Source organism: Nostoc sp. DedQUE08 (assembly GCF_034530895.1).
In the GTDB taxonomy this organism is placed as follows: domain Bacteria; phylum Cyanobacteriota; class Cyanobacteriia; order Cyanobacteriales; family Nostocaceae; genus Nostoc.
In genome coordinates this window covers 110,621-168,291 of record NZ_JAVRCD010000003.1, presented here as the reverse complement: position 1 = coordinate 168,291, position 57,671 = coordinate 110,621, and the positions used below count along the sequence as shown (strand labels likewise).

Genomic DNA, 57,671 nt, shown 5'->3' with positions numbered 1-57,671 from the left:
TCGCGGTCATATTTTTTGGGATACAGAAATTTTTATGCAGCCTTTGTTTCTGTTTACCCAACCAGCGATCGCCCGCAACTTACTCAGTTACCGTTGGCACACCTTACCAGGAGCTAGACGCAAGGCAGGCCATTACAGTTATAAAGGGGCAATGTTTGCCTGGGAAAGTGCTGATACTGGAGATGAAGTGACACCACGTTGGGCTATTGGTAGTGATTTTTATGGTGAAGATGTGCGGATTTGGTGCCGCGATCGCGAAATTCATATCAATGCAGATATCCCCTACGCAGTCTGGAACTACTGGCAAGCCACTGGTGATGATGACTGGATGCAAAAGTGCGGCGCAGAGATTATCTTAGATGCCGCGCTCTTTTGGGGTAGTCGAGTCGAATTCAATTCTGAGCGCTCGCGGTATGAAATTCAAGGAGTAATCGGAGCGGATGAATACCATGAATTAGTCCACAACAACGCCTTTACAAACCGGATGGCGCAATGGCATTTAGAGAAAGCGATCGCCGTCTATGATTGGCTGGCTGATAAATTCCCCGAACGAGCCACCGAACTAGAACAGAAACTAAAGCTGACTCCAGAGGAGCGATCGCACTGGCAAGATATCGTCGCCAAAATATTGTTTTTCTATGACCCATCAACAGGACTAATCGAGCAGTGCGAGGGATTTTTCCAATTGGAAGATATCAACTTAGCAGATTATGAACCACGCGATCGCTCCATGCAACCGATCTTAGGTATTGATAAAACCAACAAATCTCAAGTACTCAAACAGCCAGACGTATTAATGCTCTTATATTTAATGCGGGAATCAGCAGATTTTCCCTATAACGAAAAAGCATTGCAGACAAACTGGGACTACTACGCACCCCGCACTGATATTACTTATGGTTCGTCCCTTGGCCCAGCAGTTCAAGCCATTTTAGCTTCCGATTTGGGCAAATCAACTGAAGCTTACGAACAATTTATGCGGGCGTTAATGGTGGATCTTGAAGATAACCGAGGTAATACCAACGACGGAATTCACGGTGCTAGTGCTGGTGGAATTTGGCAAGCTGTAATTTTTGGATTCGGCGGCATCCAACTAACTGAAAATGGCCCTGTAGCCAACCCCCACCTACCCCCTGGCTGGACGCGCTTAAAGTTTAAACTGCACTGGCGCGGAAAATGGCACGACTTTGATTTGCATTGGGAATTGGGCATGGAGCATGGGGCATTGGGCATGGGGCATGGGGCATGGGGCATTGGGCATGAGGAGAAGGGAACAAGGAGACAAGGAAACAACGCAGATAACGCAGACAACCAATTCTCAATGCCCAATACTTCTCTGCGAGACGCTACGCGAACGACTTCGCTCAGTACAAGTGCCCAATCCCCAATGCCCAACATCCAAGGATTCATCTTCGATTTAGATGGTGTGCTAACAGATACAGCAGAACTTCACTATCTCGCTTGGCAAAAGCTAGCTGATGAAGAGGGTATACCGTTTAATCGAGAAGCTAACGAAGCTTTGCGGGGCGTATCCCGTCGTGCTTCTCTGATGGTGATTCTTGGGAATAGAGCGTATTCGGAAGCACAAATCGAGGAGATGATGGAGCGTAAAAATCGCTACTATGTGGAATTGATCCAAAACATGACATCCCACGATTTGTTACCAGGTGCGATCGCCTTGTTGGATGAACTGCGGCAAGCTGGTATTAAGATCGGTATTGGTTCAGCAAGCAAAAATGCCCAGACTGTGATTGAGCGATTGGGCATTGCTGATAAAGTAGATGCGATCGCTGATGGTTATAGCGTCCAAGAACCCAAGCCAGCACCCGACCTCTTTCTGTACGCAGCCAAGCAGCTAGGAATCGAACCCGCGCAATCTGTGGTTGTAGAAGATGCCGCAGCCGGTGTTGAAGCCGCTCTCGCTGCTGGGATGTGGGCAATAGGACTTGGCCCTGTTGAGCGAGTTGGAGCCGCTCATATTGTTTTACCCAGTCTAGAAGGTATTAAATGGGCAGACCTTCGAGAGCAATTGAGTAATATTTCCAAACGAAAACATTAAATATAGCAAGGGACTGGGGATGATGGGGCCCCCTCTGGGGATAAGGGGTAATGGGGACTGGGGACTGGGTGAAAAGCCTTTTTTTATCTAAGTTGTATCGTGTCTGTTGATGTCCTAACCACCAAGGCTTGTGCTATAAACGAGAGCTGCTTGATTACTTACAGCAGATTTCCAGGAAGGTGAAATACACAAAGATTCGTCTTAAAGCCAGGTATAAAGTATGTTTTACTCTTGAATTCTGCTGTATTCAGTCCTAATCAGCCCAAAGAACTAAAACTACCTAAAACTACATTGAAATTACTGATAGCTGCTAAACTCCAAAAGCTAATATCGTCTAAGTAGGGAATCTAAAACAAACTCCACTTTAGAAATTAGGAGCAAGAGCGTGAATTCGGACGATTTAGCTTTGCAGATAGAGAACATGCGTAAGCGCGTCGCCCTCTTGCAACGCCAGAACGAACAGCAAAAAGCACAAGCAGATATTCAACTCGTTACCGCAGTATTCAAAGAAGTTTACCTGGCTTTGGAAGAACTTCAACTAGTAAATGAAGATTTAAAGCAGCAGAATGAAGAATTATCCAAAACTCAACAGGCTTTGGTAGCAGAAAGTCAACGCTACCAAGAATTATTTGAGGAAGTCCCAGACGCTTATTTTGTGACTGATACAAAAGGGATAATTCAGGAAGCTAACTCAGCCGCTACCACTCTGCTTAACATTTCTAAAAGTTCATTGTTGGGCAAATCCATAGGGATTTTTGTGCTAGAGAAAGAAATAATTGCTTTTCATTTGAAACTAACTCATCTGCGCGATCGCGCTCAATTCCCAGACTGGAAAATGCAAGAATGGGAAGTAAACCTACGACCGCGTGACAAAACACCTATTATTGCTGCGGTTAAGGTGGTTGCTATCCGCGATCGACATAGTGAGTTAGTTAGTCTGCGCTGGATATTGCGGGACATTAGCGAAAGTAAACGAACGCAAGCCAAGCTGCAATGGGCAGAACAGGCGATGCGACAAGCGCTTGCTAAAGAAAGGGAGTTTAGCGAACTTAAATCCCGCTTGCTCACCATCACTTCCCATGAGTTTCGCACCCCTTTGGCTACCATCCACTCTTCTGCGGAACTACTAGAACATTATCGCCACCTCTGGAGCGAACAGCGACAACAGACTCACCTGCGTCGCATTCAAAAATCAGTTATGCATATAACCCAGTTATTGGATGATGTATTAGTGGTGAGTCAGGATGAAACAAGCAAGTTAGAGTTTAATCCAACACCGATAAATTTAGTGGAATTTTGCCGCGATTTATTAGAAGAATTACAACAGAGCGATCGCTCACAACATGCGATCGTTTTTAGCAGTGAGTGCCAATGCACAGAAGCTAATTTAGACGCGAAACTACTGCGCCAAATCTTGAGTAATTTATTCTCAAATTGTCTAAAATACTCTCCCATTGGAAGTACAGTTAGGTTTTCTGTAACCACTAGCAACGAGCAAGCTATATTTCAGACTCAAGATTCTGGTATTGGCATTCCTGCTTCTGACATTGAACACATCTTTGAACCGTTCCATCGCGCTAGTAATACAGCTAATATCCCAGGAATGGGATTAGGGATGTCCATTGTCAAGCAGGCTGTAGATTTACACGGCGGCGAGATTACAGTTGAAAGTGCGATCGATGCGGGAACTACCTTTACAGTTATTCTGCCATTTTCAAGAAATTTCCATGTATAGCTAATCAATCACTTTTATTTATCGAATTTAAAAACAAAAGTAATTGCTTGTATGCTAGAAGGTCTTTAAAGTGGAGTAAGCCGGTCAACAATAGGTTGATTGTAAAGTTTTTCTTCGCAGTAGCTTAGGGAAACAAACTCAAAGACTTTGTATCTTTAAATATGAGCTTAAAATATTACGCCTGTGGTAATCTCTAACAAATCAGAATACGCACTTCTAGCCCTGTTAGAGTTAGCAACCTGCTACCCTAACGGTGAAGCCCTACAAATTCGAGAGATAGCGGCTTTGCAAGACATCCCGAACCGCTATTTAGAACAACTCCTAGCGACATTAAGACGTGGAGGTTTAATTAAGAGTATACGCGGAGCCAAAGGTGGCTATGTTCTGGCACGAGATCCCGGAAAAATTACAGTGTTGGATGCTTTTAGCTGCATGGAAGGGTCAGATATTATTGTCTCTCCTTCTGAGCCGACTCCTAATACAGTAGAAGGTGAGCTAATTCAGGAAGTTTGGCAAGAAGCACGTCAAGCTGCTAACTCTGTTTTAGCAAAATATACACTCCAAGACCTTTGTGAACGAAGATCGATCCGACAACAGAAGGAACTAATGTATTACATTTAGGAAGTATAATTACTAATTCGTAATTCGTAATTAAAAGGGGAAGATGAAAGTAAGAACGAGCAATCTGTGACACTGTTATATGCCTGAAGTCAATTTTCAACAGCCGATAAATAGTGCCGCTACTCTCGTGGAGAGTTATGCAGCAGGAAAACGGAACTTTAGTAAAGCAGAACTGGGTAATGCTGATTTGCAAGGCATTAACTTGAAAGGATCTGACCTAAGTTATGCTGACTTGAGTGAAGCTAACCTGAGTAACGCTAATTTGAGGGGAACTGATTTGAGCTTTGCCGATTTGAGTCAAGCTAATCTGAAGGATGCCGATCTTAGGGGAGCATTATTGATGTCCGCGAATCTCCGCCAAGCCGCTCTTAAAGGAGCGAACCTGGAAAAAGCAGATTGCGATCGCAGCACCCATTTTCCCCAAGATTTCGACCCAGTGAAAGCGGGTATGCAGATTAAATTTGAAGATTAATTAATTTAAGTTAAACGATCGTACTGGCCTCAAGATAGAAGATATTTCTCTCAAAAGAGTTGTATTTTGGTAAAAAAGCCTATCTATGAGGTTGACAATGGAGGCGAAAAGTGAAACCCTCAACCGACGCGCACCACTAATAACTGCTGGAATTTTTCTTGGTGTGGGTCTTGGAGGGTTTATTGATGGAATTTTACTGCATCAAATCCTCCAGTGGCATCACATGCTCAGTAACATTAGGCCTCTGACAAATAGGGCGAATATAGATTTGAACATGGTGTGGGATGGATTATTTCATACCTTGGATTGGGTATTCACCGTGGCAGGACTTGTGTTACTATGGCATGCCGGAAGACGTGATGATGTTCCTTGGTCATCACAAACCTTTATTGGATCGATACTGATTGGGACTGGGTTGTTCGACTTTATTGAAGGTTTAATTGACCACCAAATTCTCGGTGTCCATCATGTTAAACCAGGCCCAAATGAGTTAGCTTGGGATCTAGGATTTCTGGCATTCGGTGCGCTACTTGTTCTCATCGGCTGGCTAATGATTAAAAAAGAGTCAAGAGTCATTAGTCATTAGTCATTGGTCATTGGTCATTGGGTATTGGGTATTGGGCATTGGGCATTGGGCGTTAGAGTGCTGAGTTAGGAGTTAGGAGTTAAGAGTTAAGAGTTTTGTTTATCTCCCTCCTTGTCCCCTGCTCCCCTGCTCCTCTGCCCCCTGCCCCTCTGCTTCCCTGCTCCAACTCATTACTCATTACTCATTACTCATTACTCATCCGCTCCCCTGCTCCCCACTCCCTCCTATGACAGATACTTTTGAAAAAACTAGCTGGAATTGGCATTTGTCTCAATTCCAACAACAAGCGGGTGAATGGTGGGAATACCAGTTTTACCGCTTTGAACGGGCTTTACCAGAATTGCCTACTGGATGGTCAATTAGCCCAAGGCTTAGTGAATTGCTAAAATTCTTGTTTTGGCTGGTACTGGGATTATTTGTAGCGTGGGTGGGTTGGCGATTATGGCGAGAATTCAGTCCCTATATATATTCTTGGCTAAATAGAAGTGGCAATCTCACTGATTTTCGCGTTAAAACTCGCTCCAATGAGTCATCCATAGCCCTTTTGTTGGAGCGATCGCAAGAATTTTACCGTCAAGGTAACTACCGTGAGGCTTGCCGTTGTGTTTATTTAGCGATGTTGCAGCAGTTGGATAAAAATGCGATTGCACCCCACAAACTCAGCCGTACTGATGAAGAATATTTGCAATTGCTGCGATCTTCTGTGACTTCCATACAGCCTTATGAAACTTTAATTACTACTCACGAGCAATTATGTTTTGGTAATGCTGAGATTTTGCCAGACAATTATGAGCAGTGTCGGCAAGCTTATCGAGAAATTTCTCCAGAATGAAAAAGAGACGTTACAATGCAACGTCTCTACACAAAACAAACAATATTTTATATGAAGAATTCAGAACTCAGGAGTCAGAATTCAGTATGAATTCTGTACGAGTGGGTGACGCATATTGGTTAAAAGCGAGTGAAATAGTTACTGGGCGAAAAAAATTAAAATATTCTCGCCTTAAAACTCTATCTCTTTATGGGTTGAGTATTCACCAATTCTGAATTCTGCATTCTGACTCCTGTTTTATTTGGTGAGAATTGCGATCGCCTTGTCCACAGCTTGCAAGGCAGTATTGACTTCCGCCTCTGTAACAATTAACGGTGGCACAAATCGGACTACTTTTGGCCCAGCTGGTACTAGCAATACACCTTCCTTGATGGCAGCATTGACGACATCGGCTGCGGTTATCTCGATGTCGGCTCGTAACTCCAAACCGTTGATTAAACCCCAACCCCGAACTTCGCCAATGTGCTGAGGATATTTCGCTGCGATCGCCTTCAATCCAGTTCGCAACTGTTCGCCTCTGTCTTGCACATTCTGCAAAATATTTTCTTTTTCCAATGTCTGGCAAACACTGAGTGCTACACCACACACAAAAGGATTTCCGCCAAAGGTGCTAGCGTGTTCCCCTGGTTGAAAAACATCGCAAAATTTCTTGCTCATCATTGCACCGATAGGGACACCTCCACCTAAGCCTTTAGCACTGGTGAAAATATCCGGTTCAACGCCGAGATGCTCGTAAGCCCATAATTTGCCACTACGCCCCATACCAACTTGCACTTCGTCGAAAATCAACAAAACGCCAGTTTCATCGCAAATTTGCCGGAGCTTTTTGAAGTAGGCAACATCTCCCGGACGGACACCGCCTTCTCCCTGCAATGGCTCGATCAGAATTGCTGCTACCCGATAATCGCCTTCATCCAACTCGCTAATCGCCACTTCCACAGCGTTAATATCGTTGTAATTTACGTAGTGGAACCCAGGAACCAAGGGATCGAAGTATTTTTGATACTTCGGTTGTGCTGTAGCGGTAATGGTTGCCAAAGTCCGTCCGTGGAAACTGGCATTGGCGGTTAAAATAATCGGTTTTTCAATGTCTAATACTGTGTGAGCGTATTTACGCGCCAGTTTAATTGCGGCTTCGTTAGCTTCAGCTCCAGAGTTGCAGAAAAATACGCGCTCGGCACAGGAACGATCGACAAGCCATTTTGCCAATTCACCTTGCTCAGGAATGTAATACAAATTAGAGACATGGTGCAGCTTTTGGATTTGGCGTGTTACCGCTTCTACCATTGCTGGGTGGGCGTGCCCTAAAGTACAAGTAGCAATTCCCGCTACAAAGTCCAGATATTCCCGCCCCTGCGTATCCCAAACCCGGCATCCAGCACCCCGTTCTAGGGCTAAGGGAAACCGGGCGTAGGTAGACATGACAGCTTCATTAAAGCTATCTGTATCAAAGGGACTAGATGCTGACCCTGAATCTGGGGGGATGGTGGCTTGGTCAACGAGAGTTTGTAGGCTCACTACCGCTCCTCCTGAAAGTTTTTCATTATATAGTTATTTACTAGTTTCCTAGAAATCCCTAAAAAATACTTTTTATTTAGCACAACTCGTACTTCTTCTTAAACTAACGTTTATATGACCTCAAAGGCCTGGTGGTGGTGAAAAAAACTTTGTACTCAACACTTGAGCAATTTAAAGCCACAGATCCCCGACTTTTTAAAGAAGTCGGGGATCTTCTCGATCGCGATTGACCCAGTAGCTCAACAACCATTTCAAGGTGCATCTTAGCTTTGTGCAAATTCAGCAGGTTCTCTTGGTCAAACCTATCGGGGTAAGCCATTCTCGTACCTTCCAAGGTTATTTTGATGAGTGCTGCTTGCTCATCTGTGGGTGAATTCATTTCATCTCATCCCTTCAAAAAATTAGACCTCTTGCATAAATCAAAAATAAGAAAGAACCCCACCCCGCCAAAGCTACGCTTTGTCTCCCCTCCCCGCTTGCGGGGAGGGGTTGGGGGTGGGGTGTTAGAGATTTTTGCAAGAGGTCTATTGAATGGCGCTAAGTCCAGGAGATTTTAATCCCCTTCCTTCTCTTAGCTGCCCAAGTGCTAGCTGAGGGAATGCCATCAGAGAAGTAAGGTAGCTGACTTTGTATGCCGCACTGCCTGTAGGTTTAACACCGTATCGACGGCATAAGTCACGTAATTCTGGGATGGTTTTGATTTCTAACTTGGAACGCGTGAACATAAAATAGAGTTACCTCTTGTAAAAGTGGTATCGGTAGGTAACAACTTTTCCAGGGATGATACCTACCGATTTAAACTCTATTTCCTTGTATACATCAAATCAAGCCTTATTTATATCTCTCAACAATGCCTAACCCCAAGGGTAACCCTCAAAATTTTGAATCATCTCAACCAAGTAGAGAGTTAACCGATAATCTGAGTTTCCGGGTTACTAAGGAAATGAAGGAAGAGGTGAAAGCACAAGAAGACCCTCCAGAATTCTGTAGACGCGCTATCCAAGAAGCACTAGATAAGAAAAAAGGTAAGTAGTCCTGAGTTATTGGACTATTAGTATAGATAATTTTAAAGTTAGTAGAAAACTAGAAAAAGTAGGCTAAAAATACTATTTTTACCTCATTCTCAACACTTGAGCAAAAATATCAACGTATCCAAAAAGAGTTGATGGCTGGGGCGATCGCTCTTGGTGGTGTTTTCTTGATTGGCACTTTGTGGTACTGGTTAGTGGAGGGCTGGTCATGGGAAGATGCAGCTTACATGACAGTTATCACTTTGGCGACTGTGGGATACGGAGAGACGCAACCACTCGGTAGTCGAGGACGATTGTTTACAATTGCCCTGATTTTGTTAGGTGTAGTCAATATCGGTTACATTGTCAATAGATTTACAGAAGCGATTATTCAAGGGTACTTTCAAGAAGGAATTCGGCTACAACAACAGAGGCGGTTAATGGAATCCCTATCAGAACACTACATCATCTGTGGATTTAGTCGGACTGGTCGGCAAATTGCCAAGGAATTTCGGACAGAAGGTGTAGCTTTTGTAGTAATTGATTCGGAGACAGAATCAATCCAAAGGGCACAGACTGAAGGTTACACAGCATACCAAGGTGACGCTACATTAGATGACACACTCCTAAAAGTTGGTATTGAACGGGCGATGTGTATTGTTGCAGCCCTTCCCTCTGATGCTGAAAATTTATACATTGTATTATCAGCAAAAACCCTGAATTCAGGAATTCGGGTGATCGCACGGGCAAGTACAGAAGAAGCTTTGCAGAAGTTACGACGCGGTGGTGCAGATGAAGTGATATCCCCCTATATTACTGGCGGGAAACGCATGGCTGCTGCGGCTCTCAGGCCCCAAGTATTGGATTTTGTAGATGGGATTTTGACTGGTGCAGACCGCCAGTTATATATGGAAGAATTTTTACTCGATGCAGCTTTCTGTCCTGTTGTGGGTCAAAGTTTGCAAAAGGCGAGATTGCGATCGCAAACTGGAGCATTGGTTCTGGCAATTCACCGTGTTGATGGAACTTTAATCGGTGGCCCCACTGGCGATACGATTTTAATGTCGGGAGACAGACTAATTGGTATGGGTACAGCAGAGCAATTGCGTAGTCTGAATCAAATTCTCGGCCCAATGAATTCCAAGAAACTGCGACGACCGAAAAATAGTTGATTTTATTTAATTACTTTTTTATCCCAATTAGGTATTGGTTGTATAGCACAAGCCTTCGTGGTTAGGACATTAACAGATGATAAAACTTAGACACAACAAGACTTTTCACCCAATCCCCAGTCACCAGTCCCCAGTCCCTTGCTATATAAATAAGTTGGCACAAGAAAACCAAACTATGTGAAGAAAGATAAACTAGACTAAAACCCTTTTTCCTCCTGCTTGATGCCAACGACAAATTTTTACGCCGACCTACTTAGTCTAATTGCGTAAACAGATTTAGACTTTCCCAAATCGCCGCTCCCGTTGCTGGTAGGCACACAAGGCACGATGAAATTCGGCACGGTCAAAATCGGGCCAGAGAGCATCGGTAATATAAATTTCTCCATAAGCCATTTGCCAGAGAAGAAAATTTGAGAGGCGGATTTCTCCACTGGTGCGAATTAACAAATCTGGGTCAGTAATTCCGGCTGTGTACAAGTGGCTCTCAAACACCTGTTCATTAATTTCATTGGGTTGTAGCACACCTTGCTGGACAAGCTTAGCGATCGCCTGACAAGCTTGTAAAATTTCTTGCCGTCCACCATAATTAGTTGCCACGGAAAACCGGATACCGCGATTATTCTTAGTTTCTTCCATTGAACGGGAAATTTCTTGTTGAAGCGATCGTGGCAGGTCTTGCAAATTCCCTACAAACTTAATTTGAACATTTTCTTCGACCATTTCCCGCAGTTCTTGGCGCAAAACTCTTTGAAATAGAGTCATCAAAAAATCTACTTCTTCCTGCGGTCTTTTCCAGTTCTCTGTTGAAAAAGCATAAGCTGTCAACGCCTGAATTCCCCAATCCTGACAACAGCGAAGTAAATCCTTGAGAGCATCTACTCCTCGCTTATGACCCATAATTCGGGGTAGACCCTGACGTTTAGCCCATCGACCATTACCATCCATAATCACCGCAACGTGCTGCGGCAATAATTCTCGTTTTAAATCGGTAGGTAAATCTTGCAGTTTAGTTTGTTGTAGTGTCATTTTTTATCTCGAGAAGCGGTCGATGGTAATCTGAGTAAACGTGAAACCAGTGCTAGTGTCTTCCCACCTATCCGACGAACAAAACTCAACAGACCAGGAGCAACAGCTTCCCTATCCACGGTTGGAGACAAAACAGCCTCTAATGACTCTTTCAGTTTCCTATTCGTCAGCGGTCTATTTAGGGTTCCCCGTTCCGCTAAGGAAATAGAACCCGTTTCTTCAGAGACAACGACACAAATGCAATTTTCGACCCGCTCAGTAATTCCCATTGCTGCCCGGTGGCGTGTTCCCAGCTGGCGCGAGGCTGTGCGTCCCGAAAGTGGTAAAATTATACCTGATGACACAATCCGTGAGCCACGAATCAATGTCGCTCCATCGTGTAACAAAGTTTTCGGCTGAAAAATTGTCTGGATTAGTTCTTTAGAAACTTCCGCATTTAGCTTTACTCCTGGCACAGAAAAATCTCGCTCATCAATTGGCCCTGTGGTTTCCACAATTAGTAAAGCTCCAATGCGGTTTTTTGACAATTCTTTAACAGCCTCAACAATTTCATCAATTACGCTATCAGATTTGGGGATTGCCAGACGGTCGGGTTGAAACAGCTGGCGGAATTCGCCACGCCCCAATTGCTCCAAAAACCGCCGAAACTCTGACTGTAGAGCAACTGCCATCGCCACAGCACAACCAATCACCAACTTTTCTAGTACAAAACTTAGCAGAGGTAGTCCGAATCTGCCACTGAGTGCTGAGGCTAGCATTAAGATAATGAATCCCCGCACCATCCATAGTGTCCGGCGCTCACTAATAATAACTAGTATCATGTACGTCAGCGCCAGCACTAAGACAATATCCAGAGTCCCAAGTAGCAAGGACTGTGACCACCCCAGGTTTGTCAGCCATTGCTTCCACCAATCTCTCATGACATCTGGATTAAACTTTTGCCTCTAATTTACAGTTGGTCATTTGTCATTTGTCCTTCGTCATTTGCAAATGACTAATGACTAATGACCAAAGACAAATGACTATTTCTTGAGTCTTTCTGGTAGGCGATCTTGTCGAATTAAATCTTCATAAGTTTCACGTTGCAAAATTAAATTTGCTTCGCCATTTGCCACTACGACAGCTGCCGGTCGAGGCAAGCGGTTGTAGTTAGATGCCATACTGTAATTGTACGCACCAGTTCCCATAACTACGAGAATATCCCCTGGTTCAGTCTTTGGGAGTAGAGCATTTTTAATCAGAATATCTCCTGATTCACAATGTTTACCAGCAATTGTGACTGTTTGGGTTAAAGGTGAAGACATTTTATTGGCAACTACTGCCCGATAAACTGATTGGTAAGTAATCGGTCGGGGATTATCAGACATTCCCCCATCGATCGCTACATAGGTACGAATTTCTGGGATAACTTTGGATGAACCAATAGTATAAGCAGTGACGCAAGCTGTGGCAATTAGCGATCGCCCCGGCTCGCTAAGTAATTTCGGCAAAGGCAGATTTTCGGCCGCACAAGCTGCTTGAATTACTTCACAAATCGCCTTCACCCACTCTTCAATGCTAGGGGGATCGTCTGATTCTATATATTTAATCCCTAAACCGCCACCAACATTTAACTCTGTAATATTTAAACCATACTTCCTGGCATCTCGCAGCCACTGCACCATAACAGCAGCCAAATCTTGATGCGGTTGGCGCTCAAAAATTTGGGAACCAATATGAGCGTGTACCCCTACGCAATTAAGGATAGGTTGTTGACTGACAAAACCAAACACCTCATCTAAATCGTTGGGATCAAAACCGAATTTGCTATCTAAGTGTCCCGTGCGAATATATTCGTGAGTGTGGCACTCAATACCGGGAGTTAACCGTAGCATGATGCGGATTGGAAGAGAGGGTTGGGCTATTTCGACAAGGGTACGCAACTCATACCAATTATCCGCCACAATGGTGACATCAGACTCGATCGCTAAAATTAATTCTTCACGAGATTTATTATTTCCATGAAGGTAGATTTTATTGGGACTAACACCCGCTTGTAGGGCGGTGTAAAGTTCGCCTCCGGAAACTACATCAATTCCCAGTCCTTCAGATGCGGCGATCGCACAAACAGCTAAACAATTCCAAGCTTTTGAGGCGTACAATACTTGAGATTCGCCCTTGTAATATTGCTTGAAAGCATCTCGGTATTGCTGACAAGCCGAACGCAGGGTTTCTTCATCTAAAATATATAAAGGTGAACCAAACTGCTCAACTAGGGTTGTGACATTACACCCACCAATTTCCAAGAGGTCATGATGATGAACTCTGGCAGTCAAGGGTAAAAGTTCTTGATTAGGCGATGGATTTGTGTTGGTGTCGTGCCTTTGAGGTAAATATTGACTTCCAGAATGTTGAACCCCAGTGGGGTGAGTCGATACCATAACTATAAAAGTTTTCCTTGTTCAAATTACGGACTTTGAGTTTGTCTCCCGATTCCCAGTGTACAAAGGGTTTGTAACGTTATTCAATAAATGTGATCGCATTAGACTTAGAAATTAAATTACTGACATTAGAAAATCTCAGTGCTATTCTGGAACTCGATCAAGCTTGTTTTGGTGGACTTTGGACTCTGGACGGCTACAAGCGAGAATTGGATAGTCCCAACAGCGATTTACTCGGTTTATTTTCCCCTTCTTCCAGCACAAGTTTGCTAGGAATGGGTTGCTTTTGGTCAATTTTAGATGAGGCCCACATTACAATTTTGGCGGTTCATCCTCAATATCACCGTCAAGGTTTGGGTGCGGCTTTATTATATTCACTCATTAAGACAGCTTGCGATCGCAAAATGGAGCGAGCTACCCTCGAAGTCCGAGCTTCCAACTTGGCGGCAATATCTTTATATCAAAAATTTGGCTTCAAAACAGCAGGGCGGCGGCGGCGCTACTACCAAGATAACGATGAGGATGCTTTAATCTTTTGGCTCCCAGATTTACAACACCGCAAATTTAAAGCAACTTTAGACCAATGGTATTCCATTGTCAGCGATCGCCTCGAAAAATCCTCTTGGCACTTGCTTTTTAAGTAAGTTGGTAGGCGAGGAAATTTATAACTATGTCATTGCGAAAGGAGCAAAGCAAAGTGTTCGCGGAGCGTTCCCGTTGGCGCAGCCTCTCGTAGAGAAGGGTAGCAATCACACGAGTTTTGAACGTTTTACATTTTGTTATATAGTTAGGTTTATTTGCGCCTACCTATTTAGTTGGGTATGAGTAATTTTGAATTATTGGGGCTTGCGATCGGCTTCAGCAAAAAAATGTAACTTTGCTGCGCCTATTCCTATTTAAATGTTTTATATAAAATATAAATCTTATAAATAAATTAAATATTAATTATTTTTACTTGATATTAAAAAATATGTATGCTAAATATAAATGTTTGGGATTGAGTCAAGAAACCCTTAATCTAAGCAGTGAACTGTTTGTAATAAATCCCAATAAATCCCAAAAACGCTGGTAAACTAAAGCTCCTCAGTACACTAGCAAGATAGAAGTAGTCAATAGTTAACAATTAGCCCATCAACCCAAGTCATAGGTTCAGGATGTCTATAATCTGTTATACAGGCATCCAAAAGCTTTGCCTGTGCTAAAATCAGCATACCGGCACGACCGCAGATGATGGGATAAAGCCATGTTTGAGCGCTTCACAGAAAAAGCCATTAAGGTAATCATGCTGGCCCAAGAAGAGGCCCGCCGTTTAGGTCACAACTTTGTCGGAACCGAGCAGATCCTCCTGGGTCTGATTGGCGAAGGCACTGGAGTGGCTGCTAAGGTGCTGAAATCAATGGGCGTCAATCTCAAAGATGCCCGAATTGAAGTTGAAAAAATTATAGGACGGGGATCGGGCTTTGTTGCCGTGGAAATTCCGTTTACGCCACGGGCGAAGCGAGTTTTAGAACTTTCCTTGGAAGAAGCACGCCAACTGGGGCATAACTACATTGGCACCGAGCATCTGCTGTTGGGCCTAATCCGCGAAGGGGAAGGCGTCGCAGCCAGGGTGCTAGAAAACCTCGGTGTGGATCTATCTAAGGTAAGAACCCAAGTTATTCGGATGTTGGGAGAAACTGCCGAAGTTTCACCAGGCGGTTCATCCGGGCGCACAAAAACCCCGACTCTGGATGAATTTGGCTCAAACCTGACCCAGATGGCAATAGATAATAAGCTCGATCCGGTGGTGGGACGCGCTAAAGAAATTGAGCGGGTGATTCAGATATTGGGTCGCCGAACAAAAAATAACCCAGTGCTGATTGGGGAACCAGGGGTTGGTAAGACTGCGATCGCAGAAGGTTTAGCTTCACGCATTGCCACCAAAGATGTCCCTGACATCCTCGAAGATAAACGCGTCGTCACCTTAGATATTGGTTTGCTCGTAGCAGGAACCAAGTATCGAGGTGAATTTGAAGAACGCTTGAAAAAAATCATGGATGAAATCCGCTCGGCGGGTAATGTCATTCTCGTGATTGATGAGGTACACACCTTAATTGGTGCGGGTGCAGCAGAAGGTGCTATAGACGCAGCAAATATCCTCAAGCCAGCTTTGGCCAGAGGTGAGTTGCAGTGCATCGGAGCTACAACCCTAGATGAATACCGGAAGCACATCGAGCGAGATGCAGCGCTAGAGCGACGTTTCCAACCAGTAATGGTTGGCGAACCTACAGTTGATGAAACAATTGAAATTTTATATGGTTTGCGCGAACGCTACGAGCAACACCACAAACTGAAAATCTCCGACGAAGCATTGGTAGCGGCGGCGAAATTGTCAGACCGTTACATTAGCGATCGCTACCTACCAGATAAAGCCATCGACTTAGTTGATGAAGCTGGTTCTAGAGTGCGCTTGATTAACTCCCAATTGCCACCCGCAGCCAAAGAGTTAGACAAAGAACTGCGTCAGATATTAAAAGAAAAAGATGATGCAGTGCGCTCTCAAGACTTCGATAAAGCTGGAGAATTGCGCGATCGCGAAATGGAAATCAAAGCCGAAATCCGGGCGATCGCTCAAAGCAAGACCAATGCAACTGGCACAGAACATGAAGAACCTGTAGTTACAGAAGAAGACATTGCTCACATTGTCGCTTCCTGGACTGGAGTACCGGTGAACAAACTCACCGAATCTGAATCTGAAAAGCTGTTGCACATGGAAGATACCTTGCATCAGCGTTTAATCGGTCAGGATGAAGCTGTCAAAGCAGTTTCACGAGCAATTCGTCGCGCTCGTGTTGGCTTGAAGAATCCCAATCGACCCATAGCTAGCTTTGTGTTCTCTGGGCCTACTGGTGTAGGTAAAACCGAGTTGGCGAAGTCCTTAGCTGCTTACTTCTTCGGTTCCGAAGAAGCGATGATCCGCTTAGATATGTCCGAATACATGGAGCGTCACACCGTCAGCAAGCTGATTGGTTCCCCTCCTGGTTATGTTGGTTATAACGAAGGTGGTCAGCTGACCGAGGCCGTGCGGAGGCGTCCTTACACCGTGGTGTTGTTCGACGAAATCGAAAAAGCGCACCCCGATGTTTTCAATATGCTGCTGCAAATTTTGGAAGACGGTCGGTTAACTGATGCCAAAGGTCGCACGGTAGACTTCAAGAACACCTTGCTGATTTTAACTTCCAATATTGGTTCTAAGGTAATTGAAAAAGGCGGTAGCGGTATCGGGTTTGAATTCTCCGAAGATGCCAGCGAGTCAACTTACAACCGGATTCGCTCTTTGGTCAACGAAGAACTCAAGCAGTACTTCCGTCCAGAGTTCCTCAACCGACTCGATGAAATTATCGTCTTCCGTCAATTGAGCAAGCCAGAAGTGACCCAAATCGCTGAAATTATGCTCAAGGAAGTATTTGGTCGTCTAACTGAAAAGGGTATCACCTTAGAAGTCAGCGATCGCTTCAAGGATCGGTTGATCCAAGAAGGTTACAGTCCCAGCTACGGCGCGAGGCCATTACGTCGGGCAATTATGCGCCTGTTAGAAGATAGCCTAGCAGAAGAAATTCTGTCTGGTCGTATCAAGGATGGCGATACAGCCCTTGTTGATGTGGATGAAAATGGCGTTGTGCAAGTTAGTTCTCAACAGCGTCGGGAATTGTTACCCCAAGGCGTTGAGTAAGATTTAGGGTTTGGGATTTTTTAGATTAGATCCCAAATTAAAAAACGGTAGAGTATTAATTGCTCTACCGTTTTTTGTTTGAATATGTCTAATACAGACGAAGAATACCGCGTTATTCCCCCACAAGATCCAATATCGATATTTGAGAGAAGCGATCGTAACGGGACAACTCCCCCCTGCTTTAGAAGCGTATTATCAGCAGCATTTGCACAAGATGATTCCCCCCAACTCGCCAAGTCTTGAGAGGGAATTAAAATCATCTGTACTGAAGAAATTAGCGCAAGTTTCATCAGTTGTATCAGCAGAAAGCATTGCTAGTACAATTGATGCTGATGAATACGATGTCGAAGAAATTCTAGAAAATTGGCGTGAGTTTTTAACACTCCAGGAAATTGATGGAGAAATCCACTACAGTCTTTATCATTCCAACTTCCGCGATTTTTTAAGCAAGCAAGTAAATTTTAGTTAGACTCTATAATGCTTCGGTATTGAGTCGAATAAAGACCTAACCCCCAACCCCTTCCCTACTAGCGTTGGGGAGTAAGATTCAAAGCCTCTCGCCTCTTAGGAGAGAGGAATGGAAGTGAGGTCAAATTCTACAGCATACAAAGGAGCGATCGCAATCACCAAGCATCTGCCATAGACGAAACATTCGTGAGAGAGTTGACCTGGGGAACATCCTAGGGTCAAGATAAAAGGGTTGGATATCTTGTCAAAGTACTAAGCACATCCGATATCGCCTGATTTTCTTTCATTTCCCTGCTTTTGGGTTAAAGAGAAAGGCTATGGGCGATACTTATTAACGTGGCAAAAAACAGAAAAAAGTACGCGCGGATTGCTAAGACGTGCCTGGACGCAGAGGGTTAAGCCGTTGCACCCCGATGAAGCGTCAAGAAATAGCTGATTAAATCAAATTCTAAGCGATTTAATCATATATTTTGTAGCAGATACTTGTGGAAAAGAAAATGCTAGGTGTAAATGTTGTTATGAAAGTTGGCGATCGCGTCCGCGTTAAAGATTCGGTAGTGGTGTATCATCATCCTGAACATCGGAATCAGCCCTTTGACATCAAAGGTACAGAAGGCGAAGTTACAGCTATTGCCACCCAATGGCGAGACAGACCAGTAAGCGCTAATCTACCGATTGTAGTCCAGTTTAGTAAAAAGTTTAAAGCCCATTTACGTGAAAACGAATTAGAAGTCATCTAAATCACTTATCGGCGGCGAAACCACTGGAAAATATTCAGTTCGCCGCGCATTCTTTTAAGTTCTTGGCGGTTTTGTTCTGCTGTTGTATAATACCAATCACAATAACGCTGAAACTCCGATCGCGACCGAACTTCATGGTAGAACTCATGGGTTGTTTGGTAAGAGGCAAAAGCTTCTTCAACTTGAGGTTGAGCAACTGGAATAATATAAGGTAAATTTTTTGACATAAAATTAAGAGTCGTAGAGACGCGATCGCGTCTGTTTTGAATTGAGATAATTACCGCACTTCTTAATTAATAACTCATAATTCCTGTACAGAGGCGATTAATCGCGTCTCTCCTAACTCCTAACTTTAATTAAAGCCAACCGCGTAAGCGATAAACTAAAGAACCAATATACTCTTTTAAAGCGATGGTAAATTGGTGTAAGTTATCAGTATCAGGTAATAAATTTAGTATGGCGGCTTTGGGAGTACTACCGAGTTCTTGCAACTCACCCTCACTAACTAGAAAGTCAGTAGGTGCAGGAATAGCATTGATTCCTTGACGCTGGAAAATCTGAAGCGATCGCGGCATATGCATTGCCGAAGTTACTAATAATACCTGACGAATGCCACGAGATAACAAAATCTTTCGGACATTTACAGCATTTTGATAAGTATTGAGAGAGTCCGGTTCTTGGACGATCGCCTCAGATGGAATACCAATAGATGTAAGTATTGTTGCCATATCTGCCGACTCTGGCGAACCACTTCCACGCCAATCAATGCGACCGCCGCTCAGAATGATTATAGGCGCTTTTTTCTGGCGATAAAGTTGTGCGGCGTAGATGACGCGATCGCCTGATTCACTTAAATCGACAGTAGGTCTTGGAGGAAAAGCTGATTTAGTTGCGCCACCTAAAACCACAATTGCTTCTGCATTAGGTATTTGGGCGGGTGGAAGATTTTGCCATTCTAGCGATCGCACTAATGATTTAGCGATCCAAGCATTGCTAGAAAATAGCAATAAAATTAGGGAAAAAGCAATTGCGATCGCCGCAGTCCGGGGTCGTTTCCACAGAGTCACTAATGCTACTACCAAGCTCACGCAGGCTAATCCTAGTGGATAAAAAAATAGTGGCAGTAATTTGGATAGATATAAAAACATATTATTAGGGCATGGGGCATGGGGCATGGGGAATGGGGCATGGGGAATAGGAGATGAGGAAGTGATGAAGAAAAACTATTGATTATCGATCGATGCCCAATGCCCAATCCCCAATCCCCAATCCCCAATCCCCAAATTATTACCTTTCCCAAAACTTGTAATTGAAACTACTTCCAGGAGTGCGACGGTAACGGCGACCGGCTCTTCTGATTTGCCGTTTGTTGATCCTTTCATTCGTTGGTTCAACTTCAACCTCTTCTGATTCTTCAACTTGCAACTGAGTTCTAGTTTCTTCCTTACTTCCCCACCAAGCAGTAATCCAGCCTCCACCTAAAGCACCTAATCCACCAAGCAAGATACTCATAGGTGCTGGATAGCCTAAATATACAAAACCTAGCATGAAAAATAACCAGTATTTCAATCCTGCATCAACACCATCAGAGGAGGCTACATTTGGTGCTTGGGGGCTATTATCAGTTACATTTGCGATCCAGCTTAAGATGAAACCGCCCATGATTCCTAAGAAGATGCTTAGGGCTGGTGCGGAGCCGGTCATTATTAATATAAATGTTAAAAATGCCCCAAATAATAGTTGAGAAAAGAAGCTGGGAGAAATACTGAATAAGTCGTTCTTTTTGTCTGCCATAAAATAAATAACTTATTTAACAAATTACTAATGACGCTCGATAGCAAAGCGTTAGCGACGTAAAAGCGTCTGACTCTAACGTAATTCCTAATTTTCGATTCAATTACGAATTACGAATTACGAATTACAAATTATTTTAATTGTGCCTGTTGTGGTTGAGTTGTATCCCAAATCTTTACATAAGGTTGTTCCTCTTCAGTGAAAGGTTCAGCTTGTTTAATTTGTGAAGCTAATAAATCGGCGGTGGCATCAGCAATATCACCAGTGCGATTGTTCAAACGCTCTTTTAGAACTTCAAGTGGTGCTGTGCATTGGATAATCTGAAGGGGAAGTTGATGTTTTGTAGCTTGTGCGATCGCTTCTTGGCGTAACTGCTGTTTATCATACTTGGCATCCAAAATTACCGAAAAACCTTGTTTAGCCAGGATAATTCCCAATTCCAGCAGTCGTGTGTAAGTTTTCTCGGTCATCTCCGGTGTATACAAATCATCGCCACCCCGTTCCCACAAAGGAATTCCCCCTAGATGCTTCCGCACTGCATCCGAACGCAGGTGAATTGCTCCCTGTTGACGGGCTAAATGTCTGGCTGTGGTACTTTTACCAGAACCCGACAACCCCGACATCAAAATTAGTTGTCCCTGCTTGGGTTTAGTGTATTCCCAAGCTTGTTTGTAATAATCAGTGGCGGTTTTTGTCGCTTCTTGCTTCACCGTTGCGGGTACACTCGGATCGTCTAGTAAAAATGATGTCACCTTCGCTCGGACATAAGCCTGACGGCTTAAATACAAGGGCAACACCTGTAAGCCTTCCCAGTCTCCAGTTTGCTCTATATAAACATTCAAAAACGCATTACCCAAGTCTTGACGCTGGCCAGCTTCCAAATCCATCACAGTGAACGCTACATCGTACATCACATCGACAAAGCGAAACGACTCATTAAATTCAATGCAATCGAACAACAAGATTTTATCGTGCCACTGGGCAATATTTCTCAGGTGTAAATCCCCATGACATTCACGAATATAACCGTTGTGAATTCTGCTAGCAAATAATTCTGGACGTTCGGCAAAAAATTTATCTGTATATTGCTTTGTTTCTGTAAATTGCGCCTGAGTCTGGGGGCCACCAATATACTTCTCAGTTTGCTGATAATTCTCATCAAAAGCAGCCCGGATATTTGGCACTTCGCCAAAAGTGCGAATGTAATCATTCGTCTGTGCTTGGGCATGATATTGAGCAACCACTCGTCCCAACTCATTTAGAAGTGTCTCATTTAACTTACCTTCTTCAAAAAGGATACTTAGTAGCGACTCTTGAGGAAACTGACGCATCTTCAGCGCATATTCTACAGCCTCGCTCGTTCCCCCTAACTGGTATTGCTCCCCTACTAAAGTTATGGGCAAAACTTCTAAATATAATTCACCAGCACCCCGTTGATTTAACCGTAACTCTTCCTGACAAAAATGCTGCCGCTTATCTAAGGTAGAAAAATCCAAAAAGCCAAAATTCACAGATTTTTTCAGTTTATAGACGTAATCCCCAGTTAACAGCACATAAGAAGCGTGGGTTTGAACTAGTTGAATAGGTTCTGTTACCTTATGGGGATAAAATCCCGGCTGCAACATTTGCTCGATAAAAGCTGGAAGAGTCGCTTCTGTCATCTCTTTGCTCTACGGGTTCAAATACAAAAAAACCAGGAGTTTCCTCCTGGCTATCATCAAAAATTATTACACAGTTTACCAATTGAGTGTTGATAAGCTAATGCGCTATTTTCTGTGAAGACTGTCATTAGTCATTGCTCATTGGTCAATTGAGAATGGTGCAAGATATCAACATATCAAGGAGAACTCGTTTTAGAAGCTTCTGGACTGCGAATGATGATATGTCCCTTCTCACTTTCTTGAATAGCTAACACAGATGGAATCTCGCCAGATTTTGCGTTTGAGGGTAATGCTCGAAACAAATAAATCCAGCCGCCACGTTCTAGGAGTAAGCGCCAGACTCGCGGCTGCTGTGGATTGCTGATGTCATTATCTTCTCTGCCTCGCAAGTCGTCGAATAGACCGCGATCGCCAATAATGCGATAACCTTTCAAAGATGGATCTGCAAATATATCATCAAGTTTGCGTCCCACAGCAAACTTTTCTTCAGGTGTAATTAAAGCTACAACAGGTAAGGTGGAGTTTTGACCAGCGTCTCTTTGTGCATCTGCGATGCCTTGCCAACGAGCTAACCAAAATATCACAATTAATACCCAGGATACTATTACTATCTCATTGACTAGCGATCGCAGAAATTCCACTGAGCGCAGTTGTCCAGAACTAAATTCAGCCAGAGATTTTAGCCGTTTAGCTCTCCATGAGCGTTTGTGTTGGGTTGCAGAGATAATGCGACTCAATAGTAATTGGCTTGCAGAGACTACTATATCACTAACGATTTTAATTAACCATAATGTTGCCTGAATAGCGAGCGCAGCTATAAAAAAGGCGATCGCACTTTTGCATATTGTCCAACCATCTCCGAGAAATATTTGCAGGGGAACTATCAAAAAAGACTGTGCGGGTAAGTCGAGGGTATTGACTTCTAGCTGAAAAAAGTAGAAATATGACCAACGGTAAATCCAGCCTGCAAAGAAAAGCGCCGCACCCAGTAAGCCAAGTACACTTGTGAATTTACCTAAAATATTGGTTTCCTGGTTAGGGGTTTGGGTCATACGAAAAATAGGGGAGATGAGAGAAACAATATAGCGTTTCTCATTTGTGTGCAAATACACTCTGACCTCTCTCCAAACCTCTCTCCTCTTAGGAGAGAGGCTTTGAATTTTACTTCCCAACGCTAGTAGGGAAGCGGGGTGGTTTCATACAAGCAGAGAAAAACTAAAACTGGGTTTCAAAGCCTCTCCCCCCGTGGGGGCTTCTGTGTACACACATCTTGGTAATGAAGCGCAAACCTCGGATTTACCCCCCTTAATCCCCCCTTGCAAAGGGGGGAGATTAAAGATCCGGTTCCCTCCCCTTTGCAAGGGGAGGGTTAGGGTGGGGTAAAAGTGACGCAAAAACCCAGATGAGTAAGCTATTTCAGACTTGTGTGTACACTGTAGCCCGATGCCTTGGGGGAAATATCCGGTTCCCGGTTCTCCCCCAAGGCATCGGGGAGTTAGAGGGGGTGAGAAGGACTTGTGTATACACGGTAGCCGTGGGGGAGAGGAATAGAAGTGAGGGAAAAAGCCTGGACACTAAACGAGAAATCAAAACTTATGTATTTTTCTTTTTTCGTATGAAACCACTCTGCCTAACGCTAGTAGGGAAGGGGTTGGGGGTTAGGTCTATATTGCACAACTACAAACTGTTACAGGTAAATAATCAGTTTGTTTTTGTGATTTTACGGAAATTTAATATATGCCTCTGAAGTTTAATGAGAAAGTTAAATCTAGTCAAATACACTGTTAAAGCCATGAAAGTTTTTTTCCAGAGATCGGTTGTGGCAATCTTAGTAATGGCAGCAGCACTAGCAGGGAACATCCAAACTGTAATTAGCAAGGATGTCACAACGGAAAATTTCTTCTTAGCACAGACACCAGTCAACGCAGATGAATTAGAACTTCCAGTGGCCTTACCAGAGTTAGCAGAAGTCATCCTAAAAGCAGGTGGGTCAAACAGTGGTCGAGTAATCGGAATTGATGCACAGACAGAAGCACTATCAATTCAGCGTAGTGGCAAAACTGCCACAATTCCCCTGAGCAAAATTCAAAAAGTAGTCTTCAAGAATGGGGCGTTAGCTTACAGAAGCAATGGGCGGCAAATTATCCGGGGTGAGCGAGACCGTCCCACAGGTCAGCTTGTAACTTGGAATGGTATACCCCTAAATACTTTTACCGTAAAAAATCCTACTCAGGGTCAAGCAGTGGTGAAACTTAAACCACCTGTAGTTTCCACAGCACAGTTGCTGGGTATTCAGTCAGTGGCTAGAAATCGGCAATATGTGGTGAATGAAATCCAGTTCAATTCGCAACAAAGAACGATTAACATTCTGGCAAACCCTTATTGATTCGTGAATTATTTTAGCTGTACGCTTTCATAGCACATTTGTGTCTACTCAACGTAAATCCCTAATTTAGGCTTTTGCTGATGTTGATAACAAAAACTTCGATGCTAGCAACAAATGTTTAAACGTTTGTAACAAATGCTTTGGTGCTGGCAACAAATGTTCAAGCAGTTGCAACAATTATTCAAATGTTTGCAACAAATATTCAAGCACTTGTTACAAGTATTCAAACATCTATAACAAATGTTCAAGTATTTGTAACAAGTATTCAAATATCTATAACAAATGTTCAAGTAGTTGCAACAAATATTCAAACATTTGCAACAAACGTTCAAACATTTCCAACAAATGCTTAAACATTTGCAAGAAATGTCCCAACGTTTATAACAAATGCTCCGATGTCGGCAATAAATGTTTCAGCCTTTTTAGGACTTACGCAAAGTGAAGGTATTTTTGTTCTTGCGATCGCTCCGCTTGCTCTTAGCGTTCCTGTAAGGTAGCAATCCCAGACTTGACTAAATACTTTTGATGTTGCTAACGACAACTTTTGCTAACACGCAATTAAAAACAGCTACCTTTGCGCTACTCTATGAAAAAAATTCTCACCAGTCTTTTGGCTGTGGGCTTTTATCTAACGCCTTTAACAGTGATGCTGATGGCTCAACCCACTTGGGGACAAACTCAAAACTCCCAAGCGCAAGAAGCAGAAAGACTGCTAGAGCAAGGGGCAAATCTGACACAGCAACAGGAACACCAACAGGCAATACAAATATTACAGCAAGCTTTAATCATTGCACGAGAACTCAAAGACCAAAAACTTAAAGCAACTGCACTGGTTTGGCTTGGGTTTAACTACGACGCTTTAGGAGAAAAGCAAAAAGCATTTGATTTTTACAATCAAGCTCTGCCCCTATATCGTGCTGTGGGCGACCGCACAGGTGTTGCAACTACACTCAATAACATCGGTGCAGTCTACGACGCATTAGGAGAAAAGCAAAAAGCACTCGATTTTTATAACCAAGCTCTGCCCCTATATCGGGCTGTGGGCGATCGCTCTGGTGTTGCGACTACACTCAATAACATCGGTTTAGTCTACGACGCTTTAGGAGAAAAGCAAAAAGCACTCGATTTTTACAACCAAGCTCTGCCCCTTAGGCGTGCTGTGGGCGATCGCTCTGGTGTTGCGACTACACTCAATAACATCGGTAAAGTCTACAACGATTTAGGAGAAAAGCAAAAAGCACTCGATTTTTACAACCAAGCTCTGCCCCTTTGGCGTGCTGTGGGCGATCGCTCTGGTGTTGCGACTACACTCAATAACATCGGTTTAGTCTACGACGCTTTAGGAGAAAAGCAAAAAGCACTCGATTTTTACAACCAAGCTTTGCCCCTATATCGGGCTGTGGGCGCTCGCTCTGGTGTTGCGACTACACTCAATAACATCGGTAAAGTCTACAACGCTTTAGGAGAAAAGCAAAAAGCACTCGATTACTTCAACCAAGCTCTGCCCCTTTGGCGTGCTGTAGGCGATCGCTCTGGTGTTGCGACTACACTCAATAACATCGGTGGAGTCTACAACGATTTAGGAGAAAAGCAAAAAGCACTCGATTTTTACAACCAAGCTTTGCCCCTAATTCGGGCTGTGGGCAATCGCTCTGGTGTTGCGACTACACTCAATAACATCGGTAGAGTCTACGACGATTTAGGAGAAAAGCAAAAAGCACTCGATTTTTACAACCAAGCTCTGCCTCTATATCGGGCTGTGGGCGATCGCTCTGGTGTTGCGACTACACTCAATAACATCGGTAAAGTCTACAACGATTTAGGAGAAAAGCAAAAAGCCCTCGATTTTTACAATCAAGCTCTGCCCCTGATGCGGGCTGTGGGCGATCGCGCAGGTGAAGCTATTACCTTGAGTAATATTGGTGTACTTTTCCAAAGTACAAATCGACCAACCCAAGCCATTACCAATTTAGAGCAATCTCTCCAAATCAGCTTAGAAATGCGCCGGGGTTTGCAACGAGAAAATCGCCAAAAGTTTTTACAGGACAATAATGCGAGTGCTACTGCTACTGCTTTAGTCGATGTCCTGATTAATCAAAAAAAATACGCTCAAGCCTTTGAATGGGTTAACCTATTCACTACAGCCGACCTTGCTGATTATACTCGCCTGATTAATGCCAAAGTTGCCAACCCAGAAGCACAGAAAGCTCTTGATAACTGGAGTAAAAAACATCAACAATTAGAATCCTTGCGGCAACAACTGCAAAGCGATCAATCCGAAAGCCTACCCCAGCAAATTCGGCAATTAGAAGCACAAGTTTACTCAGAAGCCGAAAATATCTCTCGCCGTTTTCCTGAAGTGGCAGAACTATTTGAAACTACACCCGCAGATATTAAAAATCTTACATCATCTATACCCGCAGGAACGGTTGTAGTTCAACCTGTCTTGCTGACTAATGTCAGAGATATGCCTAATAACGTTGCAATTTTTATCTTCGCAAAAGGCGAGTTGAGCGTTATAAAAAAATCTATTGATCCCACGGAATTTAATAAACTTCTCACCCAATACTTGAAAGAAGTACAAGATGAAAGTAATTCTAACTACCGTGAAACTGGCGGCAAACTTTATGATATTCTTATTCGTCCTATAGAAGACAAAATTAAAGCTTTATCCCCGAAAGAACTAAGTATTATCGCTACTGGTCAACTGCGCCATCTACCTTTTGAAACTCTTTCCGACAGTAAAACCAACCAATTTCTAATCGAGAAATATCCTGTCAACTATCTCACTCGCATTTCCAATAATTCCCTAAAATCTCCAGGTGTGCAAAATGCCGTACCCCTCAAACTACAAGCTGTTTTAGCATTTGGTAATCCAGTACCCAGTGACCCACAAAATCTCCCAGGTGCAGAGGCAGAAGTCAGAAGTATTAAGGAAATACTGCCAGACAGTGAAGTTTATATCCACAATGAAGCTACCTTAGAAAAGTTTAGATCCCAAGCATTGCGCTTTGACTTTTTGCATTTAGCAACTCATGGCTGTTTCAAAACCGAAGATTGCAAAAAAGTCAAGTTAAAAAATAATACATTACTATTTGCTGACAAACCCTTAGACATTGCCAATGCTGCTCTTTTAGGGCTACAAGGCACACAACTGATTACTCTTAGTGCCTGTCAAACTGCTGTAGACACTAATTTGAATGATGCTAGCACAGGACTTGCAGGAGTTGCTTATATATTTGAGCGTGCTGGTGCTAAAGCTGTGATGGCAAGTTTATGGGCGGTTGATGATGAAGCGACTCAGCAATTGATGATTCAATTTTATCAAAACCTCAAGCAAGGTATGACCAAAGGAGAAGCTTTGCAACAAGCTAAGTTGAAGCTAATTAAAGACCATCCTTATTATTGGTCGCCATTTGTCTTGATTGGTGATGCACGTTAAAGTAATTCGTAATTAAGTGCGTTAGAGGATGTTTGAAAAGTTTTCTTCTCGGTAACAAAACGTTCTAGATCCCCCTAAATCCCCCGATAAATTGGGGGACTTTGATTCCGGTTCCCCCTACGGTGTACACACAAGTCACATTACCCCCCTTAATCCCCCCGATGTATTGGGGGGAAACAGGAGAATCTAGTTCCCTCCCCAATACATACGGGGAGGGTTAGGGTGGGGTAAAACCTTGGGTTTTTCAGCTATTTCAGACTTGTGTGTACACCGTAGCCCCGCAAGCGGGGAGGGGAGACAAAGCGTAGCGTTGGCGGGGTGGGGTTCCGAGGGAATTAAGGGTAATTTAGCGGAGATGATATCATCTCTTTGTGCAGGTTCAAATACAAAAAAACCAGGAGTTTCCCCCTGGCTATCATCAAAAATTATTACACACTTACGTAGCTTCAGAGGTTGCTTCACTCTCTGCTTCAGCCTCATCCTCAGCAGCAGCGCTGATTTGCGGCTGCGAGACGCTAACTACAACTCGCTCCGTATCGCCAAGAACTGTAACACCTTGAGGCAAGACTAGCTCGTGAACACGCAAGCTGTCTCCGATTTGCAGGTTAGAGACATCAATTTCAATTATTTCTGGGATGTTTTCTGGCGCACAACTGACTTGCAATTCAGTGATAACAGTGTCTAAAAAACCACCTTCTTGTTTAACACCAACAGCAGTTCCCACATAACGCAGCGGTACTTCTACAGTGGTGTCGCCGTGGCCAGCAACCGCGAAAAAGCTGAGGTGGTAAGGCGTACCTTTGGCGGGATGAATCTGAAGTTCCCGCAGCAAGGTTTTACCGCGCCAAGGTGCATCAGCAATATTCAACTCAATCAAGGTGTTGTTGACGGAAGCTCTTTTGAGCAAACGCTCAACAGTTTTGGCTTCAATGGTCAAAGAAATGGATTCTGTACCCTTATGACCATACAAATTGGCAGGTATCAATCCAGCACGGCGCAAAGCTTTTGGCTTGCTACCTTCTGGACGTTTTTGAGATTCGACTGTAATAGCCATAAAAGTTGTCCTTTGTCAGTTGTCAGTTGTCCTTTGTCCTTTGTCATTTGTCATTTGCTAATGACCAATGACTAATGACTAATGACTAAATTTACGCACTAAGTAGGGTAGCAGGTGTACCGTCGGGGTGCAATAAAGCGCGTTTGGGCCCGTGGATCGGGTCTTCTACGATTATGGTTTGATCGCGGCTGGCTCCTAGTGAGACGATCGCGATCGGAACTTCCATCAATTCGGCTAAGAATTTCAGATAATCCAATGCTGCTTGTGGTAAGTCTTCTAGGGTGCGGCAGTGAGTTGTTGACACTTTCCACCCCGGTAAGGTTTTGTAGATGGGACGACATCTAGCAAATTGACGAGAACTGGTGGGGAAGTGTTCGCTGCGTTGGCCATCTATGTCATAAGCGACACAAACTTGGATTTCCTCTAATTCATCGAGAACATCTAGTTTGGTGAGTGCCATACAATCCATACCGTTAATCCGCACGGCATAGCGACCGATGACCGCATCAAACCAGCCGCAACGCCGTTTGCGTCCGGTGGTTGTGCCAAATTCGGCACCGCGATCGCACAACAATTCTCCCAACTCTCCATCTAATTCAGTGGGAAATGGCCCTTCTCCGACACGGGTTGTATAGGCTTTTGACACCCCAATTACCCGGTCAATCATTGTCGGCCCTACCCCAGTACCAACGCAAGCCCCACCCGCCACTGGGTTAGAGGAGGTGACATAAGGATAAGTTCCGTGATCTAAGTCTAGGAGCGTACCTTGTGCGCCTTCAAACAAAATATTGCGTCGTCGCCAAATTGCATCGGATATTTTCAACGATGTATCAACAACGTGAGGTCGCAAGCGTTCTGCATACCCCAAATACTGCTCAATTACCTCTTGTGGATCTAGAGGCGGCAAGTTGTAAAGCTTTTCTAAAATGACGTTTTTATAATTAATCGTCCACTCCAGCTGCTCGCGTAGCCCATCCGGGTCCATTAAGTCTAAAACCCGAATCCCTGTACGTTCAGATTTGTCAGCATAAGTCGGCCCAATGCCCCGACCTGTTGTGCCGATCTTATGGCTTCCCCGTCGTTCTTCAGATGCCTGGTCAATCAATCGATGATAAGGCATCGTTACGTGGGCTGTTTCAGATATCAGCAGGTGGTCAGTGGAAATATTTAACTCTTTTAATTGGTCGAGTTCTGCGATCAAAATCTGTGGATCGATCACTGTTCCACAGCCGATAATGCAATCGGTATTTGGATACAAAATCCCAGAGGGAATCAAATGCAGTTTAAAGGTCTGACCTTTAACTACAATCGTGTGTCCAGCATTGACACCCCCTTGGTAACGCACCACAACATCTGCGGAACGGCTGAGTAAGTCAGTTATTTTACCTTTTCCTTCATCGCCCCATTGGGCACCTATGACAATGACGTTAGCCAAGAGCTTAAATTAAGAAGTAAAGTTTCCACAAACTATTATTATTAACATATTGTGTGAATCATGTCAACCAAAATCTATTTTGAGCGCGAACACCGAAATTACGCAACAGAAACAACTAGAAGCTCAACTTCTGCGATCGCAACACTGTTTAAACATTATTTAAGCTGTTCCACACTTTTTAAATCATATATGGTCGTGTTGGCTGTTGAGTGTTAACTCTTGACTGTTAACTGTCAGCAGTCAAAAAACCTCACTCCTTCACTATGCAAGAAATATGTGTTTTAGCTTATCAAAAACGAGAAAGTGATTTTTTCCTTACTTATGGGCATTAGTCGGTAAGCTGGGAAAATCTACACCCCCGAAAGCTTTAGGTAATCCCTACTTTGGAGAAAATAACCACTCAGACTAATTTTAGGAAAAGCAAATGGGCGTTAGCACGCTAGCAAAATCAGCACATAATACAATAGCTAGCGTCCCCCAAAAGTCACTCATGCCGCAAAATAGTCAAACCGCCATCGAATTCCGCGATGTCACTTTTAGCCGCAATCATCGCCCATTGGTGTCAAATCTCAATTTCACTATTCGCCAAGGAGAAGCACTGGTATTACTTGGGCGCAGTGGTAGCGGCAAAACCACGACAATGAAGTTAATTAATCGCCTATTTACACCTACACAAGGCGAAGTTTTATTTGATGGCATTCCCACAACTCAATGGGATGAAATTAAACTGCGGCGAAAAATTGGTTACGTTATTCAAGAAATTGGTTTATTTCCCCATTTCACTGTCGAACGCAATGTTGGTTTAGTCCCATCTTTAGAAGGGTGGCAACCAAAACAAATTAAAATGCGAGTTTATGAACTGTTGCAATTGGTAGGCTTAGAACCAGCACAATTCGCCACACGTTACCCGCACGAACTTTCGGGAGGACAAAGGCAAAGAGTCGGTGTAGCCAGGTCTTTAGCAGCAGATCCGCCAGTGTTGTTGATGGATGAACCCTTTGGCGCACTCGATCCGATTACGCGCCTCGAACTGCAACAAGAGTTTCGGCATTTGCAGCAAGAGTTAGGTAAAACAGTTGTTTTCGTCACCCATGATATTCAAGAAGCCTTTGTGTTGGCATCGAGAATTGGTTTAATGTATGGCGGAGAATTGATAGTATTGGGGACGAAAGATGAATTTATGCGATCGCAACACCCAGAAAGCCTCGCCTTTCTGCAATGTCTGCGTTCCCTGCAAGATACTTTATGAAAAATTTCTTCCTGGTTAAGTATGCCCCAGAAATTCTTCAGCATACTCTAGAACACCTATTTTTAGTAGGCATCGCCATTGGAATTGCCATCATTGTAGGCATTCCATTAGGTATTTTAATTACACGTAAAACCTTTCTTCGTCAACCAATTCTCGGCATAGCAAATATTTTCCAAACTATTCCCAGTTTGGCACTGTTTGGTTTACTCATTCCTGTTCCCATAATTGGCGGCATTGGTGCAGTACCAGCAATTGTTGCCCTGACTGTATATTCCTTGCTGCCGATAATTCGTAACACTTACACAGGTATTACTGGCGTAGATCCAGCGATTCGAGAAGCTGGGAGAGGCATGGGAATGACGGATAGACAATTATTGTTGCAAGTTGAGATTCCTTTAGCACTGGGAGTCATTTTAGCAGGAGTGCGAGTCGCAACAGTTATTGCCATTGGTATTGCAACTATTGCAGCGGCTATTGGTGCAGGTGGTTTAGGAGTATTTATTTTTCGCGGCATATCAGTAGTGAATAATCAGTTAATTTTAGCTGGTGCAGTTCCGGCGGCGGCAATTGCATTACTAGCTGACTTCGCAATTGGCTTGATGGAGAATAAATTAAAAATTAAAAGTTAAGTAATGAAAAGATTTTTGGCATTGTGCTTTTTAACTTTTGCTTTGTTACTGATAATCGCTGGCTGCACGGGAAATATCAATAGTAATAACGATGCTAATATAGTTGTGGCTTCCAAAGATTTTACCGAACAAGATATTTTAGGTGAATTGTTAGCGCAGCAAATCGAGGCAACAACTAAGTTAAAAGTAGCTCGTCGTCCCCGTTTAGGTGGTTCATTTGTTTGTCATAACGCTATTAAGGCTGGCATAATTGATGCTTATATTGAGTATACAGGCACAGCTTTGACTGCAATTTTAAAGCAAAAACCAGTTAATAACTCCAAAGAAGTTTACGAAATAATCAAACAAATATACGCCCAGCAATTCAATCTGGAAGTGATGCCTAGCTTGGGTTTTGAAAATACTTTTGCAATGATTATTCGGGCTGAAGATGCTAAACTCAACAATATTCAAACTCTCTCCCAAGCTACTCAATATACACCACAGTGGCGTGGCGGTTTCGGTTACGAATTTTTAGAAAGAGAAGATGGTTTTCCAGGATTAGCTAAAACTTACGATTTACGTTTTGCTAAACCACCCCAAATTATGGACTTGGGTTTAATATATCGTGCTTTGATTCAAAAACAAGTGGATATGGTGGCAGGAAATTCCACTGATGGGCAAATTTCTCGCTTGGGTTTATTTGTACTCAAGGATGATAAACATTATTTTCCACCTTACGAAACTGTGCCAATTGTCCGACAAGAAACCTTAAAAAAATATCCACAATTAAGAACAGCGATCGCACAACTAGCTGGAAAGATTTCAGCAGATGAAATGCGGCAATTAAACTATTTAGTTGAAGGGGAATTACGTGATGTTAAAGATGTTGTCCAGGAGTTTCGGAAATCGAAGGGGTTAAATAATTCGTAATTCGTAATTAAGGATAGGCTTTACCCCACCCTAACCCTCCCCTTATAAAGGGGAGCCACTGCGTTGGACGGGTTTCCCGGCTTGAAGCAAGTGGCGTGAGGGAACTAGATTTCCTCTGGGTGAGGAGCAAGTTTTGGGCAGTGAGTGAAGCCACTATACTAACTTATTTACCTAAATCGACAAGATTGGTTTACAGTCGGAGTCTCTTCAAATTGCACCATTATTAAAACAGCTGGCGCATCGCCTACTGTTCCAGATAAGTGACCTTTATGACCTTGCGCGTCTGTTTTCGTACCTCGATCTTCTCCAAAGGAAATTTCGCCTTCCCCCATCTCGACTCGCTGACCGTCCATAGTCTCCACAAACCAGCGTCCTGACAAAGGTATAATCCACTGGGGTTTTGGGTTTTCATGCCAGTTACCAACCCATCCTACAGGTAGCACAGTAAAGCTGATTGTAGCACCGGACTGCTTCAAATTAGAAAGCCACTGCGGTGAGGTATCCGGGGCTATGCCTTTTTCGATAAAGTCTTCAATTTGACAACGGGATTGATGACTTATACCGTCGTTGTCAGTCCAGACGTGCCAGTATTCAATTGTTGGTTTGGATGATGAGTTATTCTGCATAATAATGGCTCTTTTCGATCCGAAATGTATTGAAAGGCGAATTAGAAATTAGGAATTACGAAATTTTAACCGTATAATTGTGTCCTTCCCATTTGCTGCTTTCAATCCAGAAAAAGGTAAAGTTAATTGATTGTTGCTGATTCTCAGAAATAAAAATATCTACAAAATTCACTCCTAACTTTGTAGAAGTAGAAAGCATATCTTGTGTAGTTTGCCAATCATCATCTGACCAGTGCAATTGAAAAGATGCTAAAGCGTCAATTCGCAATGTCTGACCTTTTTTTACTTGGCTGATTTGTCGGTTAAACTTCCAAATTTCCAATGATTTACACTGCTTTCTTTCGCCTAGATAACGATTTGCCACTTCTGGAATAAAATCAAACACCTGTCCGTCATCAGTTGACCGTAGCAGCTTGATATACTCTGCGTGTGCCCACATTAAAGGCATCGCTGAACCTGTTGGTTTTCCTAAAAACATATAGATATCAGGGATATCTGCCTCATCCCAAACCTGTTCTGGTAGCAAACAAGTATCTGAAGCAAATCCTTCCATCGCCTTAATATATGTTTTGACATCCCCGCCAGCAGCTAGTTCATAATGTCCTCGTTCTCCTGTCAAGAGAGGCCAAGCGCGTCCCTTACCCCAACCAATATAAGGACTTCCGTCTTTTTGCTGACCGTAGCCGTCGTGGTTGTAACGATGCCAACAAGGGCCAACGGGTGTATCTACTTTTAAAACTGCATCAATTACTTTGACAGAATCAACAATAATCGGGTCATCAGGTTTGCGAATTCCATAACGTACTAATTGGAGAAATCCGCCATCGACAATTTCCTTGGCTGGAAATTCTGCTGGTTCACCAGGTGGCTGACTGCTGATGAAAAGAGTTCCTTGGTTAGGATTTTCATCGGCTTGAGAATTATTAATATCTGAAGGAGTAATTCGGATATAATGCCGTTTGATGCCAGGAACTAAAGTTCCTTCAGTAGTTACTGTCCAAGCTTCAATGTGACATTCTAAAAAATCTGCGTATTCTTCGATAAACTTTGCTGTTGCTTCATCTCCATGTTCGCGAACAAATTGAGCAGCACAGATTAAGGCGGCAATATTGGATGCTAGTGTTGATGGTGAATAACCGCTATTTTCTTCCCAGCGTTCTTGTTGAGTAACCGGGCCGTTACGAATTAAATAACCCGCCGCCCGCAAAACCATCGGATAAATATCGAATTTTAAGCAAGTCTTCTGCTGGTGCAATAGCCATGCTAGAAGAATCGGAAATGCCACCTCATCTAGTTGAATACCTTTCCAGTAAGGTTTGCCATCAACCCAGAAATTTTGAGCAAAACCGCCATCTTCTTGCTGGCTGGTTGCAAGATAAATTAGCGATCGCACTGCCGTTTCTGTTTCGCCAGCAGCCACCAAACCTGTTACACTACTGACCATATCCCGCGTCCAGACAAGGTGATATCCTCCTTGGTCTTGGTCGTTTTTGGCTTCACCCCAAGGGATAGCCAGGGATGCAATCAACGCACCTGGATAAATTTTGTCTTCATGTGCTAACAACAAACTAATGCTGTTGTGATACAACTTTCCATCATTGCATGAAACATATTCTAGCGGTCGGAGATTGCGGCGCGATCGCTTCCACTGTTCGTTGTATTGCTGCTTCTGCTGTTCAAAAGGAATATTGAGCGACTGAAATAGTGTAGAAATTGCATTATGCAAGTTTGTACCAAACGCCAGTCCTAAAGTAAACTCTTTAGTACTATCTAAATTGAGTTTTCCAGTCAAAGCCAGATTGCCATCTACAGCATTATCAAACTCCCAATCCATCTGGAAATTATCAGCTAAATCTGTCCAGCCATCACTTTCACCAACGTAACCACAAGAAAGGCGGCTAAAGGGAACTGTTGCACCCAGCGCTAGCCATGTTCCTTGTTTCTCGGCGATCAAAATACGATGTCCAGCAGCCTCTACAGCGTAACCATTATTACCCATACCTTCAACATCCAGATGCGGCGCACACAAAGCATATAAATGGAGTTGGGAAATAAAATCGCTTTTTCCTGTTAGTGTAGTGTGCTGTAAGATGCAGGGGAAATGTGGGTCGGCAATCACTTCTTTGATTACGGCATAACGTCCTTGGGGATCGGAATTAGTAATGCGGTATCCTAAACCATGAGTCCACATCGGTTCCACTTTGGATTCGAGATGGCGTTTCTCTTCGTGGAAAAAGCTTTTCCCATCAGAAATTAGATACTGCAAATCCCGAATTTGAGGTTTGTCTACTGTGGGATGGTAGATTTCAGTGACAATACCGTTCCAAAGAGTAAACCAAATGTTACTAGAGGTAGAGTAGGCTGTTCCGACTCCATCTTTATTAGCATGAGTCCATCGAGGCTCAATACCTGGTGAGCCAAAAGCTTTTGCTCGATCAATAATCTTTACCATACTGCATTGTTGTGCCGATAAGCTTTGAGTACATTGAGAAAATGCTGTGTTTAATATTTGTGCGATTAAAAATTTATTGAGAAGTTGGCGAAAATTTCCGAGCGGCAGTTAAGGATTTTGCTTCAATAAAAATTTGTTTGATTTCAGGATGCTTTTGGCGAATTTTTACTTCTAAATTTTCTACAGTTAAAGCTATTTCCTCACCTGTAAGATTTTTAGAAAATTGGATTTCTAAGTTCAGTAATACTTCTTTGGGAGCAAGCTGCATTGTTAGCACCCGGATAACTTCTTGCACTCCTGGTTCTGTTTTGGACAAAGACCGGATATTGGCTATAGTTTGAGGATCGGCACTTTCACCAACTAATAATCCTTTGCTTTCTCTTGCTAATACCACTGCTACTATAGCTAAGATAATGCCAATAATAATCGAAGCAATGCCATCCAAATAAACATTATTAAATAAATGTCCTAAGAAGATTCCGATTAAGGCCACGAATAAGCCTAAAATTGCCGCCGAATCCTCAAATAATACTGTAAATACTGTGGGGTCTTTACTGTTTTTTATTGCTTGCCAGAAATTTTGTTTACCCTTAGTCGGCAAAAACTCTTTTAAAGCTACAGTCCAAGAAAACCCCTCCAATAATATTGCAATACCTAATACAATATAATTCCACATTGGGTTTTCTAAAGGGCTGGGATGAATTAAATGAGTGATTCCTTCATAAATTGACATCCCGCCGCCAAGGGCAAAGATGAGGATAGCAACGATAAAAGTCCAGAAATAAAGTTCTAGACCGTAACCAAAGGGATGGCGATCGTCTGCTGGCTTTTGGCTTCTGCGAATTCCCAGCAAAAGTACTAGTTGATCGCCAGTATCTACCACCGAATGAATCCCTTCAGATATCATGGCGGAACTGCCAGTAATGGAGGCGGCGATAAATTTAGTAATAGCGATCGCTAAGTTAGCGCCCATCGCTGCAAATATAGTTTTATGAGATGAATCAGATGCCATGAGAGTTAATAATAATTATGCAGAAACTTCTAATTCACCATTGGGTTTGTTCGACATTGTGCCAAAACGTCTCCTACAGCCAAATTTAATTCCTTGATTGCGATCAAACCAGGGTTAACACTAACTTTTGTAGGCATTATCAATTAACCATTGTCTGCAAAACCTGGATACAAGGTCATACCACCGTCTACAAATAGAGTTGTACCATAGACATAATCTGAGTCATCCGAAGCTAACCAAACCGCTGCTTTAGCGATATCTTCTACATCACCCACACGTTTTGCTGGAATCAGTTTTAATAACTTTGCTTCTGCTTCTGGAGTATCCCAAGCTAATTTATTAATGGGGGTTTTGATTGCACCAGGCGCAATACTATTAACGCGAATTTTATGGGGTGCAAGTTCTTGAGCAATACTTTGCATCATCATATTTATACCGCCCTTACTCGCAGCATAATTAACATGACCCGCCCAAGGAATTACTTGATGTACTGAACTTATACAAATAATCTTACCTGCGGCAGATGAAATATCGGGCTGTATACCTCGGCGTAAGAATTCCTTTGCAGCTTCCCTAGCACATAAGAATTGTCCTGTCAGATTCACCTCAATAACTCTATTCCATTGATCGAGGGTCATATCTACAAACGGTGAATCTTTTTGAAGACCTGCATTGTTTATCAAAATGTCAATAGTGCCGAATCGCTCGATTGTCTGGCTAAACATCGCCTTTATTTCGTCTTCTTTGCTAACATCAGCTTGAATAGCAAATGCTTCACCATTAGCCGCTTTGATGTCATCAACAAGTTTTTGGGCTGATTCAGCTTCCGAACGATAATTGACGACTACTGCTGCACCCGATAAAGCTAAATAGCGAGCGATCGCTTGACCAATACCAGAACTAGCACCCGTCACAAGTGCTTTTTGACCTTTGAGCAGGTAAGGGGAATAACTCATAATGCTTTCGATATTTTTAAGACTTGTATTCGTTGTGAATATCTCAATATTTGCAAGACCTTCATGATATTTTTGCTTTTTGCGCGTAGTATTACCCTGACAATTTTAATTTTTAAGTCAGAAAATTATGGATTAAAAAAGTTTTGCTTTTTTAATGATTTTAAAAACCTTTAGTATTTTTCTAATCTATCTAGAGAAAGATAAACAGCATATTTTTTACTAAAAAATATTGAAATCCTTTGTCATTTCTGTGACAATAGTATGTTTTTATTTTTAAGATTTGTAAAAATGTGATTTTCAAGCTTATATCAATCTCAATAAAGATTTATGGTATATTCAAAGCAAGTTTGATTATTGATTAAAGTAAATTTTTTAGTTAATCAGAGAACTATATAAGACATTAAATATTTTTCTTTACGCGCCTCTCAAGGGTCTGATTAGATTGGCTATTAGCAATCCCATCTAATCAAAAAGAAAATTTTTGTTTTTTGGAAATACTAATCAAGATATGATATCAATCAGAAATGTAGTTGTTTTAGTGAGTTTTTACCTTTGGAGAAAATAATTACTGAAAAAGAGTAATTATGTATTTTTATTTCAAAAGCTACTTGAAAAATTATTGCAGTGTATCGGAAATTCTCAATGTTTTTTAATTGGTCGATCTGTGACGTTAGCACAGTATTCTGGAAAATATGAATGGTACGTTAAGCGGATGGCAATTCCATGCAACGCATATATATATATTTGACCTATGAAGGAGAAAGCGATGCCTGCTCTGTCTCTGAATAACCAAAATTTACCATACCCTGACCCTCTACATCCGATCGTTGTTCACTTCGTAATTGCGATGGTGCTTTTTTCTTTCGTGTGCGATCTGCTGGGTTATTTTACCCGTAACGTGCGGTTGTTTGAGGTGAGTTTCTGGAATATGTTTGTGGCCTCAGCAGCTATCTTTATAGCGGTGATTCTTGGTCAGTTTGAAGCAGGTCTGGCGAACATCTACCCAGCAGTGCAACCAACACTGAATTTTCATACGGTGATGGGTTGGTCGCTGGCGGCTATTGTTGTTGGCATTACAGCTTGGCGTTTCGTGATTCGCAAACGTACTCCACGGAAAGTACCGCCAGCTTACCTTGGTGTAGCAACGTTTTTAGTCTGCCTAGTGTGCTTGCAAGTCTATCTAGGAAGCAAGCTAGTTTGGGTGTATGGGTTACATATCGAGCCAGTCGTGCAAGGGATGAAGCAGGGAGTTGTGCCATGAACTGGCAATTGATTGACCAGTTGAGATTGAGGCTGAATGCTAACGGATTACCTTATGAGATTCCCATACATCCGCAATTTGTGCATCTAACATTGGGTTTATTCATTCTTGCGATTATTTTTGATATTGCGGGAGCGCTTTTTGCTTTAGAAAAACCAATATTCAAATTTTTGGGTTTGCCTACCCTCCGTTCTGGTTTTTTTGATGTCGGCTGGTATAACCTCATTGGAGCAGCTTTTATCACTTTTTTCACTGTTGCAGCTGGTTTTTTCGAGCTATTGCTAGCAAATCCACCAGTCGATCAAAAGAGCGTTTGGGGGTTAACTGCTGGTTGGACGATGCTTTTGCATGGTTTGGGTGGCATTTCATTGTTGGGGATCGTTGTTGCCATGACTGTATGGAGAGGTTTACAACGCTATCGCTGGCGCAAGGATGCTTCTAGGCAGGTGCAGTGGAGTTACTTATTAGCAGGTATTGCAATATTGGGCATCTTGTTTGTTCACGGAACTTTGGGGGCGCAATTGGGAGAAGAGTTTGGAATACACGTTACTGCTGCGAGGTTACTCCAAGAAGGTAGAAGCCCAAACTTACTACCCAAATAATCAAGCGGGAAGTACTCTTAGATGAAATTATTATGTTTAGTTCCTGGGAATATGTACTAATAGCGTTTTATGTCGCAGGACTGCTGATTGTCAGTCGGTGGATTGGACAACAGGCATTTTCTTGGATGCCTCCCCAGGCGACAGCAGAAGCACAACGGGTAGATGATTTATTTAGCTTTTTAGTCTCAATTGGAGCATTTATTTTGCTTGGGCTAGTTGGTGTTATCGTGTATGCGATCGCCTTTCATCGCGCCCGCCCAGAAGACTACAGCGAAGGACACCCTTCTAGAGGTAATGGGAAGTTAGAAATATTGTGGACAGCGACCCCAACTTTATTAGTAATATGGATTGCCTTTCAAAGCTTCAATATTTATCAGCAATTAAATATTCTCGGTCTAAACCAAATTGTGCATTTGCACTCGCCCCTAGAATCTGCACCCGCCTATGCTGCAAAAGTTAGCGATGTCCCCAAACCTGCATCTGAAACAATTGATGTTTTCGTTAAGCAATGGGATTGGTCTTTCCACTATCCAAATAATCTTATTAGTAAGGAATTACATTTGCCGAGCGATCGCAGCACTCGCTTAAATATGCAAGCAGAGAAAGTAATCCACGGTTTCTACGTTCCTGAGTTTCGCTTAAAACAAGATATTGTTCCAGGGCGGAACATTGACATTGTGCTAACACCCATTCGCCCAGGTAAATATCGGCTGAAAGATTCTCAATTCAGTGGTACTTATTTTGCCTTGATGGAAGCAGATGTATACGTTGAATCCCTCGATCAGTATAATCAGTGGCTCGCGCAAACAGTCTCTAGCGAAAGTGGAAATGTTCCAAATCAGGCAGTTGCCGAAAATATTCAACCACCAAAGACATTATTCAAAAGCGGCTGGTACACAGTCGCACCTGCTCAACCTGCTGTAGCGAATCAAAGGAAGATAAATAATGACACATGATTTGAGTGAAGCTATAGCCAACAATAGAGAACCTGAGAATAACTGGCGGGAATATTTCAGCTTCAGTACTGACCATAAGGTAATCGGCGTTCAGTACATGGTGATGACCTTCATTTTCTTTCTACTTGGCGGGCTGTTGGCGATGATTATCCGGGCTGAATTGCTCACCCCGGAAGCAAATTTAGTTGACCGCCCCCTCTACAATGGTTTATTCACCATGCACGGGACAATCATGATTTTCCTGTGGATTATACCCTTCAATGCAGGTCTTGCTAACTTCCTAGTACCGCTGATGATTGGAGCGCGGGATATGGCTTTTCCCTTGCTCAACGCCATCTCTTTTTGGATTTTGCCACCAGCCGGTCTGCTACTACTGTCTAGTTTCTTACTACCAAGCGGGACTGCACAAGCTGGTTGGTGGTCTTATCCACCAGTTAGTCTGCAAGTTCCAGCCGGCCAGTTGATTAACGGTCAGTTTATTTGGATAGTTAGCCTAGTATTAATCGGCATCTCTTCAATTATGGGGGCTGTCAATTTTGTTACCACTATCTTTTGGATGCGATCGCCAGGGATGACATTTTTTAGAATGCCGGTCTTTGTGTGGTCAGTTTTTAGCGCCCAGTTGTTGCAGCTGATTAACTTACCTTCCTTGACAGGTGCATTGATACTCCTGTTGCTTGACCTCTCCTTCGGTACACAATTCTTTAAACCGGAAGGAAGTGGCGATCCGATCATTTACCAACATTTATTTTGGTTTTACTCTCATCCTGCAGTGTATATCATGGCGCTACCAGCCTTCGGTATTATTGCGGAAGTTCTGCCAGCCTTTTCTCGCAATCCTTTATTTGGCTATCGGTCAGTTGCTCTTGCTTCTTTAGGTATTGCTGTAGTCAGCATCTTCGTTTGGGTGCATCACATGTTCACCAGTGCAACCCCTGGCTGGATGCGGATGACCTTCATGGCCACCTCGATGTTAGTTGCCATACCCACTGGTGTTAAAGCATTCGCTTGGACTGCCACAATCTGGAGGAGCAAGTTGCACCTAGAGACACCAATGCTGTTTGCGATGGGAGGTGCAGCGATGTTTATTTTTGGCGGTGTCACTGGTGTGATGCTTGCCGCCACGCCATTTGATATCCATGTCAATAATACTTACTTTGTCGTGGGTCACTTCCACTACATCGTTTTTAATACAATTACAATGGCAATCTTTGCCGGAATTTACTTCTGGTTTCCCAAAATAACTGGCAGGATGTACGCCGAAGGTTGGGGTAAACTGCATTTCTGGTTAACCTTTATTCCTGCCAATATCACGTTTTTCTCGATGCATCCGTTAGGTTTGCAAGGAATGCTACGCCGAATTTCCTCCTACGATCCCCAGTATCAAGGTTGGAATGTTATCGCTAGCCTGGGATCGTTCTTACTGGGAGTATCTACGCTGCCCTTTATTGCTAACATTGTCGGTTCCTGGCTATATGGAGTCAGAGCAGTTAATAATCCCTGGCACGCTACGGGATTGGAATGGACAACTTCTTCACCACCTCCGCGAGATAACTTTGCAGAGATTCCTGTTGTCAACAGACCTCCTTACGACTATGGCGATCCAAAATATTCATTCGTGGAAAATTCTGATAATGGTGAGTAATTGCGTTTTTTTATAAAGCTGCGCTGAATTTTTAGCTTTTTTTTTAACGCAAAGGTACGCAAAGGTTAGCGCAAAGGGACGCGGAGGTTTTTTAAAGATAATTCGCTATGTCCGAAAAATCAGATGGAACCTGAATTTATTAATTACGAATTACGAATTACGAATTACGAATTATGCAACAGCGCAGCATCCATATAGATGAAAGTCCGATCCGTTTCGATCGGTGGCGGCGACGCTTACCGAATTGGTTACAGCGCTTTCTGCCAAGTGGTGGCGGAAGTCATGAAGATCATCATGGCAAAGGAATGTTTGGGTTTAGTGTATTCTTGTTGTCGGAAAGTATCATTTTTTTGAGTTTTATCTTTACTTATGTTGCTTTACGACTGAATACTACTAACTGGCTACCACCTGGTGTTTCTGGGCCAGAATTGTCTAAACTCGTGATTATTAATACAGTAGTTTTACTTTCTAGTAGCTTTGTGATTCAACCAGCAGAAAATGCCCTCAAGCGTAATCAATTGGGTAAATTTCGCTGGCTCTGGTTGATAACGATCGCAATGGGAATCTACTTTTTAATTGGTCTATTAATTGAGTGGAAAAATCTCGATTTCAAGCTCACTACGGGATTAGTTGGTTCCACATTCTATTTGCTAACAGGTTTCCACGGTTTACACGTTCTAGCTGGTGTAGTGCTTCAGATAATTATGCTGATTCGCTCATTCATTCCAGGCAATTATAATAAAACTCACTTCGGTACAAGTGCGACAACTCTATTTTGGCACTTTGTTGATGTAGTTTGGGTCTTCCTTTTCTCGCTTCTCTATCTTTGGCGGGCATAAAGATTTTCAGTTTACCAAGTATTTCAGGAGTAATTTTATGAATTTATTCATCCAAGAACTACCAGCATCAGAACTCGCACCAAAAGCAGTTCAAGAAACTCCCGCACCAGGTAAAGACCCACTCATTGCACAAGGTTTACAAAAAGAGCAATATATTGGCATTATTGGGCTAGCGATCGCTCTAATTGCTGCGGTGGGATTTTTTAGTCGCAGAGTCGAATACGCTATTGCTTTCGCTTTATTCCTCAGCGTCTTTTTAATTGCGTTATTTTTATTCGTATAGCAAATTTGTCATTTGTAAATACAAATAACTAATAGAGATATTGGGTGAAAAGAAATCAGGACTTACGCAAACAATAGCTGAAACCCTTATTTTTAGGTAGGGGCAATTCATGAATTGCCCCTACCGCGTGTAGTTTTGCGTAAGTCCTATAAATTCGCAGCGAAGCACGACTAAAGAAACGTCGCCCCAAAGCTTACCCCTTAATAACGAAATCTCGGCATGAATTACAAAAGCAATTGCAAACTGTTTAAACCACAAGCCTTTGGGCTTTTATTAGTGCCATTCGTTTAAATGGTACGCTAAGGCTAAAACGAAGATGGGTAAGCTTTATAGCAATTATATATTCAGCTACAACAGTACTTATTTTGTCAAGTAGGAAAAGTAGGAAAAGTAGGATGTTTTGTAGGAAACCTTGATTATCCTGTTGATAAGCTTTAAATTAGTGCGTAATACATAGTCAAATCAAAATATTGGCAGATAATAAAGCTTCCTTAATTAACAAAGAACTTGTGACAACCATCTTTACTACTTCCCCGTGTCTTGCGTTTATACCCGATCCAAGAGGAATTATCTCTTATTTGATAATTCATGCAAGAGAGCCATAGCACACTTAAGCACAGAGATTGAAAACAACCAAAAAGAGTAAAATAAAATGTTAAAAATCTTTTCAACCAAGAAACAAGCAACAAAAGAAGTACCTACACTCCATCAAGAAGAACTAGAATTGTTTGAAGAACTAGATGACGCTGATTTATTGAGTGTATTTGGCGGAGATTCAAGTGCAGAAGGTGCTGCTGTTGGTAGTCCTGGAGTTCTTTCGGGGAACCTTGCTCAAGTACCCGTTCATGTACCCGTTAACGTTTGTGTTAATAGTGTCAATGTAATTGGTCTACTTAACCCAGCTTTCGGAAATACTTGTGTAAATGATTAACGATTTGCACTCTATTGAATATTACGATTAAATAGCGATCGCAAGCATTATGTATTGAATTTATCTGAGAGTTTTTGATGTCTGCTATCAAAGACACTTAGGAGAATTATGACTAACAACAAAAAAGTCTAGAAACGTCCTCAACTGGAGCAAGCAAAGCAAATGCAAGTAGACAAATTCCAAATCAATGAAATCGATGATTTGAAGGAACTTTCTGATGATGAGCTAATGGCTATAGTAGGAGGAGCAAAAACGGCGTTGGCAGAGGGAATAAAGCAATTGGAAGGGCATTTAGTGGATTTGGAAGCACAATTAGAAAAATTGAATCCACAAACAGAAGTGGGGAAAGCGTTGTTGAAATCGTTAGAAACTTTAGTTTAAGGGAGCCTAAACCTAGTTAGAAGAAGAGATAAGCTAATTATCTGGAGGTTAGACTAAATAATGAAAAATAGGGTGTGTGATTGAACACAAGTTTCCTATTAGCAGAAGCATCAGAGTTGAATCACCAACTCTCGTCTGGCAATATGAAAAGTACCAAAATATAATCAATGTAATTTCAATTAATGAACAAAGGAAGTTATGACAAACAACAAAATTGCCGACTTGGAAACTAGCTTTTTTGAAGAATTGAGTAATGCAGAATCAATGCTAGTAGTAGGAGGAATTGGTAATGATAATGGTATAAACACTGTGAACGGTAATGGATCTCTTCAGATATACGCAAATCAAGTTAATGTCGGCGACTCATCTCCTCAGCAGGGATTGATTCAAGGAGGTTTCACCCTCAACAGACAAGAACCGAAAGGAGATGAACCCCTGTCACGTGTATTAGATAACATACCAATTTTGTCTGGAAATGCTTCTGTCGGTAGCTGAAACGTAGATGGAATATAGCTAAATAAGAAATAATTTTTTTATCTATAGAGAAAGTGGTCGCCATAGTCGATCGCTTTTTCTATTGGTAAAAGTTTAGACTTTTTTAAGTTTTATCTTAACAAAAGGAGTAATTATATAAAAGTGAGTTATGAATTTGGTAAAAGAGATATTTTATGAGTAACCCAGTTTATCAAACTGTGATTCTTGGTGGTGGCTTCACTGGCTTATTTACAGCCTTACACCTGGCTCACGAACATTATCCTCGCTCTGTAATTTTGATCGATCGAAATGAAAGCTTTTGCTTTAAGCCATTACTCTACGAATATTTCAGTGGCGAGATGGATGCTTTTCAAGTAGTACCGCGTTTTACAGAATTGCTTAAAGGTAGTGGTGTAATTTTTGTTCAAGATGCAGTGGAATCGATCGACTTGCACCAACAACAAGTCAAATTAGCTTCGGGAAACTCATACAACTACAGTAACTTAGTCTTAGCTTTGGGTAGTGTTACTAGTTATCATCATCTTGAAGGTGCTAAAGAATACGCTTTTCCTTTTTGGACAGAAGCAGATGCGATCGCTCTCGATCGGCATTTAGGTGATTGTTTGCAAAAAGCAATCAAAACTGAAGATCCAGAACAACGTCGTCAACTGCTAACAGTAGTTATAGTTGGTGGTGGTGCAAGTGGTGTAGAAATGGCAGCCACTCTAGCTGATTTACTGCCACATTGGTATAACGCTATGGGAGGAAATTCTAGTGAAATCCGGGTGGTATTGCTCAATCACGGACAAGAAATTCTCAATGGTGATATTAACAATCCTCTGCGTCCAATTGCTGAGAAAGAATTACAAAAACGCACGATCCCAATTGAAATACTTACGGGAGCAGAAGCCACTACTATTCATGCCAATGCCATTGAATATAAACGCAATGAGCAAATTGAAACATTGCCAACATACACCGCAATCTGGACAGCTGGCACTTCTATTCACCCACTAATTAAAGATTTACCAATTTCTCAAGAACATCGCGATCGCCACAACCGCCTCCTAGTGAATTCTACAATGCAACTACTCGACTTTCCAGAAGTATTTGCAGGCGGGGATTGTGTAGCAGTTCAAGATAATTCACTACCGCCAACAGCCCAAGTTGCTTATCAGCAAGGAGCCAATATTGCCCAAAATTTAAAAGCATTAGCTTTAGGCGAAGCCCTCAAATCAGTAAAGGTAAATATACGCGGAACTCTCTTAAAATTAGGGTTAAATGATGCTGCTGCTAACTTATTCAATATTTTTGAAGTTGCAGGAGAATCCGGGCATTTAATTCGTCAAGGAACTTATTTAACGCTATTACCAACACCAATTCATGACTTTAAAGCAACAACTGAATGGGTGGATGAAGAGATTTTTCATCACCATCTCGATCCTCATGATGTAGGCAAAAAAGTTGTCCAAGCAGTGGAAGTGGTTGGTGCAGGAGTTATGGGCGTTTTAGCTGCCAGAAAATTATTGAAAATGTTGGGTTCGGAAGATAAAAGAGATTAGTACAGTACGGCGTAAATAAACCACGCATTCAAAACCGAATGGCACGCTTGTAAAGCCCAAACACTTATTGTATCCTCGTGTATCCTCGTTCCCAGCCTCCAGGTTGGGAACCAGTTGGGGCAAGGGCTGTATCTTAACAAGCGTGCCATTCCATTCAAAACCAATGAAATGCTTACGCTGTATTAATTTTTAATTTTTAATTTTTAATTCCGCCTTGCGGTACAAGCGCAATTTCGTGCGACATAAATTTTAATACATTTAGTCATGCTTTTGTCACAATTTCGCAATAGCTTTGTCAATACGACGTGTGATGCTATAGCTCTGGCTTTGGAAATAGTCTCAGACTAAATCCACACACCAAAATCTACAGAGGAGAATCACTTAAGGCACAGTACCTTATGAAGATGACTCTTCAGATAGAAATTGCAAAATCTCATACAGTTGTAAGGAACAAGAAAATGAATTGGAAAGTACTTGCTTTGCTCCCTGCTTTGACTCTAGCTACTGCTGTACCTGCTTACTCTTTAACTAATAATAAAAACCAAAATTCGGCTACTGCTACCCACATTGCCCAAAGTACTCAGCAAGGCAACACCATGAAAAAGCCTAATGCTGTACCAAAGCTTAGTGCCAAGCACAAGTCTAATCATCTGGCAAAGCGTAGTACTGGTACTGTACTAACAGTAGGCAGCAAAGGAGAGACAGTGAAAACTGTTCAGAATTCTTTAAAACAACAAGGATTCTATACAGGAAGTGTGAATGGTGTGTTTGATAACAAGACTCGTGCCGCTGCGATCAAATTTCAGAAGTCTAAGGGATTAAGAGCAGACGGAATAATTGGACGCAGAACTTTAGCAGCTCTTAAATAAAATTGTTTCCTAATATAGGAATCCGGTTTGATTCGGAGAATTTACTTGCGCGTGGGCAGGGAACAGGGAATAGAGAATAGGGAACAGGAAAGAAGGCATAGATCCGTACTGAGTCTTGTTTAAAAATAAAATAGGAGTCCTATATCCTCATTCCTAAAATGCTTTAAAGACAAAAGGCTAGGAAAAAAATTCTAGCCTTAAAATACTAACCCAACTTTTTCTATTTTTCTATCTGTATAGGTCGGGGAGGCACTGCATTGTGGAGCTAGCGCGGTCTTTTCTACTTGTTCGCTTTTAGCGTTCTTGTTCAAGATGCTTCAAAAATTCCTTTAGTAATTGATAGCAATTGTTCGTAATCCTTTGGTGTATCAATATCTATATCCCCTAATGGAAACGGAATAGAAAACACTTCATTAAGGTTATGATTAATAACTTTTTTCGCTCCTGAAGTTTCCTTTAAAGCGGCAAGTTCTGAAAAAAATGTCTGACTGAATAGAGCAGGTACACCTAATGTATCTCCATATTCACAAGCAATAATCGGTTTTTTTGTCGAATAATATGCATCAACAAGTTGATTGAGAATTTGGGGAGAAACAAATGGCTGGTCGCAAAGTGTAATAACTACTGCTTCTATTTTTTGCGGAAGATTATTTAACAATTCAATACCACTCTTGATTGAGGTACTCATTCCACAAGCCCAATCTAAGTTTTTAACTACTTTAACGGGAAGTTGTTTAATTTGGGGATGAATCTGTTCTGCGTTGGCTCCAAGTACTACTACCACAGGTTGACAAACTGAAGCGATCGCTATTTCTGTAATATATTGTAAAAAACTACGCCCTTGGTAAAGCAATAGTTGTTTCGGTGTACCCATCCTAGTAGATGCACCAGCAGCAAGAATCATAACGGCTATGGTTGATTTCTCGTTGTCTATAGCAGTCATAAAAACTATGGGGTAAGTAGCAAGTTTGAGTTGCTTTCATAACATTGGTGAATCGGTTGATTGCGATTTTTTAAAAAACTACCATTGCGGTTTGTTAGCACTGCTTGAATTTCTGCAATAATCGCGATCGCTATTCCTTCAGGTGTTTCTGCTCCGATATCAATCCCAATCGGGCCATGCAATCTGGTTAATTGTTCAGTAGTATAAACTATTTCTTGCGAACCTAAATCTGCAAGCAATCTTTCAGTACGTGTTTTTGGGCCCAAAACTCCTATGTAGCGTGCGGGAGATGGCAGCAATGTTTTCAAAATTTCCAGGTCATCAAGATAATTATGCGTCATCACTACGGCAACTGTCTTGGCATCTATAAATACCTGTTTTTGGACAATTTCTCGCCGAGTCAGAATCACGTCACAAGCTATTGGAAATCGCGCTTTAGTTGCCTCATTAGCTCGACAATCGACTACAGTAACGTCCCAACCTAATGCTTGAGCAAACTGTGCTACGGGTACAGCATCATAACCAGCACCAAATATTACTAAAGGCGTGGGTGGTTGGATGACTTCAATAAAAACTTCGGCACTGCCTAAAGGTAACTGATAGTTTTTTACACTAGACTTTTGATTAATAAAAGCTGCTTGAGTATCTACTTGCAGAGATTGAATTAAATTTGGATCTTTGATGTCAGCGATAATTTTACCATCAGGATACAGCAGTAAACGCGACCCAAGTTTCACATCTACCTCGCCTTCAAAGGCAAAGACTGTAGCAATAATACCTAAATGTTTTCGCTCGAAGCACTCTTGCATAAAAGCGATCGCATTTGGTGAACTTTCTTTTTCCAGACGTTCGATCAGAACTTGCACCGTTCCATTGCACCCCAAACCAAAGCCCCAAAGAATATCTTCCGAGGCGGTGTTATCGTAAGTAACAACAATTGGTTCGCCGTCCGACATTCGTTGTTGAGTATACTCAAATACGTCATTTTCTAAGCAACCCGCGCTGATTGTTCCGATCGTCCGACCTGTATCTGTCATCAACATTTTGGCACCCGGTCGGCGATAGGTTGAACCTTGAGTTTTGACTACAGTAGCAAGAAAAGTAATTTCACCATTTTTTTGACTTAACTCGAAGCCTTCTAAAATTGCTTGTAATTCGTTCATTTGATTGTTTATTTTTCTGTTTCTAGCAGTTTGTCAGCTTGAGCAAGCAGTCCCAATGAAAACAATGTGATGACTGTGCCCATCCTGTGCGATTGTGCATCGCTGCTAGTGTCAAACACAAGTCTCTTTGCCGCCCATTAACGATGCAGTATATGCATTAGACTGAGGTGCGTTGTTAACCGCCGCAAGCATCGCAGTATCGTACTACTCAAGATAAGCGAAAATACCCCTGAAATCATGCCCCACAAGATAGTTGTCAACTTGAGCATTTATCTATCGCTTAGAATTAGCACGGAATACTGATTTTCTGTAACTTACAGTAAATACTCTCAACCACCCGCAAGATTAGAGAATTTTATGTTGTGCGATCGATAACAAACTATGTGTTGTTTTAGACAAGGAATGCAATCACCATTGAGATGAACACTGAGACGCCGTTGCTTGGGCAAGTTAACTCAGTTTCATCTTTTTTTAGTATCTTGTGGATCATAACACGTTAACATACAGCAGTTAACCACAAACAAGTAAAGCAAGATTATGGCACTAATTATAGGCACTGATGGAGACGACATTTTAGTTGGAACTGATGGAAATGACACATTTATCGCCAGTGCAGGTAACGATACCATTACTGGTGGAAAAGGTAACGATATCATTGATTACAGTGGCTTAGAACAACCGGTAATAGTCCAGCCAGTGGTTATCCAAAAAGGTGCAGTTGGAAATGACACGTTTAAAGATTTCTTTGAAACTGCGATCGGTGCTACAGGACAGACTAACATTATTAATGCGACTTCTGACAGCACAAATGTATCAATAATAGCTGACTTATCTAAAGAAAGATTAGAGATCAGAGTTGTAGGTTCGCCATCAATAGCAGTCAATGTGAAGAATTTTGTAAATGTAATTGGTACAAATCAAAATGACGTAATTACTGGTGATGTTAGGGATAATGAATTATCTGGCAGTGGCGGCAATGACATTATTAGAGGCAGCGCAGGCAACGATACCTTAAATGGTGGAGATGGTATTGATACAGCTGATTACAGCAAATTGGGTCAAAGCTCTACCATATTCATTGATGGAACTCTTAAAAAAGGTGGTGGACTAGGTACAGATTTACTTGGTAATTTTGAAAATCTTATTGGTGATGCTAGTGCTGTAAATAACACTATAGACGCCTCAATGGCTCCTTCAATACCCTTTTCATTTTTATCCGATCTATCAGTCAACGCCAACCTGGAAACTCAAAGTTTCGTAGTGAATAATCTTCCTGGCGGAAACACAGCTAAATTTACATTTATAAACTTTGATAATATCAAAGGTACAAATCAAAGTGACACCATTGTTGGAGATGGGCAAAATAATCTCTTATTTGGTAATGGTGGTGACGATACACTTTCTGCCAAAAGTGGCAATGACATACTCACTGGTGGAAATGGTAACGATATTCTCACTGGTGGAGTAGGTGCAGATAAATTTGTTTTTAACAACGTATTAGATGGTGTTGACATTATTAAAGACTTCAAGGCTGTTGAAGGTGACAAAATCCAGGTTTCTCAAACCGGGTTTGGTGCTATTTCAATCAATGATTTCAGTTATGATGCCCTAACTGGTTCTTTGTTCTTCCAAGAATCTAGATTTGCCATTGTTGAAAATAAACCTATTGGTTTTCAAGCCAATCTGGACATTCAACTTGTTTAAGAATATCCTATTTTCAGTCTTTTCTAAGCTCGTGCTTCTTGGGATTAGCGAGCATAAATCATGTGAGAAATAACTGGGGGTTTATCGCCTTGATGAAAGGTAAAAACCCTTTCACGAATCTCTCGATCTGCCACCGTAAACCGCTCATATTGACGTAAATGATCTACCCAAGACTCGACGATAAACGTCTCTAAGTAGCGATGCGGCACAGATGTATCGTGAAAGATGCCCCAACGAACCGCACCATCTCGTAGCCGCACCACGCGCAGGGCATGAATTGCTGTAATGAATTCCTTTGCTTGAACTGGGTCAATACAATATTCAAGTGTAACTAAAACTGGCCCTTGTTCTGGTTGCAATTCAATTACTACCAGCGGTTCTGCTCGCCGTAATGCTGGGCCTAAATCCAGTTTTCCTGATATCAAGCGGTAACGCCGCGCTGTAAAGATTCCCCCTACTAAGCCGATCGCAGCAATGAATAAGGCAATCCGCATACCCCAATGCTCTGCCGCTGCACCCCAAACAATACTACCAATTGCTGAACCTCCTTGAAATACCATCTGATAAGTTCCTAGCGCCCGCGCCTGCACCCAAGCGGGAACCGCAAGCTGCACTGTAATATTTAAGCTGGATGTCATACTTGTCCAGGCAATTCCCGCCGCCAGCAAAGCCAGCAACACCAAAGGTACGTTGTGAATAAACGCCAGAATTAATGTCGCAACCGCAAACACCAGAGTTCCAGCAATCACAACTCCATCGGCTGTGAGACGTTGGCGCACTCGTGGCATCAAAATTGCACCGAAAATCGCTCCCAATCCAAAGCAACCGAGTAGTAAACCATACCCACCTGCTCCTTGTCGCAAATCTTGTTGTGCTACCAAAGGCAGCAAGGCTAACAAAGCACTCGTGCAACTAGTTAAAACAGCGGCTCGAATTAACACGGCTTGCAGGGTGGGAGAAAAACGGACATAGCGAATACCAGCCCGCATAGAACCTAATACTCGCTCTGCGGGCAGGGCGCTTTCATAAAGCGGTTGGCGCTGCCAACGATAGAGGATGTAAATCACCCCGATAAAAGAAAGGCCATCAATCAAAAAGACGACTCCCGCATTTGCCGCCACCAAAATCAAGCCTGCGATCGCAGGCCCAACTGCTCTGGCAATGTTAAACCCAGCACTATTTAATGCGATCGCAGCCATCAGTTCCGATCGCGGTACTAATTCTGGTACAATCGCTTGCCAAGCTGGGCCATTCATTGCCGCTCCCAAGTTGAGCAAAAACGTCAGCGCCAGCAGCGACCACGGTGTAATCTTACCTGCAAAAATCAATCCACTCAAGATCAGTGCAGCAACCAGCATCCAGACTTGCCAAAACAGTAGTAACCGACGGCGATCGAAAATATCTGCCGTTGCTCCGGCTGGTAGTCCTAATAACAGCACTGGCAAAGTTGCGGCTGTTTGCATCAGTGCCACCAACAGGGGAGAGGTGGTGAGAGAAGTCATTAACCAAGCTCCCGCTGTGTCCTCCATCCAACCGCCAATATTGGAGACAATCGAGGCAATCCAGCGATCGCGAAACAAAGATTTACGGAGCGGACTCCAAGCAGAGGTTGTCATGACTGCGGTATGCACATATTACTTTAGCATTCGCGGAGCGGGGCCGCGAGTGGTATCTAATCCTGAGACACGAGGCAAGGTAATCGTTTTGCCTGTTCGTGCCGCTTCGTAAATCAACGCTATAAGTTTTTGGTCTTGCAAACCTTCTTCACCAGGTGTATGAGGTTGTTTATTTTGAATCACACAATCCGCCATGTGATCGATTTCTAAGGCGAACTGATTCTTTTCACCTATCCGCACTTCGCTAATATTTTCTGCCATGCTGTTGGTTGGGGATTTGCGCGAAATCATCATTCGCAAACCATTGTAGGAGAACGCCGGATCGAGTTGTCCCCAAGCATCAGAGCCGAAAACGCGAAACCGCCGCCCTTCATGAAAGCCGTAGCTGGTGGAGCAAATCCCTAGTATTCCACTGGGAAACCGCAGCTGGAAGGTGACATTTTCTTCTACTTCTTTGAAGCGCGGATCGCCGGGAGTACTGAAGATTTGGGCGCTAATTGCGATCGGTTCCTCTCCCGTTAAATAGCGAGTTGCATTCAAGCAATAAATTCCTACATCCGGTAAAGAGCCACCTCCAGCTAAGGCGCGTTTCAATCGCCACTGATTTAAGTCACCTCCCTGGTTTTGTCCGTTGTCTGCCTGAATCACCTTCACAGTTCCCAATTCTTTGCTACGGATCATCTGAATCATGGCGCGATGGTGCGGCTCATATTGGCAGCGATAAGCAATCATCAGCTTGCGATCGGCTTGTTTGCACGCGTCGATCATCTGTTGAGCATCTTCGACTGTGGTTGCCATCGGCTTTTCACACAGAATATGCTTTCCAGCTTTCGCACCACGCACCGTATATTCCCGGTGCATACTGTTAGGCAGTACAATATAAATTACATCAACGTCTGGATTGTTGCGGAGATTGTCGTAATTCTGATAGTTGTAAACGTTCTGCGGTTTAATGCCATACTGCTGGGCAACAAGATTTGCTTTGGCAGCATCACCACTAACTAATGCAGTTGGCTTTGCTAGTTTACATTCTGCAAAGGCAGGCATGATTTCTTCTAATGTCAGTCTGCCAAGTCCAACGATCGCAAATCCCAAACGTCGCTCTGGAGGTAATGCAGTTGGTGGCCCCCCTGTCTCAACCTCAGTTTTTTCTGAGATGGGCGCAAACTCAATCTGAGGCGGCAACGGGCCTCCGCGAGGAGTGGCTTGTCCCGTTGGTTGTTGGGCAGTAACCTCTTCGCCCATACTACCAATTGCGGCGGCTGAAACGGCTCCTAACCCAGCTGTAGTTAGAATTTGACGACGAGAAATTTTTCCTTTAAACAATTTAGACATCGTGGTTCCTTAAAATTCTCCCTAATGATGAAATTTTGGGCTTCCAGCAGAAATCATGTATTTGAACCACATCTGTCGTAGGGACACATGATTGCTCATTGTTGTCAACTTAAGCTCAAACGTTTGTCCCACATACGCTTTACCCCACCCCAAAGCATCGGCTTGTAATACACAAGTCAAATTACCCCCCTTAATCCACCCGATATATTGGGGGGAAACAAGATTTCTTGTTCCCTCCCCTTTATAAGGGGAGGGTTAGGGTGGGGTAAAACCTTGGTTACTCAGCTATTTTAGAAAGGTTACTGGGTTTGGGAAAATTCCTATACCTTTACCCCTTACCCTTTTCCCTACAATGCCAAGAAATTTAATCATTGCTGTACCCCTACCACCTTCTGTACAAAAGGCTACGCGTAGCTTGCTTGCAAGAGTACGCGCAGCAGATACAAAGGGAAAGAAGAAATGCTTAACTGAACTTTATTGCCTTACGGGGTAGTGGTTGGAGTTGGGGTGCTAGTTGGAGTTGAGGTGCTAGTTGGAGTTGAGGTGCTAGTTGGAGTTGGGGTGCTAGTTGAACTTCCAGGATTAACAAGAGAACTAACCTCTTGCAAATGTTGTTGGAGGGTTGGTAGCGTTTGAGCCGCAAATGCTTTCACGTCTGCATCTTGTCCTTGTTCAGCTTCAGTTTGGAATGCGGCGACGTCCTTTTGATGAGCTTGAAGCATCTGGTTCAGATATTGACGATCGAAGTTAGCACCAGAAAGTTTGGATAAACGTTGCTTTACTTGCTGATTTTTGGCGCCAATAGTAGTTGGCAGCGTGACACCTTTTTGAGCCGCCAGCTGTTTAAGTTGATTGTTTGCTTGCGTATGATCTTCAACCATATGCTGTCCAAACTGTTTTACCACATTGCTAGCTCCACGTTGTAATGCCAGTTGTCCTAGTTGGACTTCTGCTAAACCATCTTGAGCGGCTTGAGTTATGAACTGTCTGTCTGCCGAACTGAGGTTATTTTGCCCTGATGGAGTTGGTGAGGTAGTTGGCGATACAGTTGGGGATGGACTCTCAGTTCCTTGTACAGGTACAGCAGCTGGAACTTCAGATGTAGTCTGGTCGTGCGGAGTAGTCGGTGTGCAACCAGTCGCCAGAGATAAAGCGATCGCTACTATACCAGTAGAAAATATTTTGAAGTTAGACATAATTAGGGTTCTCCTTAGATAAAGCTATATTTTGAAACGTTGAATGAAAAACTAAACGCGATCGCACAGTTGAGTAAGCTACAAACAAAGCCGATTAATGTGAAGCAGATGCCGTTGGTGCAAATTGTGCAAATAGATTCAAGATTTCTCGATTGAATGCAGGGATATCATCTGGTTGAGTTCTGTTTGGGCAAAGAGCGGTTGCAAAAATCTTTCCGAAACTGTAATGCTGCCACTAATCCCGAAGCAGAAGCAGTTTTTAACAAGCTGCGTCTACTGATTTCCATAATTGTCTCCTACAAGCACCAACAGGAATGAGCCGTATATTATCACTGCTATCTGGCACAGAGACTCTAGCTAAGGTGTGCTTTTAAATATACTCCGCAAGATGCATTCACAATGCAAGCCGATACATTGTTAATGCAAATCGATGCATTCACCATGCAAGTTGATGTATTCCTAATGCAAGTCAATGCATTCATAATGCAAGTCGATGCATTCACCATGCAAGTTGATGCATTCACCATGCAAGTTGATGCATTCACCATGCAAGTTGATGTATTCCTAATGCAAGTCGATGTATTCCTAATGCAAGTAGTTGATGTATTGTAAAAACTTACTTTTTGTTTAAACTTGCTTGATTTAAAACTTTATCAATAAAAGTAGGAGTTATATCATGTCCGCCTAATTAGTTATAATTCCCGCATCTGTGCAAAAACCAGGAAACCCTCTTTCCCCTTGCCCCCTAGTCCACGGAGTAATCGGAAGGAATGAACCGCTTCACGCCCTGCTGTTTGGCAGCATCAATCAAGTTTTTCTGCCCTGGCACAGTCACATCATTGTTGCCGACCGCAGAGACGACCACATCAACCCCGTCACAAACATCGAATACACGTAGAGACGTAGCACTGCTACGTCTCTACAAGGTTTTGGGTTTTATATTTATCTAAAATGTGCTGTATCTCTTTAATGATGGGAAATACCCAGACATTCTATGCCCGTTCATGTACTTGACACTACTTTGCGGGGCGCTAAAAAGCCAAGGACGATCGCTACCAAGAACAATGCTGGAACATCACCAAACAGATGTCCCTGTTCAACAGGGTCAATTACTGCATGTACCGCCATGATCAGCCCGTGGATTGCACTTGATATGACGGTGAACCAGATTAAACTGAGGTGAGCTTCTGGTTGCCTTGAAGCCAACAGCAAAAATACACCAAGCGTCGCATAAACACCAACGATCATCTGTTCGTATTCGTGCTGACCTGGTTGCCATAACCAGCCTGATGCCCAGACCTGAGTTAGCGGATATATAAGTAGAAAAGCTATGCCAACAAGAACCAGAGCGATTCGTAAGTAGCGATCGCGCTCATCCATTGCTTTAACCTCCCCTATTTTCTAGTGCAGTCTTTACTAACAAAACTGCATCATTTTCTGATTGTATTCCCACTAGTGACACTTCAGCTTTAGAGCGTTAGAAATTTTAATGCTCCTCATGGTTTTTAACGTGAGTTCGACGGGTGCTATTTTGACCTCTCCCCCAGCCCCTCTCCTACCAGGAGCTACGGTGTATACATAAGTCTTAAAAACCTAGCCTTAATAAGACTTTCCTCGTTCCCAGTCTCCGACTGGGAATGCATTCATTGAGTTTCTGACTCAATGTCTGGCTGGAGGCAGAGCCTCTTACTTCTCGTTCCCAGTCGGAGACTGGGAACGAGAAGTAAGAGAACAATGGGAAAATCGAGCTTTTTCCGACTTGTGTATACACCGTAGCCTTTTAGGAGAGGGAGGCTGGGAGGGAGAGGTCTGTCGAACTCACGTGTTTTTAGTGTCGTCTAACAGTTTTGTAATTGCATCGGTCTGTTATGCCAATACATCGGTCTGTTATGCCAATACATCGGTCTGTTATGCCAATACATCGGTCTGTTA

Annotated in this window: 55 protein-coding genes and 1 pseudogene (1 of these 56 cut by a window edge); 31 read left to right on the top strand and 25 right to left on the bottom strand. The window is 42.7% G+C overall.

The window, feature by feature from the left end:
* The 6 genes from pgmB to RMY64_RS03270 form a co-directional block, all read left to right on the top strand.
* On the top strand, positions 1-2,059 hold the 3' portion of the coding sequence (gene pgmB / locus RMY64_RS03295) for a beta-phosphoglucomutase (RefSeq protein ID WP_322699297.1). 995 nt of this gene lie to the left of the window's left edge; only the last 2,059 of its 3,054 coding nucleotides appear in the window; its start codon lies beyond the left edge, outside the window; its stop codon occupies positions 2,057-2,059.
* A 385-nt stretch (positions 2,060-2,444) separates the two neighbouring features.
* Positions 2,445-3,794, top strand: coding sequence for an ATP-binding protein (locus tag RMY64_RS03290; protein ID WP_322685245.1), 1,350 nt, complete (start codon positions 2,445-2,447; stop codon positions 3,792-3,794).
* Positions 3,795-3,977: 183 nt separating this feature from the next.
* A complete protein-coding gene (locus RMY64_RS03285; protein ID WP_322691513.1) occupies positions 3,978-4,415 on the top strand; it encodes an Rrf2 family transcriptional regulator in 438 nt (145 codons plus the stop codon).
* Between the two features lie 79 nt (positions 4,416-4,494).
* Complete coding sequence (locus RMY64_RS03280; RefSeq protein WP_322668746.1) at positions 4,495-4,887, top strand: pentapeptide repeat-containing protein; 393 nt, start codon at positions 4,495-4,497, stop codon at positions 4,885-4,887.
* Positions 4,888-4,984: 97 nt separating this feature from the next.
* Positions 4,985-5,473, top strand: a complete 489-nt coding sequence (locus RMY64_RS03275) for a DUF2243 domain-containing protein (protein ID WP_322699296.1) — start codon at positions 4,985-4,987, stop codon at positions 5,471-5,473.
* Between the two features lie 226 nt (positions 5,474-5,699).
* Positions 5,700-6,305 (top strand): DUF4129 domain-containing protein, encoded by a 606-nt coding sequence (locus RMY64_RS03270; protein ID WP_322699295.1) that lies wholly within the window; start codon positions 5,700-5,702, stop codon positions 6,303-6,305.
* 237 nt (positions 6,306-6,542) lie between these two features.
* Here RMY64_RS03270 and RMY64_RS03265 read toward each other — a convergent pair whose 3' ends face one another.
* The 3 genes from RMY64_RS03265 to RMY64_RS03255 form a co-directional block, all read right to left on the bottom strand.
* Positions 6,543-7,823, bottom strand: a complete 1,281-nt coding sequence (locus tag RMY64_RS03265; protein WP_322699294.1) for an aspartate aminotransferase family protein — start codon at positions 7,821-7,823, stop codon at positions 6,543-6,545.
* A gap of 103 nt (positions 7,824-7,926) precedes the next feature.
* Positions 7,927-8,202: a hypothetical protein gene (locus RMY64_RS03260; RefSeq protein ID WP_322699293.1), complete on the bottom strand. Its 276-nt coding sequence runs from the start codon at positions 8,200-8,202 to the stop codon at positions 7,927-7,929.
* Between the two features lie 145 nt (positions 8,203-8,347).
* Positions 8,348-8,548 carry a hypothetical protein gene (locus RMY64_RS03255; protein ID WP_322699292.1) on the bottom strand — a complete coding sequence of 67 codons (201 nt, stop codon included), beginning with the start codon at positions 8,546-8,548 and terminating at the stop codon, positions 8,348-8,350.
* A gap of 125 nt (positions 8,549-8,673) precedes the next feature.
* Between RMY64_RS03255 and RMY64_RS03250 the strand changes: the two genes are divergently transcribed.
* Both RMY64_RS03250 and RMY64_RS03245 read left to right on the top strand, forming a co-directional pair.
* Complete coding sequence (locus RMY64_RS03250; protein ID WP_229458098.1) at positions 8,674-8,856, top strand: hypothetical protein; 183 nt, start codon at positions 8,674-8,676, stop codon at positions 8,854-8,856.
* A 132-nt stretch (positions 8,857-8,988) separates the two neighbouring features.
* On the top strand, positions 8,989-10,005 hold the full coding sequence (locus tag RMY64_RS03245) for a potassium channel family protein (RefSeq protein ID WP_322699291.1): 1,017 nt from the start codon (positions 8,989-8,991) through the stop codon (positions 10,003-10,005).
* A gap of 276 nt (positions 10,006-10,281) precedes the next feature.
* Here the strand turns inward: RMY64_RS03245 and RMY64_RS03240 are convergent, their stop codons facing one another.
* The 3 genes from RMY64_RS03240 to lysA form a co-directional block, all read right to left on the bottom strand.
* Complete coding sequence (locus RMY64_RS03240) at positions 10,282-11,031, bottom strand: isoprenyl transferase (protein ID WP_322671572.1); 750 nt, start codon at positions 11,029-11,031, stop codon at positions 10,282-10,284.
* A complete protein-coding gene (gene cdaA, locus RMY64_RS03235) occupies positions 11,028-11,951 on the bottom strand; it encodes a diadenylate cyclase CdaA (protein WP_322671573.1) in 924 nt (307 codons plus the stop codon). Before cdaA ends, RMY64_RS03240 begins: the two co-directional genes overlap by 4 nt.
* 102 nt (positions 11,952-12,053) lie before the next feature.
* Positions 12,054-13,451: a diaminopimelate decarboxylase gene (lysA, locus tag RMY64_RS03230; protein WP_322699290.1), complete on the bottom strand. Its 1,398-nt coding sequence runs from the start codon at positions 13,449-13,451 to the stop codon at positions 12,054-12,056.
* Positions 13,452-13,543: 92 nt separating this feature from the next.
* On the opposite strand from lysA, the gene rimI reads away from it, so the two are divergent.
* The 4 genes from rimI (at position 13,544) to RMY64_RS03210 (ending at position 18,371) form a co-directional block, all read left to right on the top strand.
* Positions 13,544-14,095 (top strand): ribosomal protein S18-alanine N-acetyltransferase, encoded by a 552-nt coding sequence (rimI, locus tag RMY64_RS03225; protein ID WP_322699289.1) that lies wholly within the window; start codon positions 13,544-13,546, stop codon positions 14,093-14,095.
* A 599-nt stretch (positions 14,096-14,694) separates the two neighbouring features.
* The gene (locus RMY64_RS03220; protein ID WP_322648268.1) at positions 14,695-17,163 is read left to right on the top strand and encodes an ATP-dependent Clp protease ATP-binding subunit; all 2,469 of its coding nucleotides are present in this window, start codon (positions 14,695-14,697) and stop codon (positions 17,161-17,163) included.
* Between the two features lie 142 nt (positions 17,164-17,305).
* Complete coding sequence (locus RMY64_RS03215; protein WP_322699288.1) at positions 17,306-17,632, top strand: hypothetical protein; 327 nt, start codon at positions 17,306-17,308, stop codon at positions 17,630-17,632.
* A 517-nt stretch (positions 17,633-18,149) separates the two neighbouring features.
* On the top strand, positions 18,150-18,371 hold the full coding sequence (locus tag RMY64_RS03210) for a ferredoxin-thioredoxin reductase variable chain (protein ID WP_409882227.1): 222 nt from the start codon (positions 18,150-18,152) through the stop codon (positions 18,369-18,371).
* A 5-nt stretch (positions 18,372-18,376) separates the two neighbouring features.
* Here the strand turns inward: RMY64_RS03210 and RMY64_RS03205 are convergent, their stop codons facing one another.
* The 5 genes from RMY64_RS03205 to RMY64_RS03185 all read right to left on the bottom strand — a co-directional run bounded on the left by RMY64_RS03205 (position 18,377) and on the right by RMY64_RS03185 (position 22,878).
* Positions 18,377-18,598, bottom strand: a complete 222-nt coding sequence (locus RMY64_RS03205) for a hypothetical protein (RefSeq protein WP_322671578.1) — start codon at positions 18,596-18,598, stop codon at positions 18,377-18,379.
* A gap of 129 nt (positions 18,599-18,727) precedes the next feature.
* Positions 18,728-19,519, bottom strand: coding sequence for a YdcF family protein (locus tag RMY64_RS03200; protein WP_322699287.1), 792 nt, complete (start codon positions 19,517-19,519; stop codon positions 18,728-18,730).
* 139 nt (positions 19,520-19,658) lie between these two features.
* Positions 19,659-20,165: a hypothetical protein gene (locus RMY64_RS03195; RefSeq protein ID WP_322671580.1), complete on the bottom strand. Its 507-nt coding sequence runs from the start codon at positions 20,163-20,165 to the stop codon at positions 19,659-19,661.
* Positions 20,166-20,296: 131 nt separating this feature from the next.
* Complete coding sequence (locus RMY64_RS03190) at positions 20,297-21,826, bottom strand: AAA family ATPase (protein WP_322699286.1); 1,530 nt, start codon at positions 21,824-21,826, stop codon at positions 20,297-20,299.
* 176 nt (positions 21,827-22,002) lie between these two features.
* On the bottom strand, positions 22,003-22,878 hold the full coding sequence (locus RMY64_RS03185; RefSeq protein WP_322699285.1) for a hypothetical protein: 876 nt from the start codon (positions 22,876-22,878) through the stop codon (positions 22,003-22,005).
* Positions 22,879-23,645: 767 nt separating this feature from the next.
* Between RMY64_RS03185 and RMY64_RS03180 the strand changes: the two genes are divergently transcribed.
* The 3 genes from RMY64_RS03180 (at position 23,646) to RMY64_RS03170 (ending at position 27,654) form a co-directional block, all read left to right on the top strand.
* Positions 23,646-24,212, top strand: coding sequence for a hypothetical protein (locus RMY64_RS03180; protein ID WP_322699284.1), 567 nt, complete (start codon positions 23,646-23,648; stop codon positions 24,210-24,212).
* Positions 24,213-24,355: 143 nt separating this feature from the next.
* Complete coding sequence (locus RMY64_RS03175) at positions 24,356-24,565, top strand: hypothetical protein (RefSeq protein ID WP_322699283.1); 210 nt, start codon at positions 24,356-24,358, stop codon at positions 24,563-24,565.
* 233 nt (positions 24,566-24,798) lie between these two features.
* A complete protein-coding gene (locus tag RMY64_RS03170) occupies positions 24,799-27,654 on the top strand; it encodes a CHAT domain-containing tetratricopeptide repeat protein (protein ID WP_322699282.1) in 2,856 nt (951 codons plus the stop codon).
* 436 nt (positions 27,655-28,090) lie between these two features.
* Here the strand turns inward: RMY64_RS03170 and RMY64_RS03165 are convergent, their stop codons facing one another.
* Positions 28,091-28,708 carry a 50S ribosomal protein L25/general stress protein Ctc gene (locus RMY64_RS03165; protein ID WP_322699281.1) on the bottom strand — a complete coding sequence of 206 codons (618 nt, stop codon included), beginning with the start codon at positions 28,706-28,708 and terminating at the stop codon, positions 28,091-28,093.
* Positions 28,709-28,799: 91 nt separating this feature from the next.
* Positions 28,800-30,143, bottom strand: coding sequence for an adenylosuccinate synthase (locus RMY64_RS03160; RefSeq protein ID WP_322671587.1), 1,344 nt, complete (start codon positions 30,141-30,143; stop codon positions 28,800-28,802).
* A 490-nt stretch (positions 30,144-30,633) separates the two neighbouring features.
* Here RMY64_RS03160 and RMY64_RS03155 point away from each other — a divergent pair, with 490 nt between their 5' ends.
* The 3 genes from RMY64_RS03155 to RMY64_RS03145 are packed head-to-tail and all read left to right on the top strand — an operon-like array spanning position 30,634 to position 32,933.
* Positions 30,634-31,392 (top strand): ATP-binding cassette domain-containing protein, encoded by a 759-nt coding sequence (locus tag RMY64_RS03155; protein WP_322671704.1) that lies wholly within the window; start codon positions 30,634-30,636, stop codon positions 31,390-31,392.
* On the top strand, positions 31,389-32,021 hold the full coding sequence (locus tag RMY64_RS03150; RefSeq protein WP_322671588.1) for an ABC transporter permease: 633 nt from the start codon (positions 31,389-31,391) through the stop codon (positions 32,019-32,021). Before RMY64_RS03155 ends, RMY64_RS03150 begins: the two co-directional genes overlap by 4 nt.
* A 3-nt stretch (positions 32,022-32,024) precedes the next feature.
* On the top strand, positions 32,025-32,933 hold the full coding sequence (locus RMY64_RS03145) for a glycine betaine ABC transporter substrate-binding protein (protein WP_322699280.1): 909 nt from the start codon (positions 32,025-32,027) through the stop codon (positions 32,931-32,933).
* Positions 32,934-33,100: 167 nt separating this feature from the next.
* Here the strand turns inward: RMY64_RS03145 and RMY64_RS03140 are convergent, their stop codons facing one another.
* The 4 genes from RMY64_RS03140 to RMY64_RS03125 all read right to left on the bottom strand — a co-directional run bounded on the left by RMY64_RS03140 (position 33,101) and on the right by RMY64_RS03125 (position 37,979).
* A complete protein-coding gene (locus tag RMY64_RS03140) occupies positions 33,101-33,559 on the bottom strand; it encodes a cupin domain-containing protein (RefSeq protein WP_322699279.1) in 459 nt (152 codons plus the stop codon).
* 55 nt (positions 33,560-33,614) lie between these two features.
* The gene (locus RMY64_RS03135) at positions 33,615-36,011 is read right to left on the bottom strand and encodes a glycoside hydrolase family 15 protein (RefSeq protein WP_322699278.1); all 2,397 of its coding nucleotides are present in this window, start codon (positions 36,009-36,011) and stop codon (positions 33,615-33,617) included.
* A gap of 73 nt (positions 36,012-36,084) precedes the next feature.
* Entirely contained in the window at positions 36,085-37,023 is a 939-nt protein-coding gene (locus RMY64_RS03130) for a cation diffusion facilitator family transporter (RefSeq protein WP_322671592.1), read from the bottom strand.
* Between the two features lie 143 nt (positions 37,024-37,166).
* Positions 37,167-37,979, bottom strand: a complete 813-nt coding sequence (locus tag RMY64_RS03125; protein WP_322699277.1) for an SDR family oxidoreductase — start codon at positions 37,977-37,979, stop codon at positions 37,167-37,169.
* A gap of 766 nt (positions 37,980-38,745) precedes the next feature.
* On the opposite strand from RMY64_RS03125, the gene RMY64_RS03120 reads away from it, so the two are divergent.
* The 11 genes from RMY64_RS03120 (at position 38,746) to RMY64_RS03070 (ending at position 47,782) form a co-directional block, all read left to right on the top strand.
* Entirely contained in the window at positions 38,746-39,240 is a 495-nt protein-coding gene (locus RMY64_RS03120; RefSeq protein ID WP_322671594.1) for a DUF2231 domain-containing protein, read from the top strand.
* Positions 39,237-39,842 (top strand): DUF2231 domain-containing protein, encoded by a 606-nt coding sequence (locus RMY64_RS03115; RefSeq protein ID WP_322671595.1) that lies wholly within the window; start codon positions 39,237-39,239, stop codon positions 39,840-39,842. Before RMY64_RS03120 ends, RMY64_RS03115 begins: the two co-directional genes overlap by 4 nt.
* Before the next feature lie 32 nt (positions 39,843-39,874).
* A complete protein-coding gene (locus RMY64_RS03110) occupies positions 39,875-40,798 on the top strand; it encodes a cytochrome c oxidase subunit II (protein WP_322699276.1) in 924 nt (307 codons plus the stop codon).
* Positions 40,788-42,443, top strand: coding sequence for a cytochrome c oxidase subunit I (locus tag RMY64_RS03105; RefSeq protein WP_322699275.1), 1,656 nt, complete (start codon positions 40,788-40,790; stop codon positions 42,441-42,443). Before RMY64_RS03110 ends, RMY64_RS03105 begins: the two co-directional genes overlap by 11 nt.
* Positions 42,444-42,616: 173 nt before the next feature.
* Positions 42,617-43,282, top strand: coding sequence for a heme-copper oxidase subunit III (locus tag RMY64_RS03100; protein ID WP_322686230.1), 666 nt, complete (start codon positions 42,617-42,619; stop codon positions 43,280-43,282).
* 37 nt (positions 43,283-43,319) lie between these two features.
* Positions 43,320-43,565 carry a hypothetical protein gene (locus RMY64_RS03095; RefSeq protein WP_322671599.1) on the top strand — a complete coding sequence of 82 codons (246 nt, stop codon included), beginning with the start codon at positions 43,320-43,322 and terminating at the stop codon, positions 43,563-43,565.
* A 652-nt stretch (positions 43,566-44,217) separates the two neighbouring features.
* Positions 44,218-44,496, top strand: coding sequence for a chaplin (locus tag RMY64_RS03090; RefSeq protein WP_322671600.1), 279 nt, complete (start codon positions 44,218-44,220; stop codon positions 44,494-44,496).
* A gap of 162 nt (positions 44,497-44,658) precedes the next feature.
* Positions 44,659-44,877, top strand: coding sequence for a bacteriocin (locus RMY64_RS03085; RefSeq protein WP_322671601.1), 219 nt, complete (start codon positions 44,659-44,661; stop codon positions 44,875-44,877).
* A 198-nt stretch (positions 44,878-45,075) separates the two neighbouring features.
* Positions 45,076-45,372: a hypothetical protein gene (locus RMY64_RS03080; protein WP_322671602.1), complete on the top strand. Its 297-nt coding sequence runs from the start codon at positions 45,076-45,078 to the stop codon at positions 45,370-45,372.
* 173 nt (positions 45,373-45,545) lie between these two features.
* Positions 45,546-46,913, top strand: coding sequence for an NAD(P)/FAD-dependent oxidoreductase (locus RMY64_RS03075; RefSeq protein ID WP_322671603.1), 1,368 nt, complete (start codon positions 45,546-45,548; stop codon positions 46,911-46,913).
* 458 nt (positions 46,914-47,371) lie between these two features.
* A complete protein-coding gene (locus RMY64_RS03070) occupies positions 47,372-47,782 on the top strand; it encodes a peptidoglycan-binding domain-containing protein (RefSeq protein ID WP_322671604.1) in 411 nt (136 codons plus the stop codon).
* Positions 47,783-48,089: 307 nt separating this feature from the next.
* Here RMY64_RS03070 and RMY64_RS03065 read toward each other — a convergent pair whose 3' ends face one another.
* Entirely contained in the window at positions 48,090-48,725 is a 636-nt protein-coding gene (locus RMY64_RS03065; RefSeq protein ID WP_322671605.1) for a nucleotidyltransferase family protein, read from the bottom strand.
* 5 nt (positions 48,726-48,730) lie between these two features.
* Entirely contained in the window at positions 48,731-49,888 is a 1,158-nt protein-coding gene (locus RMY64_RS03060; RefSeq protein ID WP_322699274.1) for an XdhC family protein, read from the bottom strand.
* A gap of 537 nt (positions 49,889-50,425) precedes the next feature.
* Between RMY64_RS03060 and RMY64_RS03055 the strand changes: the two genes are divergently transcribed.
* Positions 50,426-51,592 carry a calcium-binding protein gene (locus RMY64_RS03055; RefSeq protein WP_322699273.1) on the top strand — a complete coding sequence of 389 codons (1,167 nt, stop codon included), beginning with the start codon at positions 50,426-50,428 and terminating at the stop codon, positions 51,590-51,592.
* Between the two features lie 44 nt (positions 51,593-51,636).
* On the opposite strand, the gene RMY64_RS03050 is transcribed toward RMY64_RS03055, so the two are convergent.
* From RMY64_RS03050 to RMY64_RS36745, 4 genes are all read right to left on the bottom strand, one after another.
* Positions 51,637-53,208, bottom strand: coding sequence for an MFS transporter (locus RMY64_RS03050; protein ID WP_322699272.1), 1,572 nt, complete (start codon positions 53,206-53,208; stop codon positions 51,637-51,639).
* An 18-nt stretch (positions 53,209-53,226) separates the two neighbouring features.
* Entirely contained in the window at positions 53,227-54,543 is a 1,317-nt protein-coding gene (locus tag RMY64_RS03045) for a Gfo/Idh/MocA family oxidoreductase (RefSeq protein ID WP_322699271.1), read from the bottom strand.
* A gap of 482 nt (positions 54,544-55,025) precedes the next feature.
* Entirely contained in the window at positions 55,026-55,739 is a 714-nt protein-coding gene (locus RMY64_RS03040; RefSeq protein WP_322671610.1) for a DUF4142 domain-containing protein, read from the bottom strand.
* A 167-nt stretch (positions 55,740-55,906) separates the two neighbouring features.
* A complete protein-coding gene (locus tag RMY64_RS36745) occupies positions 55,907-56,026 on the bottom strand; it encodes a twin-arginine translocation signal domain-containing protein (RefSeq protein WP_409882190.1) in 120 nt (39 codons plus the stop codon).
* A gap of 112 nt (positions 56,027-56,138) precedes the next feature.
* Here RMY64_RS36745 and RMY64_RS03035 point away from each other — a divergent pair, with 112 nt between their 5' ends.
* Entirely contained in the window at positions 56,139-56,351 is a 213-nt protein-coding gene (locus RMY64_RS03035; RefSeq protein ID WP_322699270.1) for a hypothetical protein, read from the top strand.
* A 133-nt stretch (positions 56,352-56,484) separates the two neighbouring features.
* On the opposite strand, the pseudogene RMY64_RS03030 reads toward RMY64_RS03035, so the two are convergent.
* Together RMY64_RS03030 and RMY64_RS03025 are read right to left on the bottom strand one after the other, a co-directional pair.
* Positions 56,485-56,613, bottom strand: a pseudogene (locus tag RMY64_RS03030) (NmrA family NAD(P)-binding protein); the annotation flags it as partial.
* A 128-nt stretch (positions 56,614-56,741) separates the two neighbouring features.
* Positions 56,742-57,119, bottom strand: a complete 378-nt coding sequence (locus RMY64_RS03025) for a DUF6632 domain-containing protein (RefSeq protein ID WP_322671612.1) — start codon at positions 57,117-57,119, stop codon at positions 56,742-56,744.
* Between the last annotated feature and the right edge of the window lie 552 nt (positions 57,120-57,671).

What these genes read in the sequence shown, in the direction of transcription:
- RMY64_RS03060 (WP_322699274.1), bottom strand. Translation starts at nt 49,888, where the DNA reads ATGAACGAATTACAAGCAATTTTAGAAGGCTTCGAGTTAAGTCAAAAA.
- lysA (WP_322699290.1), bottom strand. Translation starts at nt 13,451, where the DNA reads ATGGTATCGACTCACCCCACTGGGGTTCAACATTCTGGAAGTCAATAT.
- RMY64_RS03035 (WP_322699270.1), top strand. Translation starts at nt 56,139, where the DNA reads ATGCAAGCCGATACATTGTTAATGCAAATCGATGCATTCACCATGCAA.
- RMY64_RS03070 (WP_322671604.1), top strand. Translation starts at nt 47,372, where the DNA reads ATGAATTGGAAAGTACTTGCTTTGCTCCCTGCTTTGACTCTAGCTACT.
- RMY64_RS03165 (WP_322699281.1), bottom strand. Translation starts at nt 28,708, where the DNA reads ATGGCTATTACAGTCGAATCTCAAAAACGTCCAGAAGGTAGCAAGCCA.
- RMY64_RS03270 (WP_322699295.1), top strand. Translation starts at nt 5,700, where the DNA reads ATGACAGATACTTTTGAAAAAACTAGCTGGAATTGGCATTTGTCTCAA.
- RMY64_RS03205 (WP_322671578.1), bottom strand. Translation starts at nt 18,598, where the DNA reads ATGTCAAAAAATTTACCTTATATTATTCCAGTTGCTCAACCTCAAGTT.
- RMY64_RS03150 (WP_322671588.1), top strand. Translation starts at nt 31,389, where the DNA reads ATGAAAAATTTCTTCCTGGTTAAGTATGCCCCAGAAATTCTTCAGCAT.
- RMY64_RS03275 (WP_322699296.1), top strand. Translation starts at nt 4,985, where the DNA reads ATGGAGGCGAAAAGTGAAACCCTCAACCGACGCGCACCACTAATAACT.
- RMY64_RS03190 (WP_322699286.1), bottom strand. Translation starts at nt 21,826, where the DNA reads ATGACAGAAGCGACTCTTCCAGCTTTTATCGAGCAAATGTTGCAGCCG.
- RMY64_RS03155 (WP_322671704.1), top strand. Translation starts at nt 30,634, where the DNA reads ATGCCGCAAAATAGTCAAACCGCCATCGAATTCCGCGATGTCACTTTT.
- RMY64_RS03045 (WP_322699271.1), bottom strand. Translation starts at nt 54,543, where the DNA reads ATGTCTAAATTGTTTAAAGGAAAAATTTCTCGTCGTCAAATTCTAACT.
- RMY64_RS03220 (WP_322648268.1), top strand. Translation starts at nt 14,695, where the DNA reads ATGTTTGAGCGCTTCACAGAAAAAGCCATTAAGGTAATCATGCTGGCC.
- RMY64_RS03120 (WP_322671594.1), top strand. Translation starts at nt 38,746, where the DNA reads ATGCCTGCTCTGTCTCTGAATAACCAAAATTTACCATACCCTGACCCT.
- RMY64_RS03240 (WP_322671572.1), bottom strand. Translation starts at nt 11,031, where the DNA reads ATGACACTACAACAAACTAAACTGCAAGATTTACCTACCGATTTAAAA.
- RMY64_RS03110 (WP_322699276.1), top strand. Translation starts at nt 39,875, where the DNA reads ATGTTTAGTTCCTGGGAATATGTACTAATAGCGTTTTATGTCGCAGGA.
- RMY64_RS03280 (WP_322668746.1), top strand. Translation starts at nt 4,495, where the DNA reads ATGCCTGAAGTCAATTTTCAACAGCCGATAAATAGTGCCGCTACTCTC.
- RMY64_RS03145 (WP_322699280.1), top strand. Translation starts at nt 32,025, where the DNA reads ATGAAAAGATTTTTGGCATTGTGCTTTTTAACTTTTGCTTTGTTACTG.
- RMY64_RS03095 (WP_322671599.1), top strand. Translation starts at nt 43,320, where the DNA reads ATGAATTTATTCATCCAAGAACTACCAGCATCAGAACTCGCACCAAAA.
- RMY64_RS03025 (WP_322671612.1), bottom strand. Translation starts at nt 57,119, where the DNA reads ATGGATGAGCGCGATCGCTACTTACGAATCGCTCTGGTTCTTGTTGGC.
- RMY64_RS03080 (WP_322671602.1), top strand. Translation starts at nt 45,076, where the DNA reads ATGACAAACAACAAAATTGCCGACTTGGAAACTAGCTTTTTTGAAGAA.
- RMY64_RS03135 (WP_322699278.1), bottom strand. Translation starts at nt 36,011, where the DNA reads ATGGTAAAGATTATTGATCGAGCAAAAGCTTTTGGCTCACCAGGTATT.
- RMY64_RS03170 (WP_322699282.1), top strand. Translation starts at nt 24,799, where the DNA reads ATGAAAAAAATTCTCACCAGTCTTTTGGCTGTGGGCTTTTATCTAACG.
- RMY64_RS03100 (WP_322686230.1), top strand. Translation starts at nt 42,617, where the DNA reads ATGCAACAGCGCAGCATCCATATAGATGAAAGTCCGATCCGTTTCGAT.
- RMY64_RS03085 (WP_322671601.1), top strand. Translation starts at nt 44,659, where the DNA reads ATGCAAGTAGACAAATTCCAAATCAATGAAATCGATGATTTGAAGGAA.
- RMY64_RS03195 (WP_322671580.1), bottom strand. Translation starts at nt 20,165, where the DNA reads ATGGCAGACAAAAAGAACGACTTATTCAGTATTTCTCCCAGCTTCTTT.
- RMY64_RS03200 (WP_322699287.1), bottom strand. Translation starts at nt 19,519, where the DNA reads ATGTTTTTATATCTATCCAAATTACTGCCACTATTTTTTTATCCACTA.
- RMY64_RS03115 (WP_322671595.1), top strand. Translation starts at nt 39,237, where the DNA reads ATGAACTGGCAATTGATTGACCAGTTGAGATTGAGGCTGAATGCTAAC.
- RMY64_RS03140 (WP_322699279.1), bottom strand. Translation starts at nt 33,559, where the DNA reads ATGCAGAATAACTCATCATCCAAACCAACAATTGAATACTGGCACGTC.
- RMY64_RS03105 (WP_322699275.1), top strand. Translation starts at nt 40,788, where the DNA reads ATGACACATGATTTGAGTGAAGCTATAGCCAACAATAGAGAACCTGAG.
- RMY64_RS03210 (WP_409882227.1), top strand. Translation starts at nt 18,150, where the DNA reads ATGAAAGTTGGCGATCGCGTCCGCGTTAAAGATTCGGTAGTGGTGTAT.
- RMY64_RS03130 (WP_322671592.1), bottom strand. Translation starts at nt 37,023, where the DNA reads ATGGCATCTGATTCATCTCATAAAACTATATTTGCAGCGATGGGCGCT.
- RMY64_RS03065 (WP_322671605.1), bottom strand. Translation starts at nt 48,725, where the DNA reads ATGACTGCTATAGACAACGAGAAATCAACCATAGCCGTTATGATTCTT.
- RMY64_RS03245 (WP_322699291.1), top strand. Translation starts at nt 8,989, where the DNA reads ATGGCTGGGGCGATCGCTCTTGGTGGTGTTTTCTTGATTGGCACTTTG.
- RMY64_RS03040 (WP_322671610.1), bottom strand. Translation starts at nt 55,739, where the DNA reads ATGTCTAACTTCAAAATATTTTCTACTGGTATAGTAGCGATCGCTTTA.
- cdaA (WP_322671573.1), bottom strand. Translation starts at nt 11,951, where the DNA reads ATGAGAGATTGGTGGAAGCAATGGCTGACAAACCTGGGGTGGTCACAG.
- RMY64_RS03255 (WP_322699292.1), bottom strand. Translation starts at nt 8,548, where the DNA reads ATGTTCACGCGTTCCAAGTTAGAAATCAAAACCATCCCAGAATTACGT.
- RMY64_RS36745 (WP_409882190.1), bottom strand. Translation starts at nt 56,026, where the DNA reads ATGGAAATCAGTAGACGCAGCTTGTTAAAAACTGCTTCTGCTTCGGGA.
- RMY64_RS03090 (WP_322671600.1), top strand. Translation starts at nt 44,218, where the DNA reads ATGTTAAAAATCTTTTCAACCAAGAAACAAGCAACAAAAGAAGTACCT.
- RMY64_RS03260 (WP_322699293.1), bottom strand. Translation starts at nt 8,202, where the DNA reads ATGAATTCACCCACAGATGAGCAAGCAGCACTCATCAAAATAACCTTG.
- RMY64_RS03075 (WP_322671603.1), top strand. Translation starts at nt 45,546, where the DNA reads ATGAGTAACCCAGTTTATCAAACTGTGATTCTTGGTGGTGGCTTCACT.
- RMY64_RS03250 (WP_229458098.1), top strand. Translation starts at nt 8,674, where the DNA reads ATGCCTAACCCCAAGGGTAACCCTCAAAATTTTGAATCATCTCAACCA.
- RMY64_RS03050 (WP_322699272.1), bottom strand. Translation starts at nt 53,208, where the DNA reads ATGACAACCTCTGCTTGGAGTCCGCTCCGTAAATCTTTGTTTCGCGAT.
- RMY64_RS03185 (WP_322699285.1), bottom strand. Translation starts at nt 22,878, where the DNA reads ATGACCCAAACCCCTAACCAGGAAACCAATATTTTAGGTAAATTCACA.
- RMY64_RS03055 (WP_322699273.1), top strand. Translation starts at nt 50,426, where the DNA reads ATGGCACTAATTATAGGCACTGATGGAGACGACATTTTAGTTGGAACT.
- RMY64_RS03125 (WP_322699277.1), bottom strand. Translation starts at nt 37,979, where the DNA reads ATGAGTTATTCCCCTTACCTGCTCAAAGGTCAAAAAGCACTTGTGACG.